Origin of the sequence: Streptomyces sp. NPDC006739 (genome assembly GCF_042869815.1) — a bacterium.
Lineage (GTDB): Bacteria > Actinomycetota > Actinomycetes > Streptomycetales > Streptomycetaceae > Streptomyces.
The window spans coordinates 1-55329 of record NZ_JBIAGM010000031.1 but is presented as its reverse complement, the minus strand read 5'-3'; the positions used below and the strand labels follow the sequence as shown (position 1 = coordinate 55329).

At 68.6% G+C, this 55329-nt stretch carries 53 protein-coding genes, 1 other RNA gene and 2 pseudogenes; 30 read left to right on the top strand and 26 right to left on the bottom strand.

Annotation, left to right across the window (positions count from 1 at the left end; genetic code table 11):
• The first annotated feature begins 453 nt into the window (after positions 1-453).
• Both ACFYMM_RS37800 and ACFYMM_RS37795 read left to right on the top strand, forming a co-directional pair.
• Positions 454-2451, top strand: coding sequence for an RICIN domain-containing protein (locus tag ACFYMM_RS37800; protein ID WP_388395626.1), 1998 nt, complete (start codon positions 454-456; stop codon positions 2449-2451).
• Positions 2452-2740: 289 nt separating this feature from the next.
• Complete coding sequence (locus ACFYMM_RS37795; protein ID WP_388395624.1) at positions 2741-3769, top strand: LacI family DNA-binding transcriptional regulator; 1029 nt, start codon at positions 2741-2743, stop codon at positions 3767-3769.
• A 430-nt stretch (positions 3770-4199) separates the two neighbouring features.
• On the opposite strand, the gene ACFYMM_RS37790 is transcribed toward ACFYMM_RS37795, so the two are convergent.
• Positions 4200-5249: an NAD(P)-dependent alcohol dehydrogenase gene (locus ACFYMM_RS37790; RefSeq protein ID WP_388395621.1), complete on the bottom strand. Its 1050-nt coding sequence runs from the start codon at positions 5247-5249 to the stop codon at positions 4200-4202.
• A 226-nt stretch (positions 5250-5475) separates the two neighbouring features.
• Entirely contained in the window at positions 5476-6348 is an 873-nt protein-coding gene (locus ACFYMM_RS37785) for a helix-turn-helix transcriptional regulator (RefSeq protein WP_388395618.1), read from the bottom strand.
• A gap of 177 nt (positions 6349-6525) precedes the next feature.
• Between ACFYMM_RS37785 and ACFYMM_RS37780 the strand changes: the two genes are divergently transcribed.
• The 5 genes from ACFYMM_RS37780 to ACFYMM_RS37760 all read left to right on the top strand — a co-directional run bounded on the left by ACFYMM_RS37780 (position 6526) and on the right by ACFYMM_RS37760 (position 11005).
• Positions 6526-7521 (top strand): alpha/beta hydrolase, encoded by a 996-nt coding sequence (locus ACFYMM_RS37780; RefSeq protein ID WP_388395615.1) that lies wholly within the window; start codon positions 6526-6528, stop codon positions 7519-7521.
• An 829-nt stretch (positions 7522-8350) separates the two neighbouring features.
• Positions 8351-9013, top strand: a complete 663-nt coding sequence (locus ACFYMM_RS37775) for a flavodoxin (RefSeq protein WP_388395613.1) — start codon at positions 8351-8353, stop codon at positions 9011-9013.
• 17 nt (positions 9014-9030) lie between these two features.
• Positions 9031-10284, top strand: coding sequence for a ferric reductase (locus tag ACFYMM_RS37770; RefSeq protein ID WP_388395610.1), 1254 nt, complete (start codon positions 9031-9033; stop codon positions 10282-10284).
• A gap of 36 nt (positions 10285-10320) precedes the next feature.
• The gene (locus ACFYMM_RS37765; protein WP_388395608.1) at positions 10321-10548 is read left to right on the top strand and encodes a hypothetical protein; all 228 of its coding nucleotides are present in this window, start codon (positions 10321-10323) and stop codon (positions 10546-10548) included.
• A gap of 49 nt (positions 10549-10597) precedes the next feature.
• Entirely contained in the window at positions 10598-11005 is a 408-nt protein-coding gene (locus ACFYMM_RS37760; RefSeq protein WP_388395605.1) for a cupin domain-containing protein, read from the top strand.
• Positions 11006-11658: 653 nt separating this feature from the next.
• On the opposite strand, the gene ACFYMM_RS37755 is transcribed toward ACFYMM_RS37760, so the two are convergent.
• Genes ACFYMM_RS37755 through ACFYMM_RS37745 form a run of 3 tightly spaced genes read right to left on the bottom strand, consistent with a single transcriptional unit; the run spans position 11659 to position 14354 of the window.
• The gene (locus ACFYMM_RS37755) at positions 11659-12345 is read right to left on the bottom strand and encodes a GntR family transcriptional regulator (RefSeq protein WP_388395602.1); all 687 of its coding nucleotides are present in this window, start codon (positions 12343-12345) and stop codon (positions 11659-11661) included.
• 30 nt (positions 12346-12375) lie between these two features.
• Positions 12376-13110, bottom strand: coding sequence for an aspartate/glutamate racemase family protein (locus tag ACFYMM_RS37750; RefSeq protein ID WP_388395599.1), 735 nt, complete (start codon positions 13108-13110; stop codon positions 12376-12378).
• Entirely contained in the window at positions 13107-14354 is a 1248-nt protein-coding gene (locus tag ACFYMM_RS37745) for a dicarboxylate/amino acid:cation symporter (protein ID WP_388395596.1), read from the bottom strand. Before ACFYMM_RS37745 ends, ACFYMM_RS37750 begins: the two co-directional genes overlap by 4 nt.
• A 169-nt stretch (positions 14355-14523) precedes the next feature.
• Here ACFYMM_RS37745 and aspA point away from each other — a divergent pair.
• From aspA to ACFYMM_RS37725, 4 genes and pseudogenes are all read left to right on the top strand, one after another.
• Positions 14524-15941, top strand: a pseudogene (gene aspA, locus ACFYMM_RS37740) (aspartate ammonia-lyase).
• 158 nt (positions 15942-16099) lie between these two features.
• A complete protein-coding gene (locus tag ACFYMM_RS37735; protein WP_388395594.1) occupies positions 16100-16777 on the top strand; it encodes an SDR family NAD(P)-dependent oxidoreductase in 678 nt (225 codons plus the stop codon).
• A gap of 227 nt (positions 16778-17004) precedes the next feature.
• On the top strand, positions 17005-17892 hold the full coding sequence (locus ACFYMM_RS37730; protein WP_388395592.1) for a hypothetical protein: 888 nt from the start codon (positions 17005-17007) through the stop codon (positions 17890-17892).
• Entirely contained in the window at positions 17889-18323 is a 435-nt protein-coding gene (locus ACFYMM_RS37725; RefSeq protein ID WP_388395590.1) for a nuclear transport factor 2 family protein, read from the top strand. Before ACFYMM_RS37730 ends, ACFYMM_RS37725 begins: the two co-directional genes overlap by 4 nt.
• A gap of 195 nt (positions 18324-18518) precedes the next feature.
• On the opposite strand, the gene ACFYMM_RS37720 is transcribed toward ACFYMM_RS37725, so the two are convergent.
• Both ACFYMM_RS37720 and ACFYMM_RS37715 read right to left on the bottom strand, forming a co-directional pair.
• Positions 18519-19415, bottom strand: coding sequence for a TIGR03619 family F420-dependent LLM class oxidoreductase (locus ACFYMM_RS37720; protein ID WP_388395587.1), 897 nt, complete (start codon positions 19413-19415; stop codon positions 18519-18521).
• Between the two features lie 318 nt (positions 19416-19733).
• Positions 19734-20402 (bottom strand): TetR/AcrR family transcriptional regulator C-terminal domain-containing protein, encoded by a 669-nt coding sequence (locus ACFYMM_RS37715; RefSeq protein ID WP_388395584.1) that lies wholly within the window; start codon positions 20400-20402, stop codon positions 19734-19736.
• 115 nt (positions 20403-20517) lie between these two features.
• On the opposite strand from ACFYMM_RS37715, the gene ACFYMM_RS37710 reads away from it, so the two are divergent.
• A complete protein-coding gene (locus tag ACFYMM_RS37710; RefSeq protein ID WP_388395581.1) occupies positions 20518-21282 on the top strand; it encodes an SDR family NAD(P)-dependent oxidoreductase in 765 nt (254 codons plus the stop codon).
• A 530-nt stretch (positions 21283-21812) separates the two neighbouring features.
• Entirely contained in the window at positions 21813-22445 is a 633-nt protein-coding gene (locus tag ACFYMM_RS37705) for a TetR/AcrR family transcriptional regulator (RefSeq protein ID WP_388395578.1), read from the top strand.
• 6 nt (positions 22446-22451) lie between these two features.
• Here the strand turns inward: ACFYMM_RS37705 and ACFYMM_RS37700 are convergent, their stop codons facing one another.
• Entirely contained in the window at positions 22452-23207 is a 756-nt protein-coding gene (locus ACFYMM_RS37700) for a TetR/AcrR family transcriptional regulator (RefSeq protein ID WP_388395575.1), read from the bottom strand.
• A 237-nt stretch (positions 23208-23444) separates the two neighbouring features.
• Here ACFYMM_RS37700 and ACFYMM_RS37695 point away from each other — a divergent pair, with 237 nt between their 5' ends.
• The 3 genes from ACFYMM_RS37695 to ACFYMM_RS37685 all read left to right on the top strand — a co-directional run bounded on the left by ACFYMM_RS37695 (position 23445) and on the right by ACFYMM_RS37685 (position 25303).
• On the top strand, positions 23445-23789 hold the full coding sequence (locus ACFYMM_RS37695) for a DoxX family protein (RefSeq protein ID WP_388395572.1): 345 nt from the start codon (positions 23445-23447) through the stop codon (positions 23787-23789).
• Between the two features lie 87 nt (positions 23790-23876).
• Positions 23877-24929 carry an LLM class flavin-dependent oxidoreductase gene (locus ACFYMM_RS37690; protein ID WP_388395569.1) on the top strand — a complete coding sequence of 351 codons (1053 nt, stop codon included), beginning with the start codon at positions 23877-23879 and terminating at the stop codon, positions 24927-24929.
• Between the two features lie 59 nt (positions 24930-24988).
• The gene (locus ACFYMM_RS37685; RefSeq protein WP_388395565.1) at positions 24989-25303 is read left to right on the top strand and encodes a hypothetical protein; all 315 of its coding nucleotides are present in this window, start codon (positions 24989-24991) and stop codon (positions 25301-25303) included.
• A 54-nt stretch (positions 25304-25357) separates the two neighbouring features.
• Here the strand turns inward: ACFYMM_RS37685 and ACFYMM_RS37680 are convergent, their stop codons facing one another.
• Positions 25358-26071: an SDR family NAD(P)-dependent oxidoreductase gene (locus tag ACFYMM_RS37680; protein ID WP_388395563.1), complete on the bottom strand. Its 714-nt coding sequence runs from the start codon at positions 26069-26071 to the stop codon at positions 25358-25360.
• 366 nt (positions 26072-26437) lie between these two features.
• Here ACFYMM_RS37680 and ACFYMM_RS37675 point away from each other — a divergent pair, with 366 nt between their 5' ends.
• Positions 26438-27853, top strand: a complete 1416-nt coding sequence (locus tag ACFYMM_RS37675; protein WP_388395560.1) for an amidohydrolase family protein — start codon at positions 26438-26440, stop codon at positions 27851-27853.
• Positions 27854-28232: 379 nt separating this feature from the next.
• Here ACFYMM_RS37675 and ACFYMM_RS37670 read toward each other — a convergent pair whose 3' ends face one another.
• From ACFYMM_RS37670 to ACFYMM_RS37650, 5 genes are all read right to left on the bottom strand, one after another.
• The gene (locus ACFYMM_RS37670) at positions 28233-29429 is read right to left on the bottom strand and encodes an XdhC family protein (protein ID WP_388395557.1); all 1197 of its coding nucleotides are present in this window, start codon (positions 29427-29429) and stop codon (positions 28233-28235) included.
• 143 nt (positions 29430-29572) lie between these two features.
• A complete protein-coding gene (locus ACFYMM_RS37665; RefSeq protein WP_388395554.1) occupies positions 29573-31768 on the bottom strand; it encodes a xanthine dehydrogenase family protein molybdopterin-binding subunit in 2196 nt (731 codons plus the stop codon).
• Complete coding sequence (locus tag ACFYMM_RS37660; protein WP_388395552.1) at positions 31765-32745, bottom strand: FAD binding domain-containing protein; 981 nt, start codon at positions 32743-32745, stop codon at positions 31765-31767. Before ACFYMM_RS37660 ends, ACFYMM_RS37665 begins: the two co-directional genes overlap by 4 nt.
• 13 nt (positions 32746-32758) lie before the next feature.
• Positions 32759-33406 (bottom strand): 2Fe-2S iron-sulfur cluster-binding protein, encoded by a 648-nt coding sequence (locus tag ACFYMM_RS37655; protein ID WP_388395549.1) that lies wholly within the window; start codon positions 33404-33406, stop codon positions 32759-32761.
• A 58-nt stretch (positions 33407-33464) separates the two neighbouring features.
• Entirely contained in the window at positions 33465-34763 is a 1299-nt protein-coding gene (locus ACFYMM_RS37650; RefSeq protein ID WP_388395545.1) for an MFS transporter, read from the bottom strand.
• 140 nt (positions 34764-34903) lie between these two features.
• On the opposite strand from ACFYMM_RS37650, the gene ACFYMM_RS37645 reads away from it, so the two are divergent.
• Positions 34904-35836: a helix-turn-helix transcriptional regulator gene (locus ACFYMM_RS37645; protein WP_388395541.1), complete on the top strand. Its 933-nt coding sequence runs from the start codon at positions 34904-34906 to the stop codon at positions 35834-35836.
• 54 nt (positions 35837-35890) lie between these two features.
• Here ACFYMM_RS37645 and ACFYMM_RS37640 read toward each other — a convergent pair whose 3' ends face one another.
• From ACFYMM_RS37640 to ACFYMM_RS37615, 6 genes are read right to left on the bottom strand one after another with little or no spacing between them, the layout of a single operon-like run.
• The gene (locus ACFYMM_RS37640; protein ID WP_388395538.1) at positions 35891-36934 is read right to left on the bottom strand and encodes a Gfo/Idh/MocA family oxidoreductase; all 1044 of its coding nucleotides are present in this window, start codon (positions 36932-36934) and stop codon (positions 35891-35893) included.
• A 43-nt stretch (positions 36935-36977) separates the two neighbouring features.
• Positions 36978-37181: a hypothetical protein gene (locus ACFYMM_RS37635; protein WP_388395535.1), complete on the bottom strand. Its 204-nt coding sequence runs from the start codon at positions 37179-37181 to the stop codon at positions 36978-36980.
• Positions 37178-37456, bottom strand: a complete 279-nt coding sequence (locus tag ACFYMM_RS37630) for a PTS transporter subunit EIIB (protein ID WP_388395533.1) — start codon at positions 37454-37456, stop codon at positions 37178-37180. Before ACFYMM_RS37630 ends, ACFYMM_RS37635 begins: the two co-directional genes overlap by 4 nt.
• A complete protein-coding gene (locus tag ACFYMM_RS37625) occupies positions 37453-38301 on the bottom strand; it encodes a PRD domain-containing protein (protein WP_388395531.1) in 849 nt (282 codons plus the stop codon). Before ACFYMM_RS37625 ends, ACFYMM_RS37630 begins: the two co-directional genes overlap by 4 nt.
• Positions 38302-38349: 48 nt before the next feature.
• Positions 38350-39759, bottom strand: coding sequence for a glycoside hydrolase family 1 protein (locus ACFYMM_RS37620; RefSeq protein WP_388395528.1), 1410 nt, complete (start codon positions 39757-39759; stop codon positions 38350-38352).
• 29 nt (positions 39760-39788) lie between these two features.
• Positions 39789-41717 (bottom strand): glucose PTS transporter subunit IIA, encoded by a 1929-nt coding sequence (locus ACFYMM_RS37615; RefSeq protein WP_388395525.1) that lies wholly within the window; start codon positions 41715-41717, stop codon positions 39789-39791.
• A 370-nt stretch (positions 41718-42087) separates the two neighbouring features.
• On the opposite strand from ACFYMM_RS37615, the gene ACFYMM_RS37610 reads away from it, so the two are divergent.
• Positions 42088-42363, top strand: a complete 276-nt coding sequence (locus ACFYMM_RS37610) for an HPr family phosphocarrier protein (protein ID WP_388395522.1) — start codon at positions 42088-42090, stop codon at positions 42361-42363.
• A gap of 119 nt (positions 42364-42482) precedes the next feature.
• Here ACFYMM_RS37610 and ACFYMM_RS37605 read toward each other — a convergent pair whose 3' ends face one another.
• Complete coding sequence (locus tag ACFYMM_RS37605; protein ID WP_388395519.1) at positions 42483-43385, bottom strand: helix-turn-helix transcriptional regulator; 903 nt, start codon at positions 43383-43385, stop codon at positions 42483-42485.
• Positions 43386-43671: 286 nt separating this feature from the next.
• Here ACFYMM_RS37605 and ACFYMM_RS37600 point away from each other — a divergent pair, with 286 nt between their 5' ends.
• The 3 genes from ACFYMM_RS37600 to ACFYMM_RS37590 all read left to right on the top strand — a co-directional run bounded on the left by ACFYMM_RS37600 (position 43672) and on the right by ACFYMM_RS37590 (position 46270).
• Complete coding sequence (locus ACFYMM_RS37600) at positions 43672-44694, top strand: zinc-dependent alcohol dehydrogenase family protein (RefSeq protein WP_388395516.1); 1023 nt, start codon at positions 43672-43674, stop codon at positions 44692-44694.
• A gap of 481 nt (positions 44695-45175) precedes the next feature.
• Positions 45176-45634 carry a pyridoxamine 5'-phosphate oxidase family protein gene (locus ACFYMM_RS37595; protein ID WP_388395513.1) on the top strand — a complete coding sequence of 153 codons (459 nt, stop codon included), beginning with the start codon at positions 45176-45178 and terminating at the stop codon, positions 45632-45634.
• Positions 45635-45844: 210 nt separating this feature from the next.
• Entirely contained in the window at positions 45845-46270 is a 426-nt protein-coding gene (locus ACFYMM_RS37590; RefSeq protein ID WP_388395511.1) for a nitroreductase family deazaflavin-dependent oxidoreductase, read from the top strand.
• A gap of 90 nt (positions 46271-46360) precedes the next feature.
• On the opposite strand, the gene ACFYMM_RS37585 is transcribed toward ACFYMM_RS37590, so the two are convergent.
• The 4 genes from ACFYMM_RS37585 to ACFYMM_RS37570 all read right to left on the bottom strand — a co-directional run bounded on the left by ACFYMM_RS37585 (position 46361) and on the right by ACFYMM_RS37570 (position 49169).
• Complete coding sequence (locus ACFYMM_RS37585) at positions 46361-46999, bottom strand: NAD(P)-dependent oxidoreductase (protein WP_388395508.1); 639 nt, start codon at positions 46997-46999, stop codon at positions 46361-46363.
• Positions 47000-47019: 20 nt separating this feature from the next.
• The gene (locus tag ACFYMM_RS37580) at positions 47020-47391 is read right to left on the bottom strand and encodes a DoxX family protein (RefSeq protein ID WP_388395506.1); all 372 of its coding nucleotides are present in this window, start codon (positions 47389-47391) and stop codon (positions 47020-47022) included.
• A 129-nt stretch (positions 47392-47520) separates the two neighbouring features.
• Positions 47521-48201 carry an SDR family NAD(P)-dependent oxidoreductase gene (locus ACFYMM_RS37575; RefSeq protein WP_388395503.1) on the bottom strand — a complete coding sequence of 227 codons (681 nt, stop codon included), beginning with the start codon at positions 48199-48201 and terminating at the stop codon, positions 47521-47523.
• A 29-nt stretch (positions 48202-48230) separates the two neighbouring features.
• A complete protein-coding gene (locus ACFYMM_RS37570; RefSeq protein ID WP_388395501.1) occupies positions 48231-49169 on the bottom strand; it encodes an NADP-dependent oxidoreductase in 939 nt (312 codons plus the stop codon).
• Positions 49170-49266: 97 nt separating this feature from the next.
• Here ACFYMM_RS37570 and ACFYMM_RS37565 point away from each other — a divergent pair, with 97 nt between their 5' ends.
• The 8 genes and pseudogenes from ACFYMM_RS37565 to ACFYMM_RS37530 all read left to right on the top strand — a co-directional run bounded on the left by ACFYMM_RS37565 (position 49267) and on the right by ACFYMM_RS37530 (position 55098).
• Complete coding sequence (locus tag ACFYMM_RS37565) at positions 49267-49965, top strand: TetR/AcrR family transcriptional regulator (protein WP_388395499.1); 699 nt, start codon at positions 49267-49269, stop codon at positions 49963-49965.
• 501 nt (positions 49966-50466) lie between these two features.
• Positions 50467-50835: a DUF805 domain-containing protein gene (locus ACFYMM_RS37560; protein WP_388395668.1), complete on the top strand. Its 369-nt coding sequence runs from the start codon at positions 50467-50469 to the stop codon at positions 50833-50835.
• A gap of 177 nt (positions 50836-51012) precedes the next feature.
• Complete coding sequence (locus ACFYMM_RS37555) at positions 51013-51690, top strand: SDR family NAD(P)-dependent oxidoreductase (RefSeq protein ID WP_388395497.1); 678 nt, start codon at positions 51013-51015, stop codon at positions 51688-51690.
• A gap of 52 nt (positions 51691-51742) precedes the next feature.
• Positions 51743-52687, top strand: coding sequence for an alpha/beta hydrolase (locus ACFYMM_RS37550; protein WP_388395494.1), 945 nt, complete (start codon positions 51743-51745; stop codon positions 52685-52687).
• On the top strand, positions 52684-53070 hold the full coding sequence (locus ACFYMM_RS37545) for a winged helix-turn-helix transcriptional regulator (protein ID WP_388395492.1): 387 nt from the start codon (positions 52684-52686) through the stop codon (positions 53068-53070). The genes ACFYMM_RS37550 and ACFYMM_RS37545 overlap by 4 nt, the downstream gene beginning before the upstream one ends.
• Before the next feature lie 424 nt (positions 53071-53494).
• Complete coding sequence (locus ACFYMM_RS37540) at positions 53495-54346, top strand: aldo/keto reductase (RefSeq protein WP_388395489.1); 852 nt, start codon at positions 53495-53497, stop codon at positions 54344-54346.
• A 183-nt stretch (positions 54347-54529) separates the two neighbouring features.
• Positions 54530-54907: pseudogene (locus tag ACFYMM_RS37535) on the top strand (hypothetical protein); the annotation flags it as partial.
• Positions 54817-55098, top strand: coding sequence for a hypothetical protein (locus ACFYMM_RS37530; protein ID WP_388395666.1), 282 nt, complete (start codon positions 54817-54819; stop codon positions 55096-55098). The pseudogene ACFYMM_RS37535 and the gene ACFYMM_RS37530, both read left to right, overlap by 91 nt.
• Positions 55099-55110: 12 nt before the next feature.
• On the opposite strand, the gene rnpB is transcribed toward ACFYMM_RS37530, so the two are convergent.
• Positions 55111-55329: RNase P RNA component class A (rnpB, locus tag ACFYMM_RS37525), an RNA gene on the bottom strand; the annotation flags it as partial.

The window sequence follows — 55329 nt, the reverse complement described above, 5'->3', positions numbered from 1 at the left end:
GCAAGCGGCAGAATACATGACGCGCGTTGAAGCGCTCCAAGGTGTGGCGTCCGCCTACTCCACCCGGGGCGGGAGGTACGATCGATAAAAGCAGGTCACCGGGGATGGAACGTGGCCCGCCAGCCCGTTGCGCTCCCGTGAGCCGGCCGACCGCAGCAGCCGTGTCCCGGTCTGCGGAGCGTCAGAGGCCACGGCGGGTTTGATCTGGGAAATCCCGACGCACTGCCTTGACGGCCCGCGAAGAGCGTGCGAGCCTCCCACCGCCGACCTGATTGAAACGCATCAATCCGATGGGTGCCATCGGTCGCCCCCTACCCCGGCATGCCCCGACGCCTGGCGGAACGCACCCCCTGTCCCGCGCGCACCAGGACGCCCGACCTGCCCGGTCGACCGACCGGCTTCCATCGCATGCCGTCCTCAAGATCACCTCTCAACGGCGAGGAGTCCCCAAACATGCGCAGGAGACGAAACGCACTGGCGAAGGCCGCCTTCGGCGCGACCGCCGTGCTGATGGCGTTCACGATGCCGGCCCCGTCCGCCGATGCCGTGACCTACAGCGGCGGCACCATGTGGACGCCGCCGAGCGGGGCGCCGTCCTACGGCTCGCTCTACGCCCACGCGATCAGGCTTGAGCACAGCACCGACTCCAACGGCACCCTCCTCGCCTCCTTCGAGCAGTACTCGGGCAACGGCATGCCGGTGTACCGCAGCACCGACTCGGGGCGCACCTGGACACAGATCTCCACGATCAACGACCAGGTGAACGCGTGGAACAACATCCAGCTCGAACCGGTGCTCTACGAGCTGCCACAGGCGATCGGCTCGTTCCCGGCCGGAACGATCATCGCGGCCGGTGACTCCATCCCCGCCGACAACTCCAAGACCAAGATCGACATGTACGCGAGCACCGATCACGGAGTGACCTGGAGCTTCGTCAGCTCCATCGCCACCGGCGGCAAGGCCGTCGACACCAACGGCAACACCCCGGTCTGGGAGCCGTACTTCCTGGTGGCGAACAACAAGCTCATCGCCTACATCTCGGACCAGCGCGACCCCGCGCACGGCCAGAAGCTCGCCCACTTCACCACCACCGACGGCGTCAACTGGTCCTCTGAGATCGACGACGTCACCTACCCCGCCTACGCCGCCCGGCCAGGCATGGCGATCGTCGCCCGCCTCGGCAACGGCAAGTACATCCTCACCTACGAGTACTGCAACGCCCCGAGCGGCGGCTGCCCCGTCTACTACAAGATCGCCGACGACCCGGAGAAGTTCGGCTCGGTCACCGGTGTGCAGCTCATCACCACGGACAACAGAAAGCCGGACGGCGACCCGTATGTGACCTGGCTGCCCACCGGCGGCCCCAACGGGACGATCGTCGTGCAGGCGTACAGCGACCAGCAGCTGTACCAGAGCACCGACAACGGCGCGACGTGGGTGCGGATGTTCTCCAACACCATCCAGGGCTACAGCCGCGGCCTGCTCCCCCTCGCCGACGGCAAGAGCCTCCTGGTAACACGGGGCGGTGCACTGGTGACCAACGGCACCAACAAGGTGACCTACGGCATCGACGACTACGGCGGCGGCATCTCCACCGGCGCCACCTACAAGATCCAGAACAACCTGAGCTCCCAGGTGCTGGGCGTCCCCAACGCCAACTCCGGGTCCCAGGTCGTCCAGGCCGCGGACAACGGAACCCCCGACCACAACTGGCAGTTCCAGCTCCAGAGCAACGGCTACTACCGCATCCTCAACACCTTCAGCGGCAAGTATCTCGCCGTCCCGGGCGGCTCCCTGTCGTCCGGCACCGGCGAGATCCAGTGGACGTCGACGGGCGGCGCCGAGCAGGACTGGTCCGTCGAGCCCTCCCCCGCCGGCGGATACACCATCACCAACCGCCGCAGCGACCTGGCCCTGACCATGGCCACCGACGCAAACGGCCAGACCTCCACGAACGAGCAGGTCACCCAGGCACCGCTCACCTCGGCGGCCAACCAGCGGTGGAACCTCCTGCAGACCGCGGCGCCGGACTTCACCAGCGGCCAGTACGTCATGGCCAACGTCAACAGCGGCAACTACGCGGAGGTGGTCGGCACCGGCAGCGGCACCCAGGCCGACCAGTACCGCAACGTCAACCACCCCGACCAGTACTGGACCTTCACCCCAAACGGCTCCTACTGGACGATCACCAACGTCAACTCCGGTGACGTCCTGGACGCGGCCCAGAACACCGCCAGCGGCAGCGCCATCGTCCAGAATCCGGCCTCCGGCGCGACCTCCCAGCAGTGGTCCCTGGTGGACACCGGCGCGGGCAAGTATCAGGTGGTCAACCGTGCCAGCGGACTGGCGCTGGCCGTGACGGGCGCGTCGACGAGCAACGGAACCCTGCTCGACCAGGAAACCGTGTCCACCGCGTCCGCGCGGCTGTGGACCATCACCAAGATCAACTGACTCCATACGCCCACAACGCCCCCTGGAGGCACCAGGCACGAGAACCGCCCGGCGCTGGTCCTCTATCTGGAGACGACCAGCGCCCAAGGCGCGATCCTGAACAACAGTCATCCTCCAGCGCCCACGGACCGCAGCGTGTGCCACAGCACGTTGCAGACCCTCCACGAGCAGGTGAAGGGCCCCGTCAGCCGCGCCAGGACGGCGCGGCCGGTGTTCACGCGGGAAACCGCACAGCCAGTGAGGGCACGGTGCAGGTCTCAACCAGTCGATCCCCGAAAGGACCAGCACGGTGAAGCGTTCTGTCGCGCGCAGCCGGACGACGCTCACGGGCATCGCCCAGGCGGCAGGAGTCTCCGTGGCCACCGTCTCAAAAGTGGTCAACGGCCACAGCGACGTGGCCCCCGAGACCCGAGCACGCATCGAGCGGTTGCTGGTCAAGCACGCGTACGTCGCGCGCGGCCCTCGGGGCGCGCAGTCTCCCGTACGGACGGTGGACCTCACCTTCGACCAACTGGTCAACCCCGACAACCTGGTGATCATTCAGGGCGTCACGGAAGCCGCCGCCGAGGCCGGTGTGGACGTGGTGATCGGCACCGCGCCCGACGACCCCCTCGGCGCGGCCTGGACGCGGAAGATCACCAACGCCGGTCGGGAGGGCGTCATCCTGGTCACCTCCCAACTGACACCGCAACAGCGAGTGCAGTTTGCGCGGGCCGAGATCCCGCTGGTGCTGATCGATCCGATGAACGTACCCGACGAGTCGGTGCCGAGCATCGGGGCAACGAATTTCAGCGGCGGCATGTCCGCCACGCAACACCTTCTCAAGCTCGGTCACCGCAGGATCGCGATGATCGAGGGGCGGCACGATGCCGTATGCAACACCGCACGTCTACATGGCTACCAAGCCGCACTCACCGGCGCCGGCCTCACTGCCGACCCTCGGCTCATCAAGCGCGGCGCCTTCCGCTTCCAACCCGCCTACCAGGCCGCTGTCGACCTGTTCTCGCAGGAGGATCCGCCGACCGCCGTCTTGGCCGCCACCGATGTGGCAGCGTTCGGCGTCATCGAGGCCGCTCGCGTGCACGGCCTGCGGGTACCCGACGACGTCAGCGTGGTCAGCTTCGACGACACCACGGCCGCCAGAACCTGTGCCCCTCCATTGACCACCGTCCGCCAGCCCTTCGTCGAGATCGGCCGGGCCGCGCTGCGCACTCTGCTGCGGCTCGCCACGCGCGAACCCCTCGACAGTCATCGAGTCGAGTTGGCCACCCAACTCGTGGTGCGGGCCTCGACCGCCCCGCCGCCCGCACCCTCCTGAACCGCCCCGGCGCCCCTCATGCAGGGGGCAGCGCACCTGATGACGCCTCGGGCCTGTCCCGGCCTGCCTGCGCGAGGAGCGAGTCGAGGCCCTGCTGGCTGGGATGCCCCTGGCCGATAGGCTCGCCCAGCTCGGCAGCTCCTGCGCTGTCCCTGTTGAGGCAGCGACAGCACGGACTGGCCGTGTCCCGTCGGGCAGAGGTCAGTTGGGGCATGGTTCGGTTCTGTGTGGCCATCTCCTGGCGATCGCCAGAAGGTCTTCGCTCTCGCCCACAACGCCACCAGCAGGCGTATCTTCCTGGAGCGATCAAGGGCGCTGCAGGCGGTGGGGACAGGACGTGAGCGGCGTAGCAGTGGGACTGCCCTCTCGGGCGCCTCACCTGACGACAACACCTCCGTCCCGTGACCGGCTCCGATGGCAGAGACCGTCCTCAGGGCGCGGTTGCCAGAGTCGAGGCGTCGATGACGAAGCGGTAGCGCACGTCGGAGGCTAGGACGCGGTCGTACGCCTCATTGATCTTCTCCGCCGGGATGACCTCGACCTCGGCGCCGATGCCATGCTCGGCACAGAAGTCGAGCATCTGCTGAGTGGTGCGGATTCCGCCGATCTGGGAGCCGGCGAAGGCGCGTTGGTTGCGCACCAGGCTGGATCGGTCGAAGGTGAACTTCGGGGTGGCGCCGACGATGGCCAGGGTCCCGTTGACGGTGAGCAGGGACAGGTAGGCGTCGACATCGAGTTCGGCGCTGACCGTGTTGACGATCAGATCAAAGGTGCCCGCCAGCTGCTCGAAGGTCGCCGGATCGCTGGTGGCGTAGTAGCCGTCGGCGCCAAGGCGCAGCGCGTCGCTCTTCTTGGCCAGTGTGCGGGACAGGACGGTGACCTCGGCGCCCATGGCCTTCGCCAGCTTCACGGCCACATGGCCGAGTCCGCCGAGGCCGATGATGCCGACCTCCTTTCCAGGACCGGCGCCCCAGCGGGTGAGCGGTGAGTACGTCGTGACGCCCGCACAGAGCAGCGGGGCCGCCTCGTCGAGGCCGATGCCCTCAGGGATACGCAGGAGGAAATCCTGGTCGACGACGACATGGGTGGAGTAGCCGCCCTGGGTGAGCGTGCCATCACGGTCGACCGAGCCGTAGGTAAGGATGTGGCCCTGGGTGCAGTACTGCTCCTCTCCCCGGCGGCACGGCCCGCATTCGCGGCAGGAGTTGACCATGCAACCGACGCCGACGCGGTCGCCGACTGCGTGCTGCGTGACCTCCGGCCCGATGTGGGTGACGATGCCGGCGATCTCGTGGCCGGGAACGACGGGGTAGTCCTTGGCTCCCCAGTCGCCGCGGACCCAGTGGATGTCGGTGTGGCAGATACCGCAGTACTTGATCTCGATCAGCACGTCACGCGGGCCCAGATCGCGACGCTCGACAGTTGTCGGGGCAAGGGGCCTGGTGGGTGAGGCGGCGGCATAGGCGTTGACGGTCAGCATGGCCCTCTCCGGTGAGTCCTGTTGTGTGTTTGTCGGTGACGGGGGGTGCCAGGAGTACGGCGGCGGCCGTCGTAACTGCGAGCAGCAATGCCGTAGGGCAATCGGATTGCTGGAGTGACGGAACGCGCCGTCTCGCCCCAACGGAAGAAAGTCCTGGCAGTCAGTCCTGACCGTCCGGCTCGGAAGGGTCGGCTGCGCGGGCGGACGGTCAACCTCGGGAGCGACGCTATGCGGCGAAGTCGGTGTCCTGGGTGACGGCCCAGGAGGCGAGCACGCTCAGGCTCTCCTGGGAGGGGGAGCCGGGTTCGGCGGTGTAGACGGTGAGGGTGAGGCCGGGTTCAGCGGCCAGGGCCAGGTATTCCCAGGAGAGGGTGAGGTCGCCAACGACGGGGTGGTGGAAGCGTTTGGTGCCGGTGCCGTGGCGGGTGACGTTGTGGGCGCCCCAGCGGGTGCGGAAGGCGTCGCTGCGGGTGGACAACTCGCCCACAAGGTCGTGGAGGCCTTTGTCGTGGGGGTTACGGCCGGCTTCGGTGCGCAGCACGTCTACTGTCATGTCGGCGGCAAGGTCCCAGTCCGGGTAGAAGTCCCGGGCCGCGGGGTCGAGAAACTGGTAGCGGGCCATGTTCGCCGATTCCATGCCGCGGTCGTAAAGGTCGGTGAAGAAGGCGCGGGCGAGCTGGTTGGCGGCGAGCACGTCCAGGCGGCCGTTGGTGACGAACGCGGGCCCGGCGGTGATCGCGTCCAGGGTCCATCGCAGGCTTCTGTGCAAGGTCCGATGCTTGTTCTGACGCGGCCGGGGACGGGGAAGGGTGCCCGAGGCCCCCTGTGCCCGGGCCAGGTGGAGCAGGTGGGCGCGTTCGGCGTCGTCCAGTCGGAGGGCGCGGGCGACGGCTTCGAGTACGGCCGGTGAGACGCCGGCGAGACTGCCGCGCTCCAGTTTGGCGTAGTACTCGACACTGACGTCGGCCAGTGCGGCGACCTCGCTACGCCGTAGGCCGGTAACGCGGCGCCGGGTGCCGGAGGGCAGTCCTGCCTGCTCGGGAGTGATCCTCGCTCGTCGCGAGGTGAGGAACTCGCGGACTTCGTCATGGTTATTCATACCGTGACCGTACGGCCGGGTCCCGCTGATTGGGATGTACTGCCAGTACACCCATCAGCAGTAACTCGCTACCCGCTCGGAATGTGGCTTCCATAGATGGCGTGGCGCTCTCCACTTCACCGCAACCGGTGGTGTGGCGGCTGCCCGCCCCTGCAATGGCCCGAGAAAGGCAGCACAATGACTGACAGCTACACCTTCGAGCTGGACGAGAATGTCGACCGTACTCCCGTACGGTTCAAGAACCGCTACGGCATCGAGATCGCAGCTGACCTCTACGTGCCGAAGAACGCGACGGGCAAGCGCCCCACCCTGGCCGTCAGCGGGCCGTTCGGCGCGGTCAAGGAACAGTCGGCAGGCCTTTACGCCAACGAATACGCCCGCCGGGGGTATGTCGCCCTCGCGTTCGACCCCTCTTTCACGGGAGAAAGTGGCGGTGACGTCCGCGATGTCGCCTCGCCCGACATCTACACCGAGGACTTCAGCGCCGCCGTCGACTTCCTCGGGCTGCAGGACATCGTCGACCGCGAGCGGATCGGCGTGCAGGCCATCTGCGGTCTGAGCGGCATGGCCCTCACGGCCACAGCCGCCGACAGCCGCATCAAGGCAGTCGCCACGGCCTCGATGTACGACATGTCGCGCAGCATGTCCCGCGGCTACAAGGACAGCTACACGCCCGAACAGCGCCAGAAGGTCGTGGACTACCTCAGCCGGCAGCGGTGGATCGACGCCGAGAACGGCACCTTCGCGCGGGGGTCCCACGAGGTGCCCTTCGACGCGGACGGGAACCCGGCCCCGATCGACCGCGTGCTGCCCGAGACCCTCCCCGAGGGCGCGGACCCGATCACGTCGAGCTTCTTCGACTACTACCGGACCGAGCGCGGATACCACCCCCGGTCGATCAACTCCAACACCGTGTGGACCGCGACCACGCCCATGGCCTTCTTCGCGTTCCCGACGGTCTCGAACATCGACATGCTCGCTCCCCGCCCCGCCCTCCTGGTGGCCGGAGCCGACGCGCACTCGCGCTACTACTCCGAGGACGTCCAGGCGTTGGCACCCGACAACGTCGAACTCGTGATCGTTCCGGACGCGGACCACGTCGATCTGTACGACCGCAAGGATCGCATTCCGTTCGACAAGCTCGACGAGTTCTTCACCAAGAACCTCGCCTGACGGGAGCCAGGGCGAGTCGGCGATGCCCGCCGCGGCATCGAGCCCGCACTCGCCCTGAGCCGATCTTCGCCGTGCGCCACCGCGGCGCGGGAGGCCGTCGAACGGCGGCCGGCCGGCGAGCGGGACCACCGGCACGCGGAGACCGAGCCTCTGTTCCAGCGTCGGCCCGCTCGCTGAGATGGTCCGCGAGCGGGCCGACGTCCTGTGCCGCGGCGGCACCTGTCCAGCAGGGACTACGTGTCGTCGACCGTGTACATGACCCGCGGCGGACGCAGGCCGCCGGGCCGGTCGGGGGGTTGGAGCGCCTGGCACCGGCGCCTGACGCGGTGCCGCGCGAACGAGGGAAGGGGTCGACGTCCTCGTCGCGGAAGTCCGGGCCGCCCGTGCGGGACCGGGTGAGGGCCGCATCCGATTAACGAGTGCGGAACGACACGAGGGCGTGAGGGCTGGGCCGAACACTTCGCGCTTCCCCACTCCACGCGGGCCGGCAGCTTCGTCGCGATCAGCGCCTCCGAGAGGTGGAGGCAGGCGTCGAGCGCCCACATGGTCGGGCGCACCCCGATGGATGGCAGCGTCGCCGACCGGCACTCGGCGCCGGCGTGCCGCAGCAAGGACGGTTGGCCGTCCACGCGTAGCGGGCCGACTCCGCCTGGCATCGCGGCGGTGTTCCCGACAGGTCCACCATGCTCATGACCGGACCGGCCGTCCCCTCCGCCCGATGCCGGGCCCACTCCGCCTGCGGCCCGGAAACCCCTACCGGGCCCTTGCGAAGCCGATTCGCCTCCCGCCACTCATACGCCTGAACAGATGGAACCCTGAGGCCTACGCCATGGAACGTCGCAAATTGCTCGGACTCATCACCGCTGGCGCAGCCTCCTTCGGGGGCCTTCTGGCCGTGAACGCGCAGAATTCCTCCGCCTCCGATTCACTGGAGATTCCAGTCAATCGGTCATCGCGCCCGATAAAGCGTGGAAACAAGACGCTGGTCGTCTATTACTCCAAGACCGGAAGGAACTACCCCGATCTCGAGCTCACGGTCGGGAACACGGCCCGAATAGCCCACTTCATCCACGCCAGGGTCGGTGGGGATGTCTTCGAGATCGTCCCGAAGCGCCCGTATCCGGTTGACTACGACCAGACGGTGGACCAGGCGCAGCGAGAAGAAAGCCAGAACGTCTATCCCGCCATCAAGGAAATGGTGCCTGATACGGATCCGTACTCCACCATCTTCCTTGGGCACCCGGTCTGGTGGGGCGAACAGCCCATGGTCGTCCAGACCTTCATGCGGGACCGCGACCTGAACTACGGCACGATCATCCCCTTCGTCACTCACGAGGGGTCCGGGTTCGGTAACTCGCTGGATGTCCTCGATCAGTACTACCCCGAGGCCCGTGTCCTGGACGGATTCTCCGCACGCGGCACCGACGTGTACGACAACCCGGGGGCAGCACGCCGTGACGTCAACGCCTGGCTGGAAGGGCTGGGCTTCTGATGGGCGGAAAGCTGTTGATGTGGAGCCTTGTGCTCATCTTCCCGCTGCCGCTCGTGCTCGCTCTGAATCTGCAGAGCACCGAAGTCCCGTCCATGCGGCTGTACATCACCTGGGGACTCATCGCCTACAGCTGGTGGCTGCTGGCCATCCTTCTGAGCGTGCGGCCGACCTGGCTGAGTCGCGCTGTCGGGTTGCCTTCGGTCTACGCCCTGCACGGCATGCTCGGTGTCTTCGCCCTCGTACCGGCGTATCTGCACAAGGAGAACACCTTCGCCCCCGACGACCTGTCAAGACTCCTCGGAGACTGGGCCTTCTACGCGGCACTGGCCGTGCTGTGCTACTCCGTCGTGTTCATGAGCGGCTGGCTGACCGATAGGTCGCGTCTCGCGCTGAAGGTGAGGAGTCGGCTGGAGACGGTCTTCCGGCGCCGGTTCTCGGTGTGGGTCCACCGGTTGAACCTGGTCGTCGTCCTCATGATCTGGCTTCACGTCCATCTGATCGGACGCGTCAGCCAGCACTTCGTGTTCATGGCCCTCTTCGACCTCTACACCGTGGTCGTGCTGGGGATCTACGTATGGAAGAAGTGGGTGGCACCGGACGCCTTCCTCACCGGGGCCGTACAGGAGAACGTCGCGCTCAACGGCTCCACCCGCCAAATCGCCATCGCCCTCGACCGCACGGCGACCACTTCCCGCCCGGGCGACTTCTACTTCCTCAGTTTCGAAGACGCACGTCTCGGACGGGAGTGGCACCCCTTCTCCGCCACGGACGAACGCCGTGACGTCCTGACCTTCACCATCCGGCAGACCGGGGACTACACCCGCAAGATCGGCACCGTCGTTCCGGACACGCGTGTGCGTCTGGAGGGCCCGTTCGGCCGGTTCGACTCCGTGGTGAATGGGCGCACCGATGACGCGCCGCTCGTACTTGTGGGGATGGGCGCGGGCATCGCGCCGCTGCTGAGCCTCGCAGCGCAGTACCTCACGGGCCGCCGGATCCACCTGCTGTGGTCGGTACGTCACGCCGACGACGTCTACTACGGCGCCCTGCTCGACGAGTACGAACGCCGCAGCGAGGGCCGGCTCACGATCACGACCCAAGTGGGCCGGTTCCACCGAGACCAGCTCAGGAGACTTCTCCCGGAGGACGAGATCACACGTGGGGACTTCTTCGTGGTGGGACCCAATCCGGCCGTGCTGGCCACGCAACGGACGCTGCGCCGGATCGGGGTGTCACGAAGCAGAATCCATCATGAACGACTCACGATGTAGCCCGCGTCCGCCAAGGCGTCGCATCCCCGCCGCGCCGTGGCCCACCCGCTCTGTCCGGGCAGCGGCGGACGGTCACCGAGCGTAGGAAGCAGCAGGGCCGGCAGCACGGGATGGCGTTCGATCGCGGGCCAGAAACAGCCCCCGGCCCGCTTCGTCGCCGGAGCCGACGCCATCGAGGCCGCTGTGGCCAAGGTCGGAGAATTACTCGCGCACGCCGAAGCCTCCCGCGAACTGGGCGGCGACCTCGCCCACGACGGCGCCTGACCGCCCGGTCGTCCCGGCACCCCATCCCACACAATCAAGGAAACGAGCCATGGAACACATCACCTCCACCCCCACCATGAAGGCCCCCGCCGAGCGCTTCACCGGCGACGTCTACCTCAACATGATCGAGGCCCCCACCGAGCCCGCCCGCCTGGCGGCTGGCCTGGTGCGCTTCACCCCCGGCGCCCGCACCAACTGGCACTCCCACGCCAACGGACAGGTCCTCTACGTGACCGACGGCGTCGGCCTGGTCGGCACCCGCGACGGCAGCATCGTACGCATCAGCGCCGGCGAGACCCTCAAGTGCCCGGCTGGCGAGGAGCACTGGCACGGCGCCACCGACACCACCCTCATGGCGCACATCGCCCTCGTGGTCGGTGACGGCAACGGCGACGGCACCACCTGGCTGGAGCCCGTCACCGACGAGCAGTACGACGCCGCCCTCGCCACCAGCTGACCTGCCCTGCCCGCCCGCCTTCTCCCACGCCACCGCGCAAGGAGGCGGGCAGCGCTGTCTCCGGGCAAGGCAGCCAGTTCAATCCGTCCTGCTCACCGACCGTTCCGCTGACACTTCCCGTGACAGAACGGCTGACGTCGCCGTGGCAGACGACAGTTCAGGAGGCTTCGTCCTCGGCTGCGAGGGGATTCTCGTAGAGGTCGAGTTCGGCTTGCCTCGTGCGGTGTGCTCTCTCCCGGCAGTGTGGCGAGCAGGTGTCGTGCTCGCGCCGCTTGGTCGTGGATCTGACGAATCGCGTTCCGCAGGCGATGCAGGAGAGGGTTTCGCGCTGGCCAGGGATGATGCCGCGGCTTGAGGGAGCCCGACCAGCACGTCCCCCACCGTTCTCGGTGGTGATAGCCGTGCACCTTCGCCGTCGACGTCCCGCGCACCGGACACGGCACCGCCACGTCCCGGGTCCGGGCCGAGACCACTACCGCGTCGCCGCCGTCCGTCGCCTCCTCGACGACCAGCGCCGAAAGCCCCGAAAACACCGTCCCCATAAGGAAGTGGACATCCATCACGAGATCATGATCAAGGGCGGCTACTCGGCGTCACCACCGACTACGGGCCAGAGCCTGATTCATGACACTCCCGATCATCTCCAAGGACCCCTAAGCGGTGGCCGCCTCCGCGAACTGGTTGGTGTCGAAGAGTTCGTTGATGTGTCCGCCGAGTTCGGACCAGTGCCGTCCGGAGAGTTCGGCGGCGGCGCGGGCGTCGCCGCCGGCGCAGACGGCGATGAGTTCGTCGTGGTGCTCGATGGTGTTGCGGCCGCCGAGAAGGGTGGAGAACTTGCGGTAGAGGATGCGGTGGATCTGCGGGTGGAGCTGCTCGACGATCCGGCTGAGCACGGGGTTGTCCGCGGCGGCGATGGGGATGCCGTGGAAGCGGTCGTCGGCGGCCAGCGCGGCGGTCGTGTCGTTGGCGGCGACGGCCCGTTCGAAGTCGCGGTTGGCCTCGCGCATGCGCCCGAGGTCCTGCTCGGTCATGACCGGGACGGCCGTCTCGATGGCGAGTTGGTCGAGGGAGCGCAGGACGGCGAGGGTCTTCTCGACGTCGCGGCGGTTGAGCGTGGTGATACGGGTGTAGACGCCGGGCTTGGCCTCGACCAGACCGATGTCGGCGAGCCGGGCGAGCGCCTCCCGCACCGGGGTGCGGCTGAGTCCGAGGCGCTCGGCGAGCTCACCGTCCTTGACCTTCTCGCCGGGGACGAGTTCGCCGCGCACGATGGAGTCGCGCAGCCGGTGGAACACCTCGTCACTGAGGAGGCGGCGAGAGACTGGCTGGTCGAGTGACATATTGCGTACAGTACATCGCCCTTTGCCTTCCTATGCGGCCGTGTTCTCGGCCGTGGCCCGGCGGACCAGTGCCCGGGCCAGGACAAGCGCCGGGTCGACGAGGGGGACGTCGACGGCGTCGGCGGGAAGGCCGAGGGGGATTTCCGTGCAGCCGGCGACGACCGCCTGCGCGCCCTGTTCGGTGAGGCGTCGGGCGGCGCGGGCCAGGAGCGCCGTCGTCCTGTCGTCGCGGGTGCCCGCCTTCACCGCGTGGATGGCGGTCATGACCTCGTTGTTCTGGCTGAGGGTGCTGGGCAGGACGAGGCGGACGCCGAAGCGGTCCAGCCACTCCTGGTACAGGCCCGCGCGTACGGTGCCGGTGGTGGCGAGCAGTCCGACAGTGTGGATGCGCGGGTTCAGTGTGGTGAGGTGTCGGGCGACCTCGCCGATCATGTGGACGATGGGCAGCCCGATGTGGTCGACGATGCGCGGCACGAAGGCGTGGGCGGTGTTGCAGGGGATGGCGATGACGGTGGCGCCGGCCTCGCGCAGGACGCGGCTGCCCTCCAGGAGCCAGGGAGTGGGGTCGGGGCCGTCGCCCAGCAGGGCCTCGGTGCGGTCGGGGATAGTGGGGTCGGACCAGATGACCGTGCGGAGGTGGTCCTGGTCGCTGGTGCCGGGGGTGGTCGCGACGAGTTTGGCGTAGAAGTCGGCGGTGGCCGCAGGGCCCATGCCGCCGAGGATGCCGATGATCTCGGTGGTGGCCGTGCGGGTGCCGGTGGTCACTGTGCGGGTTCCTTCTGGAGAACGGCCGGGGTGCGGGGGTGTTCGCGGCTGCCATGTTTGGCCTCGCGCCGCTTCTCGGAGCTGTCGACCACCGCTGCCGCGAGCGAGTTGCCGATGACGTTCACGCCCGTACGGGCCATGTCGACGATGAAGTCCACACCGAGGAGCAAGGCGATGCCCTCGGCCGGCAGGCCGATGGAGTTCCCGGCGGCGATGAGGACGACGATGGAGGCGGAGGCGACGCCGGCCATGCCCTTGGAGAGGATCACCAGCACGCCGACCATGAGCAGCAGGGCCGGCAGGGAGGTGTCGGCGCCGTAGGCGTTGGCGAGGAAGACCAGGGCGGTGGCCTGGTAGAGAACAGAGCCGTCGGTGTTGAAGGAGTAGCCGAGGGGGACGACGAAGGAGGTCGTCGACCGGCTGAGACCGAAGGCTTCCAGCTTGCCCATCAGTGGGGCGAGCACCGATTCGGAGCTGCGGGTGACGAAGGCGATCCCGGCCAGTCCGGCGATGGACTTGAGTAGTTCGACGTAGCGGATGCGGTAGATCGCAGCAATGAGCGGGAAGAGCGCGCCGATGACGATGGCCAGGCCCGCGTAGACCACGGCGATGAAGCCCAGCAGGCTCCGCAGGTTGCCGAAGCCGTAGTACGCGACGTCGTATGAGATGAAACCGAGCACACCCAGCGGCGCGACCTGGATGACATAGCCGACGACCTTGAACATCACCGCGGCGACGGACTCCAGGACGGCAGCGAACGGCTCGGACTTCTCCCCGATCGCGGCCATCGCCACGCCCACGAGGAGCGCGAAGACGATCGCGCCGAGCAGGTTGCCCTCGCCGAACGCGGCGAAGATGTTCTTCGGTACGGCGTGCAGGACCAGTTCGTGGAAGTCGATGCCCTGGCTCAGACCGTCCAACTCTTTGGCGTCGGCTCCGTGAACGGGGGCGCCCTTGCCGATGCCCGTGAGCTTGGCAAGGCCCACCGCGATCAGCAGGACGACGGTGGTGACGATCTCGAAGTAGAGGATGGCCTTGCCTGCGATCCTGCCGACCTTCTTCACCGACTCCATGCGGGCGATGCCCAGCACGATGAGCGGGAAGACCAGGGGCAGGACGACGACCTGCACCAGGTTCAGGAACACGTCCCCGAGGATCTTCATCTGCTCGCCCGCCGAGGGGGCGAGGGATCCGATCAGGGCGCCGAGTCCAACGGCGATGACCGACTGAATGCCGATCGGCATCCGCAGACATCGCCCCCAAAAGGTTGGTTGTGCCGGTGGGGCGGGGGTGAGCGGTGTCCATGAGACCTCCTGCCATACGCAATATATTGCGTTCTGTATGTTGGTCGGCAACACTGAGGCCGGAGGCAGTGGCCTGTCAAGGGGCCCGCCGCAGAGCGAGGAGCAGCGAATGGCCGTACGTGTCGAGCACGACCTGGTCGGAGACAAGGAAATCCCCGTTGATGCCTATTACGGCGTGCACACCGTGCGGGCCGTGGAGAACTTCGCGATCACCGGGTCGACCATCGCCCAGTTCCCCGACCTGATCGCGGCCCTGGCGGCGGTCAAGCAGGCGGCCACGCAGGCCAATCGCGACCTCGGCCTGCTGCCGGCGGACATCTCGGAGGCGGTCATCCGCGCCTGCAAGGAGATCCGGGCCGGCCGACTGCACGAACAGTTCGTCGTCGACCCCGTCCAGGGCGGGGCCGGCACCTCGACGAACATGAACGCCAACGAGGTCATCGCCAACCGGGCCCTGGAGATCCTCGGCCACCCCCGCGGCCGCTACGACGTGATCCACCCCCTCGACCACGTCAACCTCGGCCAGAGCACCAACGACGTCTACCCCACCGCCGTACGCCTGGCCCTGGTCACCTCACTGCGCCGGCTCGGCGACTCACTGGGCGCCTTGGCCACGGCCTTCACCGAGAAGGCGGCCGAGTTCAGCGACGTCCTGAAAATGGGCCGCACCCAGCTCCAGGACGCCGTACCCATGACGCTGGGTCAGGAGTTCACGACCTACGCCGTCATGATCGAGGAGGACCGGCAGCGCCTCAGCGAGGCCGCGGCGCTGCTACTGGAGTCCAATCTCGGCGGCACCGCGATCGGCACGGCATCAACGGCCATCCCCGCTACGCCGAACTCGCCTGCGCCCACCTCGCCGAGATCAGCGGCGAACCCGTCCGCCCGGCGGGCGACTTCATCGAGGCCACCCAGGACTGCGGCGCTTTCGTCCAGCTCTCCGGCGTCCTCAAGAGGGTCGCCGTGAAACTCTCCAAGACCTGCAACGACCTGCGCCTCACCTCCTCCGGCCCCACCGCCGGACTCGGCGAGATCAACCTGCCGCCGATACAGGCCGGTTCGTCGATCATGCCCGGCAAGGTCAACCCGGTCATCCCCGAAGTCGTCAACCAGGTCGCCTTCGAAGTCATCGGCAACGACCTCACCGTCACCATGGCCGCCGAAGCCGGGCAGCTGCAGCTCAACGCCTTCGAACCCGTCATCGCCTACAGCCTGCTGCGCTCCCTGACCCATCTGCGCGCCGCCTGCGACACCCTCGCCACCCGCTGCGTCCCCGGCATCACGGCCAACCGCGAGCACCTCCACGACAGCGTCCACCGCTCGATCGGCCTGGTCACCGCGCTCGCCCCGCACATCGGCTACGCCGCCTCCACCACTCTCGCCCGCCAGGCCCTGGCCACCGGCCGCCCTGTCAAGGATCTCGCCGCCGAGGCCGGCCTGCTCACCACCGACCAGCTGGACACGATCCTGCGACCCGAGAACCTGACCCAGCCCTTCGGGCGGCCCTCGGCGGCAGCCACTCCGTGAACGCCGCGTTGGCCCGCACCCAGCAATCGGATCGCCCTATCCGATTCCATGGTACGGTTGAGACACTGAAACGGAAAGCCCTATCCGAATCAAGAATCGGATAAGCCTATTCAGATCTTGGGCCTTCCCGTGCCCTGTCTTCCCGAAAGGATTTCGCCGTGACCAGCATCGCCATCGTCGGAGCCGGCCCCCAGCTGGGCCTGGCCATCGCCCGCACCTTCGGCTCCCGGGGTTTCGACGTCGCCCTGATCTCCCGCAACCGGGAGAAGCTCGACGGTCTCGTCGGAACACTGACCGCCGAGGGCATCACCGCCGCCGCGTTCCCCGCGGACGTCCTCGACCGCGACGCGCTCACCCAGGCGCTCAAGGACGCCGCCACCCAGTTCGGCGGCATCGACGTGCTGGAGTACTCCCCGGTGGGCACGTTCGGCTCCACCGCGCTGACCACTCCGACCGAGACCGAACCGTCCCACGTGCAGCACGAGATCGAGTTCCAGCTGTACGGAGCCATCGCCGCCACCAAGGCCGTGCTGCCCGCGATGCGTGAGGCCGGTGCAGGCACCCTGCTCTACACCACGGGCGCCGGCTCCATCGACCCCGTCCCGCAGGTCGGCAACGTCAACGCCGCTGCCGCGGCCCTGCGCAACTGGGCGATCAACCTGCACAAGGAACTGGACGGCACCGGCGTCCAGGCCGCCCACGTCGGCATCGACGTGTCGATCGGCATGTCGGTCATCCCCGACTTCCCGACAGCCCAGCCCGAGGAGATCTCCCCCGTCTACTGGGACCTGCACACCACCAGGCGCGACCAGGCCGAACTCGTCTTCAGCCTCTGACGCACTTTCGTGATCGCCCTTCTTAGAACCTCGAACGCGCCGCGGAGTTCCGGGCCGCGGCGCGATCGAGGAGAAGGGCGTCGCTCCGATGGACAACGCCGACCGCGACGTTCGGGGCCTCGAGCGTCATGAGGACCGCCGAGCATGGCGAGCAGTTCATCCCTGGCACCTGTGCCCGCTGATGTCTGCCATCAGCCAATCCCCCACTGTTCGAGGAGTGGACCGGCATGACCACTACCACCGACCCGTCCTACGTCGACCCGGCGCTGATCAATCCCCGCGCCGTACGTCTCGTCGAGGCGTTCAAGGATTTCCTGGCCCGCATGCGTGACGAGGAGGGACTGACCTTCGAAGACTTCAGCGTGGCCGCCGACCTTCTGCAAAGGGCCCAGCAGGACACCGGTGCCCCCTTGGCGATGGTCTTCGGCCCGCTGTACAGCGAGGTGTTCATGGACGGCCGGGACGGCTACACGCCCGCCGCGGGCGTCGACGCCTTCACTGTCCTCTCCGGCACCCCGCGCATCGGCAACCCCGGCACCCTGCCGATGCGGCCGGACGAACCCGGCACCCCGCTGTCCGTCTCCGGCCGCGTTTTGGACGGCCACGGCCGGCCGATCGAGGGCGCCAGGCTGGAGATCTTCCACGCCGCCGACAACGGCAACTACTCCGGGCTCTACGACGACGGGGTGCCCAAGTACAACCTGCGCGGGCACCAGTTCACCGACGCCGACGGCCGCTACGCCTTCACCACCATCACCCCGTCGGCCTACGCGGAACCCCACCTCGCGGCGGTCGACGGAATCGCCGAAGCCTGCGCGGCTCTTGGGCGCAGCCTCTACCGCCCGGCCCACATCCACTACGAGGTCCACCACCCCGACCTGGTCACCCCCTGGGCGGGCGAGATCTACTTCAAGGGAGACCCGGTCATCCCCGTCGACTTCGTCGGCGGAACAAAGGCCCCCCTTTCCCTGCAGGCCGACACCGTCCTGCACGAGGACCCCGAGGACATCGCCGCAGCCGGCTTCCAGGGCCCCTACCGGACGATGGAGTTCGACTTCGTCCTGAAGACCCGTACCAGCCCCGACACCATCGCCCCGACGGGGACAACGGCATGAGCCCCGAGGATGCGACCGCCTGGTCTCTGTCCCGGCTCAACACCGCCTTCTACCACCACTACGACCGCCGCGAACACGACGCGGTGCTCGAATTCTTCACCCCCGACGCCCTGTACGAGGTTCACGGACGCAGGCTGCACGGCCACGCCGTGATCCTGGACGCGATCAACGCCCGCCCTGGTCCGGAGCAGACCATCCGCCACATCATGGGCGCCACGCACTTTCACACCGTCGGTGCCGCCACCGCCCAGGGAACCATCACCGTGCTCGGGTACGGCGGACTCACCCCCACCGAAGCAGGACCGGCCCCTTACACGGTGGCAACCGGCGGACACGTTTTCGAACTCACCGACCACTACCGGCTCGACAACGACCGCTGGAAGATCACCCACCGCACAGCCCGCCAGATCCTCACCCCGGTGCACGACTGACAATCCGCGCCTCGGGGAGCGTCGCCCAACAGCCGACGCTCCCCGAGGTGTGGTGGTGTCAAGCGACCGTGCACAACCGACGGCACCACTCATCCAAGCCGTCAGGGCGACCGCTGTCGCCCCGAGGCAGGGTGTCGATACAAGGGCCTGATCACCCCGGTGGCTCCTGGTCCGTCGTCGGGTGAGCTTCTGTCGTCAGGTGAGCTGTGGCATGACCTCGGCCGCAATCCAGTGCATAGCCTTCTCCACGCCTCCCTCCATGCTGGGAAGCCAGAGGGTACAGACGGTGAGCCCTGCCTCGGCGAGGCGCCCGAGATCATCGACGACGCTCGCGGCGCTCGGCTTCCGGCCGCCGAGCGGCCGTCGCTCCGACGGCACCTCGCCGGGAAAGCCAGGGGGGCTGAGGAACTGAACCGACGCGATCGTCAAACGGTCGGCGTCTTCGGGATCGGAGGCCACTTCACTCAATCGGCGTCGCATGTCGACGAGTTCGTCGGCAGTGAGGCTGGAGGCGTACCAGCCGTCGCCGAATCGCAAGGCACGACGCAGAGCAGCGTCGCTGTGGCCGCCGACCCATACTGGCGGACCGCCAGGAGTTGCCGGAGGCATCCCAAGGCGCGCGTCACGCAGGGTCGTGAACGGCCCGTCGAAGTCGGCGGGCCGTTGCGTCCACAGAGCCTTGGCGGCAGCGAGGGAGTCATCGGTGCGGGCGCCACGTTCTCGGAAGGGCACACCGATGGCGTCGAAGTCGTCTGTTTTCCAGCCGACGGCGACGCACAGGATGAAGCGGCCTCCGGACACGAAGTCCAGGGTGGCTGCCTGGCTGGCAAGCAGCACCGCCGGGTAGTACGGCGCGACGAGCACCGATGTCAGCAGCCGCAGGCGTGTCGTAGCGCCCGCGAGGGCCGACAGCAGGACAAGCGGGTCGGAGAGGTAGCCGTCGACGGCGTAACCGCCCTCCAGGAGGCGCTGACCGGCCGCGGCGTGATCGAAGCCCAGATCCTCGGCATGGCGTGCGGCTCGGAGGGCTGCGGATGCATCGTCGGGGGACCAGCGCTGCTGGAGGGAGACGCCAAGGTGCAGCGGAGACACGGGAGGGCCTTTCGTAACCGGCCTGGGCATCGGTTCTCCCAGGGATCTCCAGGTGACGGAGAGGGTGGGTGGGCAGTGATGCAGGCAAGGAGAGTTCGACCCCTTGGGCAATGTTCAAGAGCACTATCAATATTGTTGGACAACGTCCAAGGCGTCAAGGCCGAGGGGATACTCCTCCGGCCCGCCTCTCTGGCCAGGTCAGACCCACCGGGGGGCAGTTCGTCGCTGCACTGATGGACGCACAGGAAGACGACGACCCCGCCGAGCCGAACGGCCCGTCGCCTCAGGTCGCACGCTCGCAGCCTCCCGCAATACGCTTCAGCCGACTCCGTGCGCGGCGGAGCGCCCCGTGAGGATCAGGTCGACACCGTAGGTGAAGCGGTCATCGAAGCTCTCCCCGGTGAGGTGCTCGATCGTCTCCGCAAGGCACGGAAAGGCCGCCGGGTCGGCCGCCGCGGCCTCGACGCCGGGGGTGCGGTCCGGCGAGGTCTGCTCCTCGTTGACCAGGCTGACCACAAAGTAGATCAGGGTCCAGGCCGTCCAGGCCACCTCCTTGGGACTGCGTCCGGTGGCGCGCAGGGCGGCGTTGAACGCCTCGGCGAACGCCAGCTGGTGCGGGCGGCCCAACGAGAAGCCCTCCTGCATCAGGCGGGCGCCGTCGCGATGGGAACACAGCGTCGCCCGGAACGACTTGAGGAGCTTGCGGACCCGTTCCTCCGGATGCCGGGGCAGGCGGGCGGGCAAGCAACCGGCCATCATCGCGTCGGTCAGCGCGCCGAGCAGGCCTGCCTTGTCCTTCACGTGCCAGGCCACCGCGTTGACCCGTACCCCCAACCGGCCGGCGACAGCCCGCAGGGACAGCCCGTCAAGCCCGTCGCTCTCCAGCACTTCCATCGCAGCAGCCGCGATCCGCCCTTCACTCAGGCCGACATGGGCCCGGGACACCGAGGCGCGGGGTCGCTCCGCCGAACTTGACGTCTTGGACATTGCCCAATGATACTCACAACACCTCTTGGACGCTGCCCAAGAGATCCGCCCCGCACGCGAAGCTGTCCACCCGCTGGCGGCTACTCATGGTTCGGGACTTCGAAGGGACATCATCATGGGGAAGCTCAGCGGCAAGACCGCTCTCGTCACCGGTTCCAGCCGAGGTATAGGCCGGGCTACGGCCGTCGGCCTGGCCCGGGAGGGAGCCCTGGTCGCCGTGCACTATGCGCACAACGAGCAGGCCGCCCGGGATACCGTCGAGCTGATCGAGAAGGACGGCGGCCGGGCCTTCACGGTCGGCGCGGAACTCGGCGTGCCCGGAGACATCGACCAGCTGTTCCAGGGGCTGGAGGCCGGCCTGAGGGAGCACACCGGTCAGAGGACCCTGGACATCCTGGTGAACAACGCCGCCGAGGCGTCGTCCGGGACTGCTCCCGAGGAGGTATCCGTCGACGAGTTCGACAAGACGTTCGCGGTCAACGTCAAGGCGCCCTTCTTCATCGTCCAACGCGCTCTCGGGCTGATCCCCGACGGGGGACGTGTCATCAACATCTCCTCCGGTCTGACCGGGATCGCCAGCCCTTCGCAGACCGTCTACTCGATGTCCAAGGGCGCACTCGAACAGCTCACGAGGAACTTCGCGCGGCACCTCGCCACCCGAAGGATCACGGTCAACAACGTCCTTCCCGGCGTGGTGGACAACGGACATGAGGCCTTCAAGATCCCCGAACTGCGGGAGCAGCTGTCCCAGTTCTCGGCGTACAAGCGCCTCGCCGAGCCCAAGGATGTCGCCGACGTGGTCTGCTTCCTCACCACCGACGAGGCAGAGTGGATCACCGGCGCATCCCTCGACGTCACTGGCGGCAGCCTCCTCGGCTAGGAAGTGCATCGAACGCGCCAGCCACGGCCGCGCGTTGCCGGCCGTGATGCGGAGCACCTCTTAGCGGGCCGAGAGCCTGTCCTCCGGCTCGGACTTCGACAGCCGGCTGTCACGAGCGCCGCGCTTCTTCCTGATTACGCGGTTTCGGGAGGCGTTGACCTGCGAGCGCGCAGGCGACTGGGTCGGGGATCGGGTCTCCCCGCCCCGAGCTCCGCGCACGGCCCAGGACGAGCCCGAACCGCAGGGATGTCGGCGCAGGCACGGAACCACATGTCGTCGATCAGCCGTCGTCGCGTCCAACAACGACTCCAGGATCAAGTCTTCGCGGTCCACGACACGTGGTGGCACAGCACTGTCCCCCTCTCCGAGGGGGACGTCGAGGGCTGCACGATGGAACGTCGGCCGCACGCCTCGCGTTTCGACCTGCAGATCGGCGAGCCTCTCGATCCCCCGGCTACACGACCTGTCCCCGCCCACTCGGTCGGTACCGAGGAAGGAAACGTGTACATGCCGATGACAGGCAGGGACTGATGGACACTCAGCACGGGACCACTGCAGTCGCCGAGCGTTCCGATGCCGCCCGCAACCGCGCCCGGCTACTGAAAGCCGCCGGGCGTCTGGTCGCCGAACACGGCGCTGAGCACGTCACCATGGAGGCGATCGCGAAGGAAGCCGGCGTGGGAAAGGGCACCCTCTTTCGCCGGTTCGCGGACCGGGGCGGCCTTCTCCTGGCTCTCTTCGCCGAGGCCGAAGCAGACTTCCAGGACCTGTGCAGGTCCGGTCCGCCTCCGCTCGGCCCCGGGGCGCCGGCGAGAGAACGGCTGACGGCGTTCGGGTGTGCACTCATCGAGCGCATCGCGTCCGACGCCGACCTGGGTTCCGCCTTGGCGCGCCAACTGCCCCGCGAACGCCGGTATCCCTCCGAGACCGCGCGTGGCTACCACCGCCATGTGTCAACGCTCCTGGGTGAAGCTGGAGTGGACGGCGACCGCGACATGCTCGCCCATGCCCTGCTCACGTTCGTAAATATCGAGGCGGTGGACCATCTGCGCCACGACTGCGATGTCCCCATCGCCCGTCTCCAAGCCACCTGGGCAGATCTGGTACGACGCATGGTCCCGGCCGACACCGATCCGGAACAGCAGCCGGCACCAGGCCCTTGACCTGCGTTACCCGCAGCCGAGCTCGGCGTTTGAGCCCCCGACATGCACAGTGTTCCGGCCCTGGGATCGGCCGCTCTTGCCCGGCTGCGGCGGGGCGGTGCCCTGGCCGGCGCGGAGCATGGCCTCGTAAAGGGGCTCGTGCCCGGGCGCCGCGGGCAGGGCGCCGCGCGCGGGAGCCTCCAGGGACTGGATGAGCAGCGCGACCACACGCCGCCAGGCATCGGGGGCGGCATCGCCGCAGGCGTTGACGACGCCGGCGTTGGCCATGTGGATCAACACCAGGTCCGAGGGATCGAAGTCCGCGCGCAGTCGGCCGGTGGCCTTGGCGCGGTCGATGAGGAGCAACATGGCCCCGTACGCCTCGTTGCGGCGTTCCTCCAGGGCCTTGGCGGTGGGGAAAGTCATGGTCAGGACGTCGGCGAAGCCGTTGTCGGCAGCCTGCATCGCGCAGGCGGCCTCAATGTAGCCGACGAAACCGTTCCAGGGGTCGGGGTCGTCCAGGGCGACGGTGACCGCGTCGGCGTAGGCGCCCATGCGGTCGGAGAAGACGGCGTCGACCAGTTCCTCCTTTGTGGGGAAGCGGCGGAACATGGTGGCGATGCCCACGCCAGCCTCGCGGGCCACGGACGCCATGGACGCGTTCAGTCCGTCCCGCGCGAACACCGTGCGCGCGGCGGCGATGATCCGCTCCCGGTTACGTTCGGCGTCACTGCGCAGACGCTGAGCGTCGGGACCGTCGGAGTGCTGGGCGCCAGGGTTCATACCAGCCAGTCTAGCAATCGGATTGACCTATCCATTTTTGCTGCTAGGCTGTCCACGAAGAACCGGATAATGCTATCCGAGTCGGGAAACGGATAGGCAACTCCAGTCTGTCTGCGGCCGCTGGACAAGCCACCCGCAGGATCTCGGCGCGGGCGCACCCGCTCCCTCGTCGGACCCCCCGATCACACCGCGCCGTACCAGCGCCGCGGCCACACCTGAAGAAAGTCCCCGCTCCCAATGAACGTGTTCCTGTGGATCGTGCAGGGCGTCCTGGCCGCGGCCTTCGCGGCCTCCGGCATCGTCAAGATCGCCAAGCCCCAGAGCCCGGATCTCTCCCTGCCGCTCGTGCGCCTGATCGGCGCAGCCGAGACGGCCGCTGCCCTCGCGCTGATCCTCCCGGCGGCCCTCGACGTCGCGACCGTGCTCACGCCGCTGGCCGCCACCGGCCTCGCGGTGCTCATGGTCCTGGCCATGGGCTACCACGCCCGCCGTAAGGAGTCCATGCCCATCGCGATCAACGCGGCGCTGCTCATCCTCGCGGCCCTCGTCATGTGGGGCCGGTTCGGACCCCACGCCTTCTGACCCCGCCCCTCCGTTGTCACGGCGACCCGGCACCCCGGCAGCACGGGTCGCCTGCTTCCGGCCCAACTGCCCGTACACGCAAAGGAGATGACTGTGGAGATCGGCGTCCTTTCCCTGTCCGACCTGCAGAGCGACCCCGCCACGGGGACCCTGCACGACGCCGGGCGCCGTACCCGCGAGATCGTCTCCTACGCGGTCGCCGCCGACCAGGCGGGACTGGACCTCTTCGGCCTCGGCGAGCACCACAGCCCAGACTTCGCCGTCGCCAACCCCGCCGTCCCGCTTGCCGCCATCGCGCAGGCCACCGACCGTATCCGCCTGACCAGCGCGGTGTCCGTGCTGTCCACCGCGGACCCGGTGCGGCTGCACCAGGACTTCGCCTCCCTCGACCTGCTCAGCGACGGCCGGGCCGAGATCATCGCCGGGCGCAGCGCCTTCACCGAGGCGTTCCGTCTCTTCGGTGTCGACCTGGACGACTACGACGAGGTGTTCGCCGAGAAGCTGCGCCTGCTCCTCGCCATCCGGAAGAACCCCGACCACGTCACCTGGCAGGGCCGCTTCCGCCCAGCCCTGGACGGCCTGCCCGTCCCGCCTCTCCCCCGTCGGCCGCAGCTGCCCCTGTGGCTCGGCGTGGGCGGCACCCCCGCCAGCGTGGAACGCGCCGGGAAGCTCGGCCTGCCCATGGTTCTCGGCCTCATCGGCGGGGACATACGCCGCGCCCGCGCGGCCGTCGAGCACTACCGTGCTATCGGCGCCGAGGCAGGTCATCCCGTGGAGCAGCTCAGGCTCGGCGTCTCCACCCACTTCTACGTCGGCGCAACCTCCCAGGGCGCGCGAGACGGTCTCTTCCCGTACTACCGCGAGTACCTGCGCCCCAAACCGCCCACCGGACGCGGCTGGCATGTCTCCCGCGCCGACTTCGACGCCGTATCGAGCCCGTACGGCGCACTGGTGGCCGGCAGCCCGCAGGAGGTCATCGACAAGATCCTCACTGAGCACGAACTGTTTGGCCTCAACCGGTTCCTCGGCCAGGTCGACTTCGGCGGCATGCCCACCTCGATGGTCCACGCGTCCATCGAACTCCTCGCCACCGAGGTCGCCCCCGCCATCCGCAAGGAACTCGGCTTGTCGGCCATGTGAAAGCCGGCCTCCCCCACTCCAAGTGCCCGCCCTCGGTCGATCCCCCCTCGGAGACAGACATGACCGCAACCCCCGACCCGTCGAACATCGACCCGCAGTCGTCCGACCCCCGCACGGCGCGTCTCGTCGAGGCGTTCAGGGACGCCCTGGTCCGCATGCGCGATGGACAGGATCTGTCCGCCGACGACCTCGACGTGGCCGCCGATCTGCTGCAGATGGTGCAGACGCCCGGCGGTGCCACCCTGGCGGCGGCAGTCATGCCGCAGTTCAGGGATGTATTCCAAGGACGCCGAGACAGCTCCGACAGCTCCGCCCCATCCGGCCCGGCACCCTGCCACTGTGTTCCGAAGAGCCCGGAGCCACGCTGGTGGTGAAGGTTTGCCCCGGTGGCGCGCATGGACGCCGCCCTGGTCGCATCGACGGTCGCGTCAGTCGAGTGCGACGCCGGTGTGACTCTCGAGGGCTTGCACGAGGCGGGCCTGGAACTCTTCGTCCTGCGCCGCGGGATGCGGGTTCTGCGTCTGCCGGTGGTACCAGTAGCCGCCGGTGTTCGGGGTCACGTCGCGGTGCGTGGCGAGCCACACCTGGGTCTGATGCCCAGCGGTCAGGTCGTCCGGTGCGCCGGCACCGCCCATCCGGGTGGGCACCCACCCGGGGTCGACAGCATGGCTCGTGGTGCCCTGCCAGCGGGACGCGAGCGCGAACGCGAGGGTGGTGACCCACAGCTTGCTGTCGTCGTAGGAAGCGGTGCCGGCAGCCAGCCGTCGCAGGTCGGTGGAACCGGATCGGTGCATGGAGCTGCTCAGGTGGATGAGCCGGGCCGGTTTGTCCATCAGGGCCGTCAGCAGGTAGGGAGCGACCGTGTTGACGGTGCCCGCATCCCGGGAATCCATGGTGCCGGCGTTGTGGATGACGGCGTCGAAGCGGCCGAACTCGCCGGCTTGCCGGGCGGCGTCGCGGATCTCGTCGAGGTCGGCGAGGTCCCCGGTGACGACGCCTTTCCAGCGGGCGGTGTCCTCCGCGCCGGTGAGACGGGCCGGGTTACGGACGTGGACGACCACATCGTGCCCGTCGTCGACCAGCGCGTTCGCCGTGTTGCGCCCGAGCCCGCCGGCTGCCCCGGTCACCAGGATCAGTGCCATGTCAGTCCCCTCCTGTCCGTGTGGGTGGTGCGGCCCTGCCCACACCACGACCGTACGACTGTGTCCGGCAGGTTGGGATGCACTGTCAGTACACCCATTCCCGGTAGCTCACCACCCGCGCGAGGTGACCGCGGACAGGAAGTGGCTCTGGGCGTACGCCACATGAGGACCCGAACAAGCGGCGAACGTTGTCCCTTTGTCTTGTCGGGCGAAGAGTACGGGCGCACCTCTTCAGGTGACATGCCCATGACTGATCAGGAGTGAAGACTCGTGCACTCAAACGCCAAGGCGGGCGCCCAGAGCGGCCCTCTCCTCTTGAAGCGCCGCGGCCTGTTGGCAGGGACGGTCACTGCTGCGGGTGCCGCGATGACGGCAGGGCTCCCCCTCCCCGCGCAGGCCGCCACAACGAGCGTGACCGAGCCTGACCGTTTCCCCGCAGGGCGGCCGCTGCTCATCCGCAGGGCCACCGTCATCACGATGGACCGAACGCGCGGGATCTTGCCGGACACTGATGTCCTCGTCGTGCGCGAGAGGATCAAGGCGGTGGGCAGCAAGCTGTCCGCGCCGCACGGTACGGCGGTCATCGAGGCCAAGGACGCTCTGCTGATCCCGGGCTTCGTCGACACCCATCGCCACATGTGGCAGTCCGTGCTGCGCGGCATGGGCGCCGACTGGACCATTACGAACTACCTTGATGCGGTAGGGAAGCTACTCCCGCATCTCCGCCCCGAAGACGTCTACGCCGGCAACTACCTCGGCATGGTCGAAGCGGTGGCCGACGGCGTCACCACTGTCCTGGACTGGTCCCATGGGTCCCTCACCCCCGCCCACGCCGACGCCGCGGTCGACGCCCTGATGGCCGTGCCCGGCCGGGCACGCTGGGCGTACGGCCGATTCAGCCTCGACTTCTCCTGGGTCACCAGCGGCGAGGTCGACCGGATCAGGGAGGCGCGGTTCAGCAGCGACGACCAGTTGGTGACCATGCAGCTGGCACTGAGCGCACCGACGGACTCCGCCGGGGACGCCGCATGGCGCTATGCGGCGGAACACGACCTCCCGGTGACCTCGCACGTCGGCGTCTTCGGTGCGGATACGGATCCGGCTGTCACCCGCCTGGCGGACAACGGCTTCCTGAGTCCCAGGACGACGCTCGTCCACGCCACCACCCTGTCTGACGAGTCCTACCGCCGGATCGCCGACAGTGGCGCCTTCGTGTCGCTGTCGACGGAGAGCGAGATGAACATGGGACAGGGCTACCCGCCCACGGGCGCGGCGCATCGCTTCGGCATCCCCATCTCCCTCTCTGTGGACTCGGTGTTGGGGTGGAGCGGCGACATGTTCACCAACATGCGGGCTGCCCTCGCCGCTGAGCGCGGTCTGGTCTTCCTGCGCGCACACGAGCGGGGGGAACCAGTGATCACCCATGAACTGCGCGCCGCCGATGTTCTGCACTACGCCACCCTCGGCGGCGCCGAGGCCCTGGGCATGGCCGACCGGATCGGCTCCATCACGCCGGGCAAGCTCGCCGACCTCGTGCTGCTCCGGCAGGACACCCCGTCCATGACGCCGGTGATCAGCCCCGTCGGTCACCTGGTGTTCCAGGCCGGACGTGGGGACATCGACACCGTCGTCGTGGGCGGCAGAGTGCTCAAGCATCAAGGCGAGCTGATCGGCCTCAACCTCCCACAGGCGCGCAGACTGGCCGAGGCGGCACGCGACCGCCTCCGTTCCGCCATAGGAGAGGAGACGTGGCAGAACCTGATCGATCCGCCTCGCCCCTGAGCCGTCCTGGAACCGGCGGGGCTGTCCACGGTCGCCAGCAGCCGCAGACCCGCCGTATGCACGGTCGTCGCCACCAAGGTGGTGGCCGTCTCCTGACCCTGAGCGATGCGACCGCACGCCACCGCATGTTCCCGCGGCCGTGAGCGGCCTCCAGTTTCTTCGGCGACGCCTACGTTGTCATCGGCAGCCGGGTAATCACTCGAAGGAGCCGCCCGGGGGCGGGGTGTCCTCGGGGAACGGGGGTGGGGCAGGTCGTAGAGGCCGACCAGGACGAGCGAGCTGTCGCCCAGGTTGCGGCCGATGTGAACTGGTCAGGTTCCGGCCGGTTCCTGGATGGTGTCGCCGGTGCGGTGGACGCGGGGCTGTCGGCCAGGGGCGATCATGGTGCTGCCGCAGCCTGCCCAGCAGACGAGAAGACGGCCCCGTAATCTTTGCCGTTGGCCTGCCCGTCACCAAGCCCATGAGCAGTCGGTCCGTGAATCGGGCCGGTGCGCAGAGAAAGCGGCAAGCCGCTTGCCCGGTTGGTGTAGGCGATGATCTCCGCGGTGATGGAGATGGCCGTTTCCTCGGGGGTACGCGCGCCGAGGTCCAGGCCGATCGGCGAACGCAATCGGGCGATTTGGGCCGCGGTGACACCGGCCTCCCTCAGGTGACGCAGGCGTTCGCCGTGTGTGCGCCGGGAGCCCATCGCGCCGACGTAGCCGACGGGAAGGTCGAGGGCCAGACGCAGGAGGGGGATGTCGAATTTGGCGTCGTGGGTGAGGACGCATACTGCGGTACGGGCGTCCACCTCGGCGCGTTCCAGGTAGCGGTGGGGCCAGTCGACCACCACCTCGTCGGCGTGCGGAAAGCGGGCGGTCGTGGCGAAGACGGGCCGGGCGTCGCAGACGGTGACGTGATAGCCGAGGAATCGGCCGGCCCGGCTGAGCGCGGCCGCGAAGTCGATCGCGCCAAAGATGAGCATGCGGGGGCGGGTGGCGGCCACGTGGACGAGCACGGACAGCCGCTCGGGGCAGGTGTCCGCATCCCCGCCGAGTGTGACACGGGCAGTGTGTCCGGCCCGCAACAGTGCCCTGGCTCGGTCTGCGACCGCCCGTGCCACCGGCCCGTCGTCCAGTGTCCCGCCGACCGCTCGGCCGTCATCGAGCACGCTCAAGGTGGCTCCGAGAAGCTCGTCGGGGCCGTCGACGATCTGCGCGACGCCAGCAGATCGGCCCACGGCGACCTCCACGAGGGCCGCACCGAGATGCGGCTGATTCGCGGGATCGATGCGCTGAACAATGACGTGGAGTTCGCCGCCGCAGGTCAGGCCCGCGGCGAAGGCGTCCTCGTCGGAGTAGCCGAACCAGGCCCGCTGGGTTGCGCCCCGGTCCTGGAGCACCTGTCGGCACAACTCGTACACCGCGCTCTCGACACAGCCCCCTGAAATGCTGCCGACCGCGTTGCCGTCCTCGTCCACCGCGACGGACGTGCCGACCGGCAGCGGTGCGCTGCCACGAACGTCGACAGCGGTGGCCAGGGCGAAGGGACGTGCCTCGTGGCACCAGCGGTGCAGTGTCTCCGCGATGTTCAGCATGAGCCTTTCTCCGTGGTTCGCCGTGGGGTGCGAGGTGGGACCGCCGCCGCGCCTGACGGGGGGCAGGTGAACGGTGGCGGTCCCGGGAAGTCCGGGAGCCCGACGGGGGCGGGCTCCCGGACCGGTCGAGGGGCCTGCTCAGGTCAGAGCAACTCCTCAGCAGTGATGGGCAGTTGACGGACCCGACGGCCGGTGGCGTTGAACACCGCGTTGGCGATGGCGGGCGCGACGCCGACGTGGACGACCTCGCCGAGTCCCTTCACTCCGAGCGGGTCGGCCTTACGGTCCTCGCCGTCCAGGTAAATCGCCTTCACGTCGGGAACGTCGGCGTTGACCGGGACCAGGTAGTCGGCCAGGTTGGCGTTCACGATCCGGCCGTCCCAGTGATCGGTGACTGTATGCTCCAGCAGGGCCGTGCCGATCCCTCCCACGATGCCGCCGATCGCCTGGCTCTCGGCAAGCTTGGGGCTGATGATGCGGCCCGCGTCGTACACGCCGAGCATCCGCCGCACCCGCACCAGCCCGAGCGTCGCGTCGACGGCGACCTCGGCGAAGGTGGCGTTGTAGGCGTAGAAGGAGTGCCGCGCCGGACTGGGCGCTCCCGCGAACGAGCCCAGGGCTTCCAGGTGAGGGCGGTCGTTGCGGTTCAGCAGGCCTTGGTAGGTCTCGCCGCGCGCCGGGTTGTTCTTCACATGCAGCCGTCCGCCCCGTACGACGACGTCGGCAGCCGGTACGCCGTACAGCGGCGATTCGCGGTCCTCCACGGCCAGCTTGATCGCCTGCCTCCGGACCTGATTGCATCCGTCGAGCACGGCGGAGCCGACGCTGGCCATGGTCTGGGAGCCGCCGTGGGGTGGAGTCGGAGGGAACAGCGAGTCCCCCAGCCGGAGGGTGACCGTGTGCATGGTCAGCCCGAGGGCGTCAGCGGCGACCTGCGTCTGGGAGGTGTAGGTGCCCGGCCCCATGTCGCTGGCCGCGGTCTCCACCAGCGCTGTGCCGTCGGCATCCAGACGGACCCGGGCCTGGGCTTGGTTGCGCTGCGTCTCGTACACGCCGACCGCGACACCCATGCCGATCAGCCAGTCGCCCTCCCGCCGCGCCCGCGGTTTCAGGTTGCGGCGGTGCCAGCCGAATTCCTGGGCGCCCACGGTGTAGCAGTCACGCAGTCGGCGGGTGGAGAACGGCAGCCCGGTCGACTCGTCCTCGTTCGGTTCGTTGCGTCGGCGCAGTTCGATCGGGTCGACGCCGAGCTTGTGCGCGAGTTCGTCCATGGCGGACTCGATCACGAACGATGCGGAGGCGAAGCCGGGACCGCGCATCCAGATCGGGGTGTTCACGTCCAGCGGCACCGGCCGGTATGCCTGGCTGACGTTGGGCATGCTGTAGAGCATCTGTCCGGCCGGCATGATCGTCTCGGTGAACGTCTCGTACGACGAGGTCTCGGAGTCCATCTCGTGGGCCATGGCCGTCAGGCGTCCCCGCCGGTCGCTGCCCAGCCGCAACCGGTATGCGTAGGAGGGCCGGTAGCCGGTGCCGAAGTACATCTGCCGGCGGCTGAGCACCAGTTTGACCGGACGGGCCGTGACCCGCGCGGCCAGGGCGGCAGCGATCGTGTGCGGCCAGCAGCGCAGCCCGCTGCCGAAGGCCCCGCCGACGAACGGGTTGATGACGCGCACCGAGTCCTTGGGCAGGTCGAACACCGTGGAGAGTTCGTCCCGGGTGCCCACGACCCACTGGGTCTTGTCCCACACGGTCAGCTTGTCGCCGTCCCAGCGGGCGATGGTGGCGTGCGGTTCCATCGGGTTGTGGTGGTTGCGCGCCAACTCGTAGGTCAGGTCCAGCCGTACGGCCGCGGAGCGCAGGGCGGCCTCGGCGTCGCCGCGCGCGTACGTGGTCGGCTTGTCCGGCTCGGCCTTGTGCAGGTCGGTCGAAGGCTGTTCGACGTCGTAGCGGACCTTGACGAGGCTCGCGCCGTGCTGGGCGGCCTCCAGGGTGGTGGCGATCACGACGGCGACCGGCTGGCCGTGGAAGAGCACCCGGTCGTCCTGGAAGACCCGCAGCCTGCGTCCAGGCGGGTTGTTGGAGCCGGAGTTGTCGCGGTACGGCAGCTTCGGGGCGTTGCGGTGGCTGATCACCCGCAGCACGCCCGGGTGTTCCAGAGCGGCACGAGTGTCGATGGAGGTGATACGGCCACGCCCGATGCTCGCGTCGACGATGACCGCGTGCACCGCCCCGTCGATGTCGTGCTCCGCCGCGTACTGTGCCTTCCCCGTGACCTTGAGCCGGCCGTCCACCCGGGACAGCGGCGCACCCACGGCAGCCTGCGGCTGGGGACTCATTTCGTACCTCCTACGACGCGCAGCTGGCGTTCGACGGTCCGCTTGAGCAACTCGGCCTTGAAGCCGTTGTGCTGAAGCGGGCGGGCGCCGTCGGCGGCCCGTTCGGCGGCGGATGCCCACAGCGACTCCGCAGGGCGTTCCCCGATGAGGTGCTCCTCCACAGCGGGCAGCCTCCAGGGCACAGTTCCCACTCCCCCGGCGGCCACCTTGGCCTCCCGGATCACCCCGCCACGGACGTGCAACGCGACCGCCGCCGACGTGAGGGCGAACTCGTAGGACTGCCGGTCACGCACCTTCAGGTAGCCGGACTTGAGCGGGCGTGGAAGTGCGGGGATCTCTACTGCCGTGATCAATTCACCCTGTCTGATGGCTTGTTCACGGTTCGGGGTCTTTCCGGGCCGCAGGAGGAAGTCGGCAAAGGGGACTCGGCGCTCCTCGTCCGGGCCGAGCAGGTGCACGGTCGCCTCCAGCGCCGTAAACGCCACGGCGACGTCGGAGGGGTGGGTGGCCACGCAGGAGTCGGAGGTGCCGAGGATCGCGTGGGTTCGGTTGAAGCCGTGCAGCGCCGCGCAACCCGAGCCGGGCTCACGCTTGTTGCAGGCAGCGGTCACATCCCGGAAGTACGTGCAGCGAGTGCGCTGCATGATGTTTCCCCCGATGGTCGCCATGTTCCGCAACTGCGCGGACGCGCTCAGTTCCAGCGCCTCGGAGACGACCGGGTACAGGGTGCGCACCTTGGGATGGGCGGCGGCCTCGGACATGGTCACCAGCGCGCCGATACGCAAGCCTCCGCGCTCGGTGACAGTGACCTCGCGCAACGGCAGGCGGGAGATGTCGACCAGCGTCTCGGGACGCTCGACGGTCTCACGCATCAGATCGACCAGCGTGGTGCCCCCGGCGATATAACGCCCGCCGCGCCGAGCGGCATTGAGGGCTTCACGGGTGTCGGCCACCCGGGTGTAGGTGAAGGGATGCATGGTGGGCCGCTCCTCACTTCCGACGCGCGGTCTGTTCGACCGCGCGCACGATCTTGACGTAGCAGCCGCAGCGGCAGATGTTGCCGCTCATCCACTCGCGGATCTCCTCCGGCGAACCGGTGTGGCCCTCCTGGATGCAGCCGACCCCGGAGACGATCTGGCCCGGCGTGCAGTAGCCGCACTGGAATGCGTCCTGGTCGATGAACGCCTGTTGCAGCGGGTGGAGCCGGTCACCGTCGGCCAGCCCTTCGATGGTCGTGACCTCGGCGCCCTCCAGTCGGACGGCCAGCGTCAGACAGGCATTGACGCGGCGCCCGTCGACCAGCACGGTGCACGCACCACAGGCACCGGCATTACAGCCCTTCTTCGCCCCCGTCAGCCTGAGATGCTCGCGCAACAGGTCCAGCAGCGAGGTGCGGTTGTCGACCGTTACGGTCCGGCGGGTGCCGTTGACCGTCAACGAGACCCGGGTGGAAGGCGTTGTGCTCGCGGCGGCCGCTTCCTCCGGGTCGGTGAGGAGCGTTCCTCCGATCAAACCGCTCGCCAGGACGGCACCACCGACGGCGGTACTCGTGCCGATGAATGTGCGCCGGCTGGGCTCCGAGGAGGACTCGTCTGCTCCGGTGGGGGGCGGGACAGACTCAGGGAGATCGGTTGTCATACCTCTGCCTTCGCATCTTTGACGGATGAGCCGCGCGCAGCCGCACGGCAGGGGGGTGTCATCGCTGGAGGGGTTTCAGGGGTTTCGTGATGTCGGCGTCGGCGTCCCCGGAGCCCCGTATGGCGGAGGCCGCCGGGCGACGACGCTGGGTGAGCGTGATCGCGACCGTGGGAATCAGGGTCAACGCGGCGATTCCGGTGCCGACCGCCGCGGGGCCGGTGGCCCCCAGTGAGGAGTCGAGGGTCAGGCCGGCGATCCAGGAGCCGACGGCGGTGCCCAGGTTGAAAGCCGAGACGGTCAGGGCGGAGCCCAGGGTGGGCGCCCGGCCCGCGAAGCGGACGGCCAGGGAGATCAGCACCGGGTTGGCTCCGAGTCCGAACAACCCGAGCAGGGCGACCAGCGCGACGGTGGGGACCGTGAAGCCGGACAGCAGACAGATCGCCAGCAGCAGGGTGGTGGTCACCGCCGCCGCCACGATGATCGTCGTGTAGGGACGGTGGTCGCCGAGGCGGCCTCCCATGAGGAAGCCCACCAGGGCGCCGGCCCCGAAGCCGACCAGCACCAGCGGTACCAGGCCGGCCGCGATATGGGCCCGGTCGGTCAGCAGAGGTGAGATGTAGGAGTACGTCGACAGCACGCCGCCGGTGGTGGTCGCGCAGGCCGTCAGCGCCAGCCACAGGCGGCCGGAGCGCAGGGCGGAGATCTCGGAGCGGATCGACACCGTCTGCTGGTCCGGGCCGTCGTGTGGGACATGGCGCGCGATCAGCACCGTGGCGGCGGCCGCGAGAGCGGCGAGCGCCCAGAACGGTCCGCGCCAGCCCATCAGCTGTCCGGCGAATGCGCCGGCCGGCACGCCGACGACGTTGGCGAGCATGGCGCCGGAGCCCACCACGCCGAGTGCGCGGGAACTCGCGGCCGGGCCGGCGGCACGCGCGGCCACGACGTTGGCCACCGCCCAGAACGCTCCGGTCGCCATCGCCGTCAGAAACCGCGCCGCCAGCAGCAGCGGGAAGCTGGAGGTCAGCGCGACGATCACATGCCCGACCGCGAATACAGACAGAGCCAGGACGAGCGTCCACCGCCTCGGCAGCCGCAGCGTCAGCATCGCCATCAGCGGCGCGCCGACGACCATGCCGACTGCGAAGACGGTGATCAGCAGGCCCGCCTGGCCCACACTCACCCGCAGGTTCCCGGCGATCTCCGGCAGCAGGCCCGCCACCACGAACTCGGTCGTGCCCATCAGGAACGTGCCCAGGGCCAGCACGTAGATGACCGTCGGAAGCCGGGCGGGCGGACGCTCGCGGTCTTCGTTGCGTACGTCGCCGGGGGCGCTGAGCACCCCGCCTCGCGGGCTCATGTCTCCATCTCCCCAAAGGGTGGTGTGATCGGGTGGACGACATTCACCAAACCGGCTCCGCCGCGCGGGAGGAAGGTCGCGCTTATGGGGGGTATAATTTCAACCTCCCTAAAGGAGGAGCCGTCGCTACGGTGGAGGTCATGGACCACCCCCGCCCCGCCCACCGCTCCGCCGAGCCCGCAGACAACCGAACCGACATCCGGGACTTCCTCGCCAGCCGGCGCGCCAAGCTGACCCCGGAGCAGGTCGGGCTGCCCACCAGCGGTAGGCGCCGGGTTCCGGGGCTGCGGCGCGAGGAGGTCGCCGTCCTCGCCGGAGTGAGCACCGAGTGGTACACGCGTCTGGAGAAGGGCCACATCAGCGGCGTCTCCGAGGACGTCATCCACGCGGTCGCCCAGGCGTTGCGGCTGGACGAGGACGAGCGCACCTATCTGTTCGACCTGGCCCGGGCCTCCCGGCCGATGCCCCGCCCACCGCGCCGTCGCAAAGACGTGCAGGTTCCGCCGTCCGTCCAGTGGGTGCTCGACTCCACGACGATGTCGTCAGCGTTCGTGCGCAACGGCCGCATGGACGTGATCGCGAGCAACGCCCTGGCGCGGGCCGTGCACGCGCCGATGTTCGACAGCCCCACCGCCGACAAGCACGGCCGCCCCAACCTCGCCCGCTACATCTTCCTGGACGACGGTGCCCTCGACTTCTACGTCGACTGGGACGCCGCCGCCGTGACCACCGCTGCCCTATTGCGGGCCGAGGCCGGGCGTGACCCCTACGACCGGGATCTGCGCGAACTCGTCGGTGATCTGTCCACGCTCAGCGCCGAGTTCCGCACCATGTGGGCGGCACACGACGTCCGCATCCGCCACGACGGCACCAAGCGTCTGGACCACCCCGAGGTCGGCCGCCTGGAGCTGGCCTACCGGTCCCTGGACCTGCCCATGCCCCACCGGACCGTCCACGACCTGACCTTCTACACCGCCGAGCCCGGCACCACCTCCGAAGACCGGCTCAAACTCCTCGCCAGCTGGACCGCCACCCCGCCCCCGGGCACAGAGGCCGCCCGGCACACTCGTTGACAGACCCTGTCGCACACCACCACCGGCCTGCCGCGACTGCATCACAGCGCCGGCTCACAGGGACAGGCCGACGACGGCTCCCGTCCGGCTGCTGTGGATCGCTCTCTCGATGACGTCCAAAACGGCCGCGGCTTCGCTCAGGGTCACTGGTGGTGCGCCCTCGCCGCGGATCGCGCTCTCGACTCCTCGATAGAAGTCCGGGTAGCCGCCGGGGAGCAGGGTGACGGGCTCCTCCTCGGCGCCGTGGGTGAGCACCGCCCGTTGAGCCGTACCGAGCCTCGGTGCCTTCGGGTCGGTGACCTGCTGGTCGACGCCGAGCACCACGAAGGCGGCCTGGGAACCCAGCACGCGCATACGGGGCCCTGTGTCCGCCGCCGTCTTACTCATCCACAGGTGGGACACCTCGCCTCCGAGGTGTCGCAGGGCGACGAAGACGTCGTCGGGCGCTCGTACACCGGGGCGCCGTATGTCTGACTCGGCGTATACCGACGCCACCGGGCCGAACAGCTGTAGCGCCTGATCGATCAGGTGGGTGCCCAGGTCGTACAGGAGCCCCGGTGCCTTCGCCGGATCGCCCGACTCACGCCAATTCCTGGACGGGACCGGGTTCCACCGCTCGAAGCGGGACTCGAACCGCTGGACGCGACCGAGGCGGCCGGAGTCGAGCAGGGCTCGCAGGGTGAGGAAGTCGGAGTCCCAGCGCCGGTTGTGGAAGGCCGCCGCCACCAACTCCCGCTGCTCGGCGAGGCGTTCCAGCCGCCGTACCTCTGCGGCGGTCGGGGCGACGGGCTTGTCGATCACAATGTGCGCACCGGCCTGAAGGGCCAGGGTCGCCTGCTCGACGTGGACGTGGTTGGGCGAGGCGACGACGACGAGGTCCAGGTCCTGGGGCGCGAGGGCGTCCTTCAGGTCGGGGCGGACGGCGATGTCCGGGTACTGCTCACGGGCGGCGGCCGCGCGGGCGGCGTGACCGGTGACGACCGTGGCCAGTTCCAGCCCGGGCGTACGGGCGATGAGCGGCGCGTGGAAAACCGCGCCGGCCATGCCGAAGCCGATTAGTCCCACGCGCAGGGGCGTGCGGTGCGTCACGGTGTCCATGTTCCTTGGGTCCCCTCCTGGAGGATGAGGTGGCCGCGGTTGTTCAGAGGAGTTCACCGGGGTCCTGCAGTGTCCGGGCCACCGCCCCCAGGACTTCGACGACCCGTTGGCTCTTCGCCCCGATGGCCTGCGCCGGCTGCTCGTGCGCCGGAAGCCGTGGCGGGAGTCTCAGGTGCGCCCCAGGGCCCGACCGCCGTCCCCGGCTCACCCCCAGCCCGGTGAGCGTGACGATGGGGGTGGGACTCATGGGTCGTTCTTTTCCGCAGCGTCGGCCACGAGGTGTCGTGCGACCTCCGCGTGGGCGACAGGGACGGGGAAGGTCAGGGCAAGCTGGAGCTGCCCGCCCTGGCGGACGACGACCACCACCTCGGGCAGTTCTTGAAGTGCCGCGTCGTCCGCCAGGGAGTCGTCGTGCAGGACGAACCTCAGCCGGACCAGGCAGTGAGTGAACGTGTCGATGTTGCGGGCACCGCCGACGAGGCGGATCACCTGATGAGCGAAGTCGGGGCTGGGCACGGTCACGTCGCTCGGCTCCTCGCGGTGAGTCGGCTGATGTGGAGCGCGAGGTAGAGCACCTCGTCGCGGCCGAGTGTCCACCCGAATCGTTCCTCGATAATCCGCCCGACGTGCTCAGCGCAGGCGACCTCACGCGCGTGGCTCGCGCGCAGGCTGTCGTGCAGAGAGTCGAACGTGTCGGAGGCCTTCGCGCCACTCTCCTGGCGTCTCGCGAGATAGCGCAGGTGGGTGATGAACCGGGAGGCGTCAAGCGAGTCGCCGTCCACCGTTACGCCGAGGAACGCGCTGGTCTCGGCGAGCACAACAGTGAACGTCTCGGTCAGCTTCACCACCTTCCCCAAGTCCGGCGCCTCGAACTGGGCGTTGACGAAGTGCAGGGCGAGCGGGATGGCCTCGATGTCCGGCAGACGGATACCGAGCCGGTCGGCGACCAGTTCGATGGCGCGCCGGCTCACGGCGACCTCGCGGGGGTAGAAGTGGAGCACCTCGCCGCGCAGCGGGTAAGCGATCTCCAGCCCGGCCTGCGCGCGGCGCAGGGCGAACGACAGGTGGTCGGCGAGCGGGATGACCACGTGGTCCCCGATGTGGTCGCCCAGCTCCGACCGTCCCAGGCGGACGACGTCCCCGGCCACCGCCAGGTGCTGCGGCGGGATCTCCTCCAGGAAGCGGGCGATACGCTCCGGCGGCTGGGCCGCCGTCGGTGCGAACGTGCGCTCAGCGCGCCCGGCGTCGATGTCCTGGCCCGCCCGGACGCCGAAGCCCAGACCGCGCCCCATGAGCACGACCACGTCGTCGCTGTCGTCCCTCGCGGCCAGAACGACGTTGTTGTTGAAGACCTTGACTACTCTCACGCGCGGCTCCTCGGTCGCCCTTCGGCGAGCCAGCTGGCAGTGATGCCGTTAGGGCACCCTCACTCCGTTGCGAGCGATGACGTCCCGGTACCAGAAGAAGCTGTCCTTCCGTACCCTGGCCAGCTCTTTCAGATCGAACTCGTCCCGGTCGACGTAGACGAAGCCGTAGCGCTTGGACGCGCCCTGGTGCGTGGAGATCAGGTCGATGGCGGACCAGGGGCAGTAGCCCAGGACGTCGACCCCGTCGCCTGCCGCGAGCTGCATGTGCCGGATGTGTTCGGCCAGGTAGTCGATGCGGTAACCGTCGTGCACCGTATCGTCGTCCTCGAGGACGTCGTACGCACCGAGCCCGTTCTCCGTGATCAGCAGCGGCAGCCGGTAGCGGCCGTAGACCTCGCGCAAGGTGATGCGGAACCCCGCGGGATCGACCTCCGCCCCGAATTCGGTGGCCTTGAGGTGGGGGTTGCGTACACCTCGGTACACCCCCGCCTCACCGACGGTGAAGCGTTCGTCCCCCATGTCGTTCACGTCCTCGCTGCCGCCCGAGGGCGCCGCGACCGTGTGCGTGGCGTAGTAGTTGAGAGCGATGAAATCGGGCCGCGCCGAGGCCAGGACTGTCTGGTCGCCTTCGGCGAAGGCCGGCTGGATTCCCTGCTTGGTGAGGTAGGCCCAGGCGGTGGGGTTGTAGCGGCCGTGTACGGCGACGTCCAGGTAGAGCCAGTTGCGGATGGCGGAGAAGTCGTCGGCGGCCAGGACGTCCTCGGGGGCACTGGACGCCGGGTAGATGGAGACGATGTTCGGCGCCGGGCCGATCTTGGCCTGGGGCAGCGTCTCGTGGCACAGGGCCATCGCCCGTGCCTGCGCCAGCAGCATGTGGTGGTTCTGCTGGTACAGGTCGCGCTTGGCTTCGATCGTGTCCTCCCCGGCCACGCCCATGGCCGAGCCGTGCAGGATCATCATGTTCTGCTCGTTGATGGTCAGCCAGTGGCGGACCTTGCCGCCGTACTCCTGGAAGAGGATGCCGGCGTAGCGCGCGAACGCGTCCACCGTGGCGCGCGAGGACCAGCCGCCCTTCTCCTGGAGCGCCTGGGGCAGGTCGAAGTGGTACATGGTGACGATCGGTTCGATGCCGTGGGCGAGCAGTTCGTCGATGAGCCGGTGGTAGAAGGCAATGCCATCCGGGTTCTGCGGGCCGTCGCCGTCCGGGACGACACGCGTCCAGGCGATCGAGAACCGGTAGGCCTTCAGGCCGAGTTCGGCGAGGAGGGCTACGTCCTCCCGGTAGCGGTGGAAGTGGTCGCTGGCCACGCGGAAGTCGGTGGTCCCCTCGGGCAGGCCGGTGCGGGCGTCCTGCACCGACGGGCCCTTGCCGTCGGCGTCCCAGCCGCCCTCCACCTGGTAGGCCGAGGTGGAGGCGCCCCACAGGAAGCCGGGGCGCAGTCGGGGAAGGTCTGTCATGTCGTTCACTCCGTGCTCGATGGCGGTGGTCAGGGCTGGAGGGTCAGGAAGGCATCGCCCGTCAGCAGGTCGCCGCTCTTCGTCCCGACCTCGGCGTAGCCGGCCTTCGCGGTCACCAGGACGACGGTGACCGGGTCGTATCCGGCATCCCGCACGGCCTGCGGGTCGAAGTCGACGAGCAGGTCGCCGGGACGGACCCGGGTGCCCTCGGTGACGGCGGGGCGGAAGTGGCGGCCTTCGAGCTTGACGGTGTCGATGCCCACGTGGACGAGGACCTCTACGCCGTCGTCCGTTCGCAGCCCGTAGGCGTGCGGCATCGCGGTGATCACCGTCGCCCCGACCGGCGCCCTGACCTCGCCCGTCGCCGGGACCACGCCCGCCCCCTCGCCGATCGCTCCGGAGGCGAAGACCTTGTCGGGCACGTCCGCGAGAGCGACGACTGTGCCGGACACCGGTGCGAGAACTTCCAGGGGCTTCGTACGTACGGCCACGGCCACGGCGACAGAGGCCGAGGCTCCGCTCGCGGTCGGCTCGGGCTCTTCGGCCGTGCTCGGCGTCACCGGTGCCGCGGCCGGGGAGGACAGGTTCCTCTCCTTGAATGTGGCGAGGGTGAGGACGAACCCGAGAACAGCCGCCACCGCCGAGCCGAGGAGGAACAGGCCGTAGTTGCCCACGCCCACGGATGATCCGAGGGTGAGGCCGCTGGGGAGGACAAGGGCCGTGGGGCCGGAGTGGCTGGCGCCGATGATGCCACCGCCGATGCCTCCCGCGATGCACGCCATCACGAACGGCCTCTTGTAGCGCAGGGTCACGCCGTAGACCGCGGGTTCGGTGACACCGGCCACCAGTGCCGAGATGGAGGCAGTGCCGGCCACTGCCTTGATCTGCCGGTCACGGGTGCGCAGGAACACTGCGAGAGTCGCACCGCCCTGGGCGAGGACCGGCGGGAAGAACGCTCCGAAGAACAGGGACGCCCCGCTGGTGGAGAGCTGCTGGAGGATGATGGGGGCGAAGCTGTAGTGCAGGCCGAAGATGATGGTGACCTGGTAGAGGGCGCCCACGATGACGCCTCCGGCGATTGGCGAGAGGTCCCACAGCCAGTTGATGCCGTCCGACAGCCAGGTGCCCGCGTAGTTGGTGGCGGGGCCGATGGCAAGGAGAGTCACGGGCACGACGATCGCCAGCGTGAGCAGTGGCACGCCGAGGTTGCGCAGCACATCCGGTATGACGCGCTTCAGCAGCGGTTCCAGGCGCGACTGCGCGTAGATGGCGACGGTGGTGGGGATCACCGCGAACAGATAGGTGATCATGACGACGGGCACGCCGAGGAAGGTGACGTGGCCGCCGCCGTCGTAGAAGGCCTTGAGAGTTTCCGTGGTGCCCCTGGGCCCGGGCATGACCCCGATGGTGCTGGTGTAGATGAGCGCCCCTGCAATGGCGAGGGACGTCATCTGGTCGGCCTTGAAGCGCCGGGCCGCCGTGACGGCCAGCAGGATCGGCATGAACTGGAAGACCGCGTCTCCGGCCGCGAAGAGGATCGCGTACGTGGTCGAACCGCCGAACGACGGAGAGATCTTGACGCCGACCGCGAGCAGCGCCTTCAGCAGACCCGCACCCGCGAGCACCCAGATCAGCGGCGTGAAGATGCTGGTGATCAGTTCGGCCATGCGGGCGCCGAAGCCCGCGGGCCCGGGGTGCCCGCCGTCGGCGACGGTCCGGGCGACGTGCTGGAGTTCGGCGTACACGTCCTTGACGCGGTTGCCGATGACCACCTGGAACTGGCCGCCGCTCTCCACCACGGCGATCACTCCGGGAATGGTCTCCACCGCGGCCTTGTCCGCCTTCGAGCGGTCGACCAGGTGGAAGCGCAGCCTGGTCGCGCAGCTCTCGACAGATCTCACGTTGGACTCGCCGCCGACGCCCCGCAGGACGTCATTCGCTACTTGTTGGTATTGCATGGCCGACTCCTCGTCGAGCTGCCGGAATGGCGGTACCGGCGCCCTGCGCGGGCACAAAAAAACCCGGATTCCGGCCCGCACCCAAAAAGGCTGCATGGCCAGAACCCGGGTTTTGCCTCGGCGGCTTGAACCACCGAGTAACAATCCCGAAATCCGCAGGACACTCGGTCCTTGGCCGGGGACTGTAGCCCCGCATCCGGGCGTTGTCCATACTTTCGGCCACGCAGGTTACTGGGCTATGCTCCGGCTGCGGGATTGTCACTGACACGATCAGGCAAGACCCGGAACCCCACCCGGAAGGGCGGCGGCTCCGGGTCTTTTTTGTTGGCGTGTCCGCGTCCCGCCCAACGGACTCATGGAAGGACCACACATGCCTGAACGCCGTGTCACGATCGGATCCCCCTCGGGCCTGCACGCCCGCCCAGCCTCTCTGTTCGTCCAGGCAGCGGCGAAGAGCGGCGCGAGCGCGACCCTCACCAAGGGGGACGTGACCGTGGACGCGGCCAGCATCCTGGGCGTGATGCGCCTGGGAGCCGGCCAGGGAGACGAGGTACTGCTGCGCACTGAGGGGCCCGAGGCCGACCGGGCGCTGCGCGAACTGAGCGATCTGTTGGAAAGCGATCTGGACGCCATATCGGCTCAATAGCCTGTTGGCCGGAAGGAATTCGAGGGCAGGAGAGGCGGTGACTCGCGCCGGGATCGGCGAGGTTTCCGGTCGCTCCCGGCGCAGGTTTCGGGAATTACCCGGTTTTCCCTTTTCGGCGATCAATTCGGCGGAGCGTTTGGAGGCTGAAGGGAAGGTGTGGTGTCAGCCGGCTCAGTGGCGGCCCAGGAAGTGAGCAGCTGCAGGGCGTCTTGGGACGGCGAGCCGGGCTCGGCGGTGTAGATGATCAGGCTGAGGCCAGGTTCGGCGGCCATGACCAGCGACTCCCACGAGAGGGTGAGGTCGCCGACGACGGGGTGGTGGAAGCGTTTGGAGCCGGTGCCGTGATGGGTCACGTTGTGAGCTCCCCAGCGGGCGCGGAAGGCGTCACTGCGGGTGGACAGCTCACCGATGAGGTCGTGCAGGTCCTTGTCGCGCGGATTGCTGCCGGCCTCGGTGCGCAGCAGGTCCACGGTCATGCCGGCGGCGCGGTCCCAGTCCGGATAGAAGCGGCGGGCCGCGGGGTCGAGGAACTGGTAGCGGGCCAGGTTCGGCGTCTGGACCTGATCGGTGTACAGGTCGACGAAGAAGGCGCGGGCCAGCTGGTTGGTGGCCAGCACGTCCAGGCGGCCGTTGACGACGAACGCCGGCCCGGCGGTCACGGCGTCCAGGGTCCACTGAAGGCTCTTGTGCAACATCCGCTGCCTGCCGGAGCGCCGTCGGGGACGCGCGAGGGTGTCGGAGCCTTCCTGGGCCTGGGCCAGATGGAGCAGGTGGACCCGTTCGGCGTCATCCAGCTGGAGGGCGCGGGCGACGGCTTCGAGCACGGCGGGTGAGACGCCGGCGAGGTTGCCGCGCTCCAGCTTGGCGTAGTACTCGACGCTGACGTCGGCCAGCGCCGCGACCTCGCTCCTGCGCAGCCCGGGCACGCGGCGCCGGGTGCCGGCCGGCAGCCCCGCCTGCTCCGGGGTGATCTTGGCTCGCCGCGAGGTCAGGAACTCGCGGACTTCATCACGGTTGTCCACGACACGACGGTACGACCGAGTCCGCCAGGTTGGGGTGTACTGCCAGTACACCCCTCATCAGTAACTCGCTGCGCGCGCGGAATGAGGCTTCCCTGGATGACGTGGTGCTTTCCGCTTCGCCCTCACCGGTGGAGCGGCAGGTGGCCCGCCCGGCCTGTTTCGCCCGGGACGCGCAGGCGGGTGACGTCAGGGACGACACCGCGCAGGAGCCGATCCGGTGCCGCGGGCGTCGGTGCACGCGAAGCAAGTGAAGCAAGGAAAGCAAGGAAAGCAAGGAGATTCAGGTATGCGCGGCGTAATCATGCACAAGACGGGCGATGTCCGGGTCGAGGACCGTGACGACCCGAAGATCATCGAGCCGACCGACGCGATCGTGAAGCTGTCAGCGACCTGCATCTGCGGATCGGACCTGTGGCCGTACCGCGGCGTCGAGCCCGCCGACCACACGCTCATGGGACATGAATACGTGGGCGTGGTCGAGGAGGTCGGCTCCGAGGTGAGGACCGTCAAGCCCGGGGACTTCGTCGTCGGTTCGTTCGTCATCTCCGACAACACCTGCGAGATCTGCCAGGCCGGCTTCCAGTCCAAGTGCGTGCACGCCGAGTTCGTCCACGCGGGGATTGGCACCCAGGCCGAGAAGGCCCGCATCCCGTACGCCGACGGCACCCTGGTCGCCACCCCGGGACAGCCCGATCCGGAACTGATCCCCGACCTCCTTGCCGCCTCCGACGTGCTGGGCACCGGCTGGTTCGCGGCCGTCGCCGCCGAAGTCGGCCCTGGCAAGACCGTCGCCGTGGTCGGCGACGGCGCCGTCGGCCTGATGGCCGTCCTGGCCGCCAAGCAGCTGGGCGCCGAGCGGATCATCGCCATGTCGCGCCACCCCGAGCGGCAGAAGCTGGCCCGCCACTACGGCGCGACCGACATCGTCGAGGAGCGAGGCGCCGAGGGCGTCGCGAAGATCAAGGAACTCACCGGCGGGCTGGGCGCGCACTCGGTCGTCGAGGCGGTCGGTACGCAGGAGGCGTTCATGCAGGCCGTCGGCGCGACCCGCGGTGGCGGCCACCTGGGCTACGTGGGCGTGAACTACGACGTGTCCATCCCCGGCATCGAGCTGTTCTTCGCCGGCATCCACACCCTGGGCGGCCCCGCCCCGGTGCGCCGGTTCCTGCCCGAGCTGATCCAACTCATCTGGGACCGCAAGATCGACCCGGGCAAGGTGTTCGACCTCACCCTGCCACTGGAGCAGGCCGCCGAGGGCTACAAGGCAATGGACGAGCGACGCGCCACCAAGGTGCTCCTCACCCTCTGACCCGCCTGCCCGTACCCACCCCCGCCCGCCCCGTGCCGCTGTCACGGGGCGGGCCGACACGTTCGCTCGCTGGAGCGGGTTCTCGTACATCCCTGGTCCGAGGGAGGATGTGGTCGCCGAACTGCCCGGCCCCATCACCCTGTTCCGGATTGGCATGGAAGGGCACCACGCCCTTCGGCCGCTGTTCCCCCACAAGTACGCTCGAACTGCTCACTCCCGAGGCCCTGTAGGAGCGACGCGGGCGCAGTGTGCGCGACTGTTTCGAGATCAAGCTCGCCCTGATCGTCTACGGTGCACCGACATCCGCCGGAGATTCCATCCACTACCGGGCGACGATGGGCCCCGGCCGCGGTGATCGGCTTCGGGGTGCCGCAAGGGCCCCTCAGCCATTGCAGGCTTATGGAAAATGACCGATGCTTCTGACGCTGCATCAGATATGCCTCCTCCCCGGCACCCTGACGCAAGAGAAAAGAGGCCCCGCATGGCTGCGACTCAGCGCAGGAGCCGAAAGATCATGATGACGCCGGATGAAGTGGACGAGTTCCTCGCCTCCCAGCGCACGTGCCGCATCGCCACCGTCTCGAGCGACGGCTCCCCGCATGTCAGTGCCCTCTGGTTCGCCTGGGACGGCACCTCGCTGTGGCTGTACTCCATCGTGCGCAGCAAGCGATGGGCCGACGTCCGTCACGACCCCCGCGTCGCTGTCGTCGTCGACTCCGGCGAGGAGTACGGGGAGCTGCGTGGGGTCGAACTGTCAGGCACCGCGGAGTTCGTGGGCGAGATCCCCCGCACCGGAGAACCGTGCACCGAACTCGACGCGCTGGAAACGCTGTTCGCCCGCAAGAACTTCGGCCTGGAGACAATGCCGCACGACGGTCGGCATGCGTGGATCCGCCTGACACCGTCGAAGACCGTCTCCTGGGACTTCCGCAAGCTGTGACAGCCAAGGCCCAAGGCGCACCCAGCGGATGACCGGCTCAGCCGCTTGCCATGCGTCTCGTCACCACCCGTGGCCTCCAGGTGAGGCACCGCGCTCGGCCAACCGCGGCAGCAGACCGGCCAGTTGCCCGATCGGAGGCGATCCGTGTCACATCAGCGTCCACGTCCCAAGCAACTGGACTCCCCCCTACTGCCGAGACTCTTCAAGTACATGGCCAAGGTCCAGGTGTGGGTCTACCGCCGTACCCGTGGCCGGCTCGGCGGGACGTGGCGTATAGCCGCCGGCTTCCGCAAGCCCGCGCCCGTCCTGCTCCTCGAACATCGCGGCCGAAAGTCCGGCAGGCTCTACACCACACCACTGCTCTACATGGCCGACGGACCGGACACGGTGGTCGTGGCCTCCCAGGGAGGGCTCCCCAAAAACCCTCAGTGGTATCTCAACCTGCGCTCCCACCCGGACACTCACATACAGATCCGCGCCGAGCGGAGGCCTGTTCGCGCCCGCACCGCGGACCCGCAGGAACGCTCTCGCCTCTGGCCCCTGCTGTTGGAGGTGTACGCCGACTTCGAGCTGTACCAGTCATGGGCCGAACGCGAGATCCCGGTGGTGGTCCTCCAACCCCGAGCCGACGAGTGAGGGGCCTCGCGGGGCAAGTGGATGCGAGGGGGTCCTCGGGCAGGGTCGCTCCACTTACACCGGGTGGGGGCCACTGGGCCGCAGGGCTGGTCAGTTGCTGATGGCAGGCATGGCCCTGCGGTAGCGGGGGTCGGTGAGCTGCGAGACGAGGAACGCGGCGATGTCGGCACGGCTCATGGCGGAGCCGACCTGGGCGTGGCCGAGGAAGCCGGAGCGGATGCGGCCGGTGGCGGGCTTGTCGGTGGGGTTGGTGATGCGCGCGATGGTGTAGTCGAGGCCGGAGGAGGTGACGGCCTCGGTCATGCCCTTCAGCTCCGCGAGCGCGTTGGGGAACATCAGTGCGGCCATCACGGGCAGCGCCCTGTGCTTCCAGTGCGGTGTGTCCCTCGGGTCGGCCAGCGAGGGCGTGGCCAGGCCGATGAAGCGGGCCACCTTCTGCGTCTCCATGGCCTGGACGATGATGCGGGTTCCGTCCGTCACAGGGGTGCCGGTCGCGGACCGCTTCAAGGACGGGCCGAGCGCGCTGATCACCGCGTCCGCGCCCGTGACGACCTGCTCGACGGCGTCGCGGTCGGACAACTGTCCTGTGAAAGACGTGAGTTGGTGGTGTGTGAAGGCGAGCTTGGCGGGGGAGCGAACGAGGGCGGTGACCTCGTGGCCGTCGCCCAGGAGCTGCTGGACGACGACGCGGCCGATGCCGCCGGTCGCGCCGAAGACAGTGATGCGCATCAGGGGATTCCTCGCGGGGCTCAGAAGCTGTAAGGGCCGAAGCGTCCCCAGGCCACCAGCGCGGCCAGGATCAGCAGCACGCTGTTGAAGGCGATCGCGCCGGGTTCCTTGCGGCGTGCGTGGGTGATCGCGGCTAGCACCATCACCACCACCAGGCCGGTCGCGGCCAGTGGGGTCAGCACGGGGGCGATGCCGGTGGCCGCCGGCAGGATCAGCCCGAGGGCCGCGGCGAACTCCACGATGCCGATGAAGCGGACGGTGCCCTGGGAGAAGTCGACCACCCAGGGCAACTGGCCGACCAGCTTGTCCTTGGGTTGGGTGGACTTCATGACACCGGCTATGGCGAACATTGCAGCGAGCACGGCCTGCACGATCCACAGGAAGACGTTCACGGTAAGGGTCCTTCAGGATGGGGAGGAAAGGGGAGCGATGGCGGGAGGGCCAGGGGGACGATGGCGGGAGGGCAAGGGGGACGGGCAGGAGAGTGCAGGCGCTGCCCCTCCCCCTGGACCGGCCACTGCTCAGCCGTTGAACACGACCTCGGAGCAGTGGTTGCGTTCGTGCAGGTCCCAGTACAGGGGCGCGATCTGCTCGGGTGTGGCCGTCGGGAAACCCGCCGGCCCGCCGTCGCCGATCCAGACGTTGATCGCCACGTGCGCGGCGTGCACGCCGGTGCCGGCCAGCTCGTTGTGCAGGTTGATCACCCAGTTGCGCAGTGCCGCTGCGGCGGCGTTGACGTTGCCGAACGCCGGCACGGGGTGCACGGAGCCGCCGCCTGTGGTGAACAGCAACGTCCCGGCGCCGGCCTTGCGCATGGCGGGCAGTACCGCCTGGGCTGCGGCGACAGCGCCGTAGAGGGTGTACTCGATCTGCGGCTTCAGATTGTCCACCGTGACCTCCGAGGCGGCGGCCATGGTGAGGCCGGGCACCGGGGAGTGTGGGGCCGGGGAGTACTCCAGTACATCGATGCCGCCGAAGTGGGCCGTGGCCGCGTCCAGGGCGGCGGTGAGCGAGGCGCGGTTCATGACGTCGGCGGGGAACGCGGCGGCCTTGATGCCTTCCTGGCCAAGCTGCTCGATCAGCGTCTCCAGTTTCTCCTTGGTGCGGGCGATCAAAACAATGTCGAAGCCTCGGCTGCCGAAGGTGCGGGCGATGGCCAGGCCCATGCCGGGGCCGGCACCGACGATGGCGAGAGTGGGCATGATCCGCCTCTTCGTGAATCGGACGGGTTTCAGGCGCAGGTGATGACGAGCTTGCCGAGCGCTCCGGCGCCGAAGGCGGCGAACGCCTGCGGGGCCTGCTCCAGCGGGTAGGAGGCGGTGACCGGTACCCGCAGCGCGCCGGACGCGGCCTGCTCGGCCAGGGTGGTCAGGGTCTGGGCGTTGGGGTCGGCCCACACGGTGTGGACGGTGACCTCCTGGCCCTTGACGCCGTCCTGGGTCAGGCCGACGGTGGAGGCGATCTCGCCGCCCAGCCGCAACAGACCGGCGAGCTGGGCACCGTCGCCCGCCAGGTGCAGCACCGCGTCCACGCCGTCCGGGGCGATCGCGCGGACGTGTACCTCCAGGTCGCCCGTGAAGTCCACGACGTGAATCTGCTCGCTGGTCAGACCGGTGACGAAGTCGGTCTCCTGGCCAGGGCGTGCGGTCGCGATCACCTTGGCGCCGCGGGCGGCGGCCATCTGCACGGCCAGCGCGCCCACCCCACCGGTGGCGCCCGAGATCAGCACTGTCTCACCCTCGGCCGGGGACAGCGCGTTCAGGCTGTCCAGGGCGGCCGTCCCGGCCAGCCCCAACGCGCCCGCGTCCTCCGCCTTCAGGCCCGCGGGGATCGGGGCGACACCGATCGCGGCGGAGACGGTGACGTACTGGGCCAGCGACCCGGTGCCCAGGAACGGCTTCATCACGACGCCGAAGACGGCGTCACCGACGGCGAAGCCGTCAACGCCCTCACCAACAGCCTCGACGGTGCCCGCGAAGTCCTTGCCGAGCACGAGGGGGTAGCGGTGCTCCATCATCCCCTGCAGGTAGCCGGCCGCCGTGGAGGCGTCGAAGCCGTTGACGGAGGAGGCGGCCACCTTCACCAGCAGTTCCCCGTCATCGGGGCGGGGGGCATCAACCTCGGTTACAGCAGGGGTGCCGGGGACGGAACTCAGGGTTACAGCACGCATGATGATCACCTTCACATAACTGGAACGGGGTTCCCGCTTACGGCTGCAGCATAGCAATACAACTGGGACGGGCGTTCCACTTCGATAGGATGGAGACATGACCTCCTCCGCAGCCCCCGCTGAATCCCCAGACCAGCAGCCCGAACCGGGACTGCGCGCCGACGCCGAACGCAACCGTGACCGCATCCTGGCGGCCGCCCGCCGCCTCTACGCCACCGAAGGACTCGGCGCCTCCATGGCCTCGGTGGCACGGGAGGCAGGCGTCGGCAAAGCCACCCTCTCCCGCCGGTTCGCCAGCCGCGAGGCACTCATCAACGCGGTCTTCGCCGACCGCATGGACGCCTACACCTCCGCCGTCGCCGAGGCACTCGCCGACCCAGACCCCTGGCACGGCTTCACCGGCTACATCCACGCCATCTGCGCCATGCAGGCCGCCGACCGCGGCTTCGCCGACGTCCTGACCATGACCTTCCCGGCCGCCAAGGCGCTGGAGGCCCGCCGCGCCGAGGCATACGAGGCATCCGTCCAACTCATCACCCGCGCCAAGGCCACCGGCAAGCTCCGCGAGGACTTCACCGACCAGGACCTCGTCATCCTCCTCATGGCCAACGCAGGCGTCATCGCCGCCACCGGCGACGCCGCCCCCGACACCTGGCGCCGCCTCGTCGGCCACCTGCTCCGCTCGTATGCCACCCCGGGCACCGACATCCCGCCATTGCCCGAAGCTCCCGCACCCCCCGCGCTGTACCGCGCCATGGTCCGCCTCACGCGAACCGGCCCCCGCACCTCCTCCTGAAGGCGCTCGCAGCCACAGACCGGAAAGGCGCAACGAGGCACGACTTGCTGTTGCCGCACAAAGCGGCACGAAGCCGAGGTGCAGGCACCCGGTCACCCGCCCAGGCGTGCCCGCCGACCCGCCAGCGGGCCCCGATGAAGCCGGCCGGCCACCCTCGCCCGCCGCACCAAGCTGCCCGAGCCGCCCGCCTGGAACGAAGCCCGGCACCGGGTGGACGGGGCCGGACATCACCCCTGGGCGCGGGAAGCGTCGAAGAGGGTCGGCGATCCATACACCAGCAATCGGATTACCCTATCCAGTTTCAGTGCTACGCTAGCCGCAGCGAACCGGAGCGCCCTATCCGAATAATGAACTGGATAACCCTATCCAACTTCGGTTTGGTTGCACGGCCGCGCCGCCACGGCTGTGGCGCCGGCACCGTCGACACGGCCGCACCCTCGCCCGGTCCGCTCCATCCGTGTCCCCATGACGTTTCTGCCGAAAGGATCCGCTGTGACCAGCATGTCGTTCACCGACGCGGTACGCACGTGCCTCACTGCCAAGTACGCCTCGTTCTCAGGTCGCGCCCGGCGCGCGGAGTACTGGTGGTACTCGGTGCTGTACGTGATCGCCACCGTTGTGATCACCGGGATCAGCCTCGCCATCGAGGTCCCGCTGCTGAACATCCTCCTGCTCCCGTTCATCGTGCCCATGCTGACCGTCTCGGTCCGCCGGTTGCACGACACCGGCAAGTCCGGCTGGAGGATGCTCATCGCCCTGATCCCGGTCGTCGGCCCAATCATCTACCTCGTGGGCATGACAGTGGACAGCACCCCGGGCGCCAACCAGTACGGCCCCTCTCCCAAGGCCGTCGCGCAGCCCGTCGGCTGAGCCGGTCACCCACGTGACGGTATTGGCCGCCGCCCATCGGATCGGCACAGGTGGCGGGCCTTGCCGACGTCCGCCTCCGATGGGGCCGGACCGGACATCGACACGCACCCGGCCCTCGCCGACGAGCGGTAGCGCCACAGCTCAGCCCCCCTTGACGTTTGACTGGAAGGACCTGTCATGACCAGCATCGCCATCGTCGGAGCCGGCCCCCAGCTGGGCTTGGCCGTCGCCCGCGTCTTCGGCTCCCACGGCTTCGAGGTCGCCCTGATCTCCCGCAACCGCGAGAAGCTCGACGGTCTCGTCGGCACGCTCACTGCTGAGGGCATCACCGCCGCGGCGTTCCCCGCGGACGTCCTCGACCGCGACGCACTGACTCAAGCCCTCAAGGACACCGCCACCCGGTTCGGCCGCATCGACGTCCTGGAGTACTCCCCGGCCGACGCGCCCGACACCGCCGTGATGACCACCCCGGCCGAGACCGAACCCTCGCACGTGCAGCAGCAGATCGAGTTGCAGCTCTATGGTGCTATCACCGCCACCAAGGCGGTCCTGCCCGCGATGCGCGAGGCCGGCACCGGCACCCTCCTGTTCACCACAGGCGCCCGCTCTCTCAACCCCCAGCCGCCGACCGCCAACATTGACGCCGCCGCGGCGGCCCTGCGCAACTGGGCCGTCAACCTGCACAAGGAACTGGACGGCACCGGCATCCAGGCCGCTCATATCGGCATCGACGCGACGATCGGCACCCCCACCTTCTACGGGCAGCCGCGGGTCACGGGTGACCAGATCTCTCCCGTCTACTGGGATCTGCACACCTCCCAGCGCGACCTGGCCGAGCGAATCTTCAGGGCGTGACGCCACACCGGCTGATCAGCACTGTCCCCTCATCGCCCGCCGAGGAGGCGCCATGACTTACGCATACGACCCCGAGATCGCACCATGGCTTTCGATGCTCCCGAGCGGACCGGTCACCGACTTCCAAGAGCTGCGCACCCGGTGCGAGGAAGCGGTGCGAGGTGGCCTGCCGTCGTACGAGCCGGACATCGCCGTCATCAAACGCGACGTCACCGTACCCGGGTCCCACGGATCGCCGGACGTCACGATCCGCGCCTACGCACCCGCCGAGCCAGACGGCCTGCTGCCCGGACTCCTCTTTATCCACGGCGGCGGATTCATCATGGGCAGCGTCGAGCAGTTCGACGCCACGGCCACCCGCATCGCTGCGGAGGTCGGAGCGGTCGTGGTCTCTGTCGAGTACCGGCTCGCCCCGGAGGACCCCTTCCCTGCCGGGTTGGAGGACTGCTACGCGGCACTGGCGTGGACCGCGAAATCAGCGAGCGAACTGGGCATCGACCCTGACCGCCTCGGCATTGCCGGGGAGAGCGCCGGAGGTGGCCTCGCCGCCGCAGTGGCCCTGCTCGCTCGCGACCGCAGCGGCCCCGCATTGTGCTTCCAGTACCTGGGCGTCCCCGAACTCGACGACCGCCTACAGACGCCGTCGATGCGTGCCTACGACGACGTCCCGCTGTGGAACAGCCGGGCCACCCAGGTCAGCTGGGACTGCTACCTCGGCGACGGACGCCGGGGCACCGCCGATGTATCCGCCTACGCCGCACCCGCACGGGCCGATGACCTGACCGGACTGCCCCCTGCCTTCATCACCGCCTGTCAGTACGACCCGTTCCGCGACGAGGACATCGACTACGCCAAGCGTCTCGCACAGGCCGATGTCCCCACCGAACTCGTCCTCTACCCCGGCGTCTTGCACGGAGGGCTCATCCCGGAGTCGGCTGTGGGCAAGCGCGTCCTCGCCGAGATGCTCTCCGCACTGCGCCGCGGCCTTGGCGCATGAAGCGGCTGACCTACCCGGCCCCGCACGGTGCGGCCCGACACGACGCAGGAACCCGCATACAGGTCGACGAGGGCATCACACGCGTCTTCCAACTCATCGGAAAGCGCTGGACCGGCCCGGTCCTGTCTGTACTCACCGCGGGGCCGGCGCACTTCGCGGACCTGCGCCGGGCGATCCCCGGAATCAGCGAGCGCATGCTCTCCAACCGCCTCACCGAGCTTGCCGCCGCGGAACTCGTCATGCGCGAGGTGAACGAAGGGCCGCCCCTGCGGGTGTCCTACCACTTGACGGAAGCGGGCACGGCGCTGGAGCCTGCGCTCAAGGAGCTCGCGCGATGGGCGAAGGCCCACCTGCCGGAGCCGAAGCAGCCAGCCGACTGCTGAGGCCGTACGTCCGAGGCGGCGGCAAGGAGCCGCCCAGCCGATCCCGTGCTGTACGCAGGCCGCACTCGATCTCGCCCGTGCCCTCCCACCGAGGTCACCATGCTCGAAGAGTCCGGCCGAGGCCGCATCGCCGAGTTGTTCCCGGATACGGGCGGCCTGCACCCTCGACGTGGCGGCGATCAGCGAGAATACGACCAGGGGCACGACGGCCAGTGCGGGCCGGGGCGACGCCTACCTCTCTGGTGCCGAGCCGAGCAGAGCGACGGACCTCGCGTGGTGCTGCAACACTTCCGTATGGTGCAAGTGCGCAGCGACCGGCTTGGATCAGAGGTGAGTCCTGTGTGGCGTGCCTGGCCCGGTGTCGCCGTTGCGCCGACCACACTCGAGCAGCGGCTCAGCGCGTGCTCATTAAATAGGGAGCGGTATGTCGGCCGAAAGACCGTTGGAGCTCGTCGGGCAGGTCGCTCTGGGCGGGGCGACCTTTTCTCTCGGCGCGGACCGGAAGAGGTCCGGCGACATCGCCACGATTCGAGCCGCTGCTGACGCCGGGATCCGCATCTTCGACTCGGCCCGCGCGTATGCGCCGGTGGACGACCCTCAGCACAACGAAAGGCTATTCGCTCACGCCCTGAAGGGTCGGAGTGATGTGCTCATCGCCACCAAGGGTGGGCACTTCCGCACTGGGCAAGATACGTGGGACGTCGACAACAGCGCAGCACGTCTTAGGCAGGATGTCGCTGCGAGCCTTGACGCTCTGGGTGTCGAACGTATCGGCCTGTATTACCTCCATCGCGCCGACGCTCCCTATCCGATAGGGGGAAGCGTCTCGACACTCGAAGAAATGCGCAGGGAAGGGAAAATTCAGCGTATCGGGCTTTCGAACGTCACTGCGGCACAACTGGAGGAAGCCCATTCCATCACTCCGATCGACGCCGTACAGAATCACCACAGCGTCGCCCACGCCGAGTCCTCTGATGTCCTGCGCCTGTGCGAGAAGCTGAACATCCCTTTCTTCGCCTATTCCCCCCTACGGCGTGATGACGGTCAACCCTATTCGGAAGGGTTCTCCCGGATGGGCGCCCTCGCAGCCGATCGAGGAATCTCACTGGCACGTCTACTCCTGCGCGCACTCCTCGAGTCGTCACCCGTGATGTCGGTGGTCTCAGGCGCCTCCAGAGCCGAGTCCGCGATGGACTCGGCGGCCGCACTGACCGAGGTCTGGGATGAGGAACTGGAGTCCGCCTGGCAAGAGGACGTTCTCGCTATGCGCACATGACACGTGCCGCACAGGCAGGGCTTGATCAAGTTCCCCAGCTGTCAGGATCGTTGGTGATGCCCAGGAGGGCCCTCCTGTCGCTATGTGCTGATCCTGGCGTGACCGGCGTGGCCCTTCGGCCATCCGGAAGGGCCGACACCTCGGGGAAGCGGCCGCACCGGTGGCGCCCGTACCACTGTCCACCTTCATGCCCACGGGACTTCGGCCGATGTGCTCTTCGTATCGGGACAGGTGCGCTCCACCAGCGGCGAACTGGTGGCGAGGGCCGAGCTTGACATCTGGATGACCAACAGCGCCGGCGACTACTCGGGACTCACCCCCGAGATGCTCGGGCCGATCTTGCTGGACCTCGATGAGAGCATTCCCCCGTACAACCTGCGCGGAAAGATCCTCACGGACGACACGGGGTATTTCGAGTACCGGACGGTCATGCCCGGCATCGAGACCATCGGCGTACGAAAGGGGGCCCGCTGGCAGGGTTTTTCGACAAGCTGCACCGGGTCGACGTCCGCCCGCTGCACATCCACGCCATCGTCAGCGCGCCCGGCTTCCACACGCTGACCACCCAGTCCCACTTCTCCAGCGACCCGAGCGTCGGCAACACCTCCGAGCCCCGCTCCACGCCCGAGTCCACCGTCTTCGACACCCAACTGCACGACGCCCCGGACGGCTTCAAGCGCCGCGGCCTCGACGCGCCCTACTACACGATGACCAACAACTACGTGCTGCGCCCGGTGAACAAGGCGGCGTGAAATGCAGAGCGGCAGACGAGTCGGGCTGTACGCCGGATTTTGTCACCCGGTCGCCTCGCGGCAGCCGGGGAGACGGCCATCCATCTAGGACCAACGTTGCCGTTGGCCTCGTGCGGTCTACCCGCGGACTCGGGCAGGCAGCCCTCGAACGTCCGCGCAGAGCACGTTCTACGGCGCTCCTTTTGACCTTGCTCCGGGTGGGGTTTACCTAGCTGCCCAGGTCGCCCTGGG

Coding starts and splice junctions, on each gene's coding strand:
- ACFYMM_RS37800 (WP_388395626.1), top strand. CDS start 454: ATGCGCAGGAGACGAAACGCACTGGCGAAGGCCGCCTTCGGCGCGACC.
- ACFYMM_RS37790 (WP_388395621.1), bottom strand. CDS start 5,249: ATGCTGACCGTCAACGCCTATGCCGCCGCCTCACCCACCAGGCCCCTT.
- ACFYMM_RS37785 (WP_388395618.1), bottom strand. CDS start 6,348: ATGAATAACCATGACGAAGTCCGCGAGTTCCTCACCTCGCGACGAGCG.
- ACFYMM_RS37780 (WP_388395615.1), top strand. CDS start 6,526: ATGACTGACAGCTACACCTTCGAGCTGGACGAGAATGTCGACCGTACT.
- ACFYMM_RS37775 (WP_388395613.1), top strand. CDS start 8,351: ATGGAACGTCGCAAATTGCTCGGACTCATCACCGCTGGCGCAGCCTCC.
- ACFYMM_RS37770 (WP_388395610.1), top strand. CDS start 9,031: ATGTGGAGCCTTGTGCTCATCTTCCCGCTGCCGCTCGTGCTCGCTCTG.
- ACFYMM_RS37760 (WP_388395605.1), top strand. CDS start 10,598: ATGGAACACATCACCTCCACCCCCACCATGAAGGCCCCCGCCGAGCGC.
- ACFYMM_RS37755 (WP_388395602.1), bottom strand. CDS start 12,345: ATGTCACTCGACCAGCCAGTCTCTCGCCGCCTCCTCAGTGACGAGGTG.
- ACFYMM_RS37745 (WP_388395596.1), bottom strand. CDS start 14,354: ATGCCGATCGGCATTCAGTCGGTCATCGCCGTTGGACTCGGCGCCCTG.
- ACFYMM_RS37730 (WP_388395592.1), top strand. CDS start 17,005: ATGACCACTACCACCGACCCGTCCTACGTCGACCCGGCGCTGATCAAT.
- ACFYMM_RS37725 (WP_388395590.1), top strand. CDS start 17,889: ATGAGCCCCGAGGATGCGACCGCCTGGTCTCTGTCCCGGCTCAACACC.
- ACFYMM_RS37715 (WP_388395584.1), bottom strand. CDS start 20,402: ATGTCCAAGACGTCAAGTTCGGCGGAGCGACCCCGCGCCTCGGTGTCC.
- ACFYMM_RS37710 (WP_388395581.1), top strand. CDS start 20,518: ATGGGGAAGCTCAGCGGCAAGACCGCTCTCGTCACCGGTTCCAGCCGA.
- ACFYMM_RS37705 (WP_388395578.1), top strand. CDS start 21,813: ATGGACACTCAGCACGGGACCACTGCAGTCGCCGAGCGTTCCGATGCC.
- ACFYMM_RS37700 (WP_388395575.1), bottom strand. CDS start 23,207: ATGAACCCTGGCGCCCAGCACTCCGACGGTCCCGACGCTCAGCGTCTG.
- ACFYMM_RS37695 (WP_388395572.1), top strand. CDS start 23,445: ATGAACGTGTTCCTGTGGATCGTGCAGGGCGTCCTGGCCGCGGCCTTC.
- ACFYMM_RS37690 (WP_388395569.1), top strand. CDS start 23,877: ATGACTGTGGAGATCGGCGTCCTTTCCCTGTCCGACCTGCAGAGCGAC.
- ACFYMM_RS37685 (WP_388395565.1), top strand. CDS start 24,989: ATGACCGCAACCCCCGACCCGTCGAACATCGACCCGCAGTCGTCCGAC.
- ACFYMM_RS37680 (WP_388395563.1), bottom strand. CDS start 26,071: ATGGCACTGATCCTGGTGACCGGGGCAGCCGGCGGGCTCGGGCGCAAC.
- ACFYMM_RS37675 (WP_388395560.1), top strand. CDS start 26,438: ATGACGGCAGGGCTCCCCCTCCCCGCGCAGGCCGCCACAACGAGCGTG.
- ACFYMM_RS37670 (WP_388395557.1), bottom strand. CDS start 29,429: ATGCTGAACATCGCGGAGACACTGCACCGCTGGTGCCACGAGGCACGT.
- ACFYMM_RS37665 (WP_388395554.1), bottom strand. CDS start 31,768: ATGAGTCCCCAGCCGCAGGCTGCCGTGGGTGCGCCGCTGTCCCGGGTG.
- ACFYMM_RS37660 (WP_388395552.1), bottom strand. CDS start 32,745: ATGCATCCCTTCACCTACACCCGGGTGGCCGACACCCGTGAAGCCCTC.
- ACFYMM_RS37655 (WP_388395549.1), bottom strand. CDS start 33,406: ATGACAACCGATCTCCCTGAGTCTGTCCCGCCCCCCACCGGAGCAGAC.
- ACFYMM_RS37650 (WP_388395545.1), bottom strand. CDS start 34,763: ATGAGCCCGCGAGGCGGGGTGCTCAGCGCCCCCGGCGACGTACGCAAC.
- ACFYMM_RS37645 (WP_388395541.1), top strand. CDS start 34,904: ATGGACCACCCCCGCCCCGCCCACCGCTCCGCCGAGCCCGCAGACAAC.
- ACFYMM_RS37640 (WP_388395538.1), bottom strand. CDS start 36,934: ATGGACACCGTGACGCACCGCACGCCCCTGCGCGTGGGACTAATCGGC.
- ACFYMM_RS37635 (WP_388395535.1), bottom strand. CDS start 37,181: ATGAGTCCCACCCCCATCGTCACGCTCACCGGGCTGGGGGTGAGCCGG.
- ACFYMM_RS37620 (WP_388395528.1), bottom strand. CDS start 39,759: ATGACAGACCTTCCCCGACTGCGCCCCGGCTTCCTGTGGGGCGCCTCC.
- ACFYMM_RS37615 (WP_388395525.1), bottom strand. CDS start 41,717: ATGCAATACCAACAAGTAGCGAATGACGTCCTGCGGGGCGTCGGCGGC.
- ACFYMM_RS37610 (WP_388395522.1), top strand. CDS start 42,088: ATGCCTGAACGCCGTGTCACGATCGGATCCCCCTCGGGCCTGCACGCC.
- ACFYMM_RS37600 (WP_388395516.1), top strand. CDS start 43,672: ATGCGCGGCGTAATCATGCACAAGACGGGCGATGTCCGGGTCGAGGAC.
- ACFYMM_RS37595 (WP_388395513.1), top strand. CDS start 45,176: ATGGCTGCGACTCAGCGCAGGAGCCGAAAGATCATGATGACGCCGGAT.
- ACFYMM_RS37590 (WP_388395511.1), top strand. CDS start 45,845: ATGGCCAAGGTCCAGGTGTGGGTCTACCGCCGTACCCGTGGCCGGCTC.
- ACFYMM_RS37585 (WP_388395508.1), bottom strand. CDS start 46,999: ATGCGCATCACTGTCTTCGGCGCGACCGGCGGCATCGGCCGCGTCGTC.
- ACFYMM_RS37575 (WP_388395503.1), bottom strand. CDS start 48,201: ATGCCCACTCTCGCCATCGTCGGTGCCGGCCCCGGCATGGGCCTGGCC.
- ACFYMM_RS37570 (WP_388395501.1), bottom strand. CDS start 49,169: ATGCGTGCTGTAACCCTGAGTTCCGTCCCCGGCACCCCTGCTGTAACC.
- ACFYMM_RS37565 (WP_388395499.1), top strand. CDS start 49,267: ATGACCTCCTCCGCAGCCCCCGCTGAATCCCCAGACCAGCAGCCCGAA.
- ACFYMM_RS37560 (WP_388395668.1), top strand. CDS start 50,467: ATGTCGTTCACCGACGCGGTACGCACGTGCCTCACTGCCAAGTACGCC.
- ACFYMM_RS37555 (WP_388395497.1), top strand. CDS start 51,013: ATGACCAGCATCGCCATCGTCGGAGCCGGCCCCCAGCTGGGCTTGGCC.
- ACFYMM_RS37550 (WP_388395494.1), top strand. CDS start 51,743: ATGACTTACGCATACGACCCCGAGATCGCACCATGGCTTTCGATGCTC.
- ACFYMM_RS37545 (WP_388395492.1), top strand. CDS start 52,684: ATGAAGCGGCTGACCTACCCGGCCCCGCACGGTGCGGCCCGACACGAC.
- ACFYMM_RS37540 (WP_388395489.1), top strand. CDS start 53,495: ATGTCGGCCGAAAGACCGTTGGAGCTCGTCGGGCAGGTCGCTCTGGGC.